This window comes from Mycolicibacter heraklionensis (genome assembly GCF_001021505.1).
Classification (GTDB): domain Bacteria; phylum Actinomycetota; class Actinomycetes; order Mycobacteriales; family Mycobacteriaceae; genus Mycobacterium; species Mycobacterium heraklionense.
In genome coordinates this window covers 1-57,671 of sequence record NZ_LDPO01000012.1, presented here as the reverse complement: position 1 = coordinate 57,671, position 57,671 = coordinate 1, and the positions used below count along the sequence as shown (strand labels likewise).

General features: G+C 67.9%; 47 protein-coding genes, 3 tRNA genes and 1 pseudogene (1 of these 51 running past the window's edge). 14 read left to right on the top strand and 37 right to left on the bottom strand.

Annotation, left to right across the window (positions count from 1 at the left end; genetic code table 11):
• From ABW16_RS14730 to clpX, 8 genes are all read right to left on the bottom strand, one after another.
• Positions 1-2,081, bottom strand: partial view of a valine--tRNA ligase gene (locus ABW16_RS14730; protein ID WP_047319931.1) — the 5' portion only. It extends 571 nt beyond the left edge of the window; only the first 2,081 of its 2,652 coding nucleotides appear in the window; the start codon lies at positions 2,079-2,081; its stop codon lies beyond the left edge, outside the window.
• Positions 2,082-2,173: 92 nt separating this feature from the next.
• Positions 2,174-2,764: a DUF937 domain-containing protein gene (locus ABW16_RS14725; protein WP_047320010.1), complete on the bottom strand. Its 591-nt coding sequence runs from the start codon at positions 2,762-2,764 to the stop codon at positions 2,174-2,176.
• Between the two features lie 99 nt (positions 2,765-2,863).
• Entirely contained in the window at positions 2,864-4,120 is a 1,257-nt protein-coding gene (locus ABW16_RS14720) for a saccharopine dehydrogenase family protein (protein WP_047319930.1), read from the bottom strand.
• A 94-nt stretch (positions 4,121-4,214) separates the two neighbouring features.
• Positions 4,215-4,538, bottom strand: a complete 324-nt coding sequence (locus tag ABW16_RS14715; protein ID WP_024440781.1) for a transglycosylase family protein — start codon at positions 4,536-4,538, stop codon at positions 4,215-4,217.
• An 857-nt stretch (positions 4,539-5,395) separates the two neighbouring features.
• A complete protein-coding gene (gene mobA / locus ABW16_RS14710) occupies positions 5,396-5,968 on the bottom strand; it encodes a molybdenum cofactor guanylyltransferase (protein ID WP_047319929.1) in 573 nt (190 codons plus the stop codon).
• A gap of 4 nt (positions 5,969-5,972) precedes the next feature.
• Complete coding sequence (locus ABW16_RS14705) at positions 5,973-7,058, bottom strand: 2-oxoacid:ferredoxin oxidoreductase subunit beta (RefSeq protein ID WP_047319928.1); 1,086 nt, start codon at positions 7,056-7,058, stop codon at positions 5,973-5,975.
• Positions 7,055-9,010 (bottom strand): 2-oxoacid:acceptor oxidoreductase subunit alpha, encoded by a 1,956-nt coding sequence (locus ABW16_RS14700; protein ID WP_230987500.1) that lies wholly within the window; start codon positions 9,008-9,010, stop codon positions 7,055-7,057. The genes ABW16_RS14705 and ABW16_RS14700 overlap by 4 nt, the downstream gene beginning before the upstream one ends.
• Before the next feature lie 273 nt (positions 9,011-9,283).
• Entirely contained in the window at positions 9,284-10,567 is a 1,284-nt protein-coding gene (clpX, locus tag ABW16_RS14695) for an ATP-dependent Clp protease ATP-binding subunit ClpX (protein ID WP_047319927.1), read from the bottom strand.
• Between the two features lie 265 nt (positions 10,568-10,832).
• On the opposite strand from clpX, the gene mmuM reads away from it, so the two are divergent.
• A complete protein-coding gene (gene mmuM / locus ABW16_RS14690; protein ID WP_047320008.1) occupies positions 10,833-11,726 on the top strand; it encodes a homocysteine S-methyltransferase in 894 nt (297 codons plus the stop codon).
• Between the two features lie 31 nt (positions 11,727-11,757).
• Here mmuM and clpP2 read toward each other — a convergent pair whose 3' ends face one another.
• The 4 genes from clpP2 to ABW16_RS14670 form a co-directional block, all read right to left on the bottom strand.
• Positions 11,758-12,405 (bottom strand): ATP-dependent CLP protease proteolytic subunit ClpP2, encoded by a 648-nt coding sequence (gene clpP2 / locus ABW16_RS14685; RefSeq protein ID WP_047319926.1) that lies wholly within the window; start codon positions 12,403-12,405, stop codon positions 11,758-11,760.
• Positions 12,402-12,980, bottom strand: coding sequence for an ATP-dependent Clp protease proteolytic subunit (locus ABW16_RS14680; protein ID WP_047319925.1), 579 nt, complete (start codon positions 12,978-12,980; stop codon positions 12,402-12,404). Before ABW16_RS14680 ends, clpP2 begins: the two co-directional genes overlap by 4 nt.
• 95 nt (positions 12,981-13,075) lie before the next feature.
• Complete coding sequence (tig, locus tag ABW16_RS14675) at positions 13,076-14,518, bottom strand: trigger factor (RefSeq protein ID WP_047319924.1); 1,443 nt, start codon at positions 14,516-14,518, stop codon at positions 13,076-13,078.
• A gap of 58 nt (positions 14,519-14,576) precedes the next feature.
• Positions 14,577-14,653: transfer RNA gene (locus ABW16_RS14670), tRNA-Pro, on the bottom strand.
• Positions 14,654-14,789: 136 nt separating this feature from the next.
• Between ABW16_RS14670 and ABW16_RS14665 the strand changes: the two genes are divergently transcribed.
• Both ABW16_RS14665 and ABW16_RS14660 read left to right on the top strand, forming a co-directional pair.
• Positions 14,790-14,863, top strand: a tRNA-Gly gene (locus ABW16_RS14665).
• 215 nt (positions 14,864-15,078) lie between these two features.
• Positions 15,079-16,302, top strand: a complete 1,224-nt coding sequence (locus ABW16_RS14660; protein WP_047320007.1) for a serine hydrolase domain-containing protein — start codon at positions 15,079-15,081, stop codon at positions 16,300-16,302.
• 21 nt (positions 16,303-16,323) lie between these two features.
• Here the strand turns inward: ABW16_RS14660 and ABW16_RS24445 are convergent, their stop codons facing one another.
• From ABW16_RS24445 to ABW16_RS14640, 5 genes are all read right to left on the bottom strand, one after another.
• Positions 16,324-16,707, bottom strand: coding sequence for a hypothetical protein (locus ABW16_RS24445; protein WP_082134126.1), 384 nt, complete (start codon positions 16,705-16,707; stop codon positions 16,324-16,326).
• Positions 16,708-16,812: 105 nt separating this feature from the next.
• The gene (locus tag ABW16_RS14655) at positions 16,813-17,616 is read right to left on the bottom strand and encodes an Fpg/Nei family DNA glycosylase (protein ID WP_047319923.1); all 804 of its coding nucleotides are present in this window, start codon (positions 17,614-17,616) and stop codon (positions 16,813-16,815) included.
• A 21-nt stretch (positions 17,617-17,637) separates the two neighbouring features.
• A complete protein-coding gene (locus ABW16_RS14650) occupies positions 17,638-18,117 on the bottom strand; it encodes a ribose-5-phosphate isomerase (protein WP_047319922.1) in 480 nt (159 codons plus the stop codon).
• Positions 18,118-18,158: 41 nt separating this feature from the next.
• On the bottom strand, positions 18,159-18,770 hold the full coding sequence (locus ABW16_RS14645) for a DsbA family oxidoreductase (protein WP_047319921.1): 612 nt from the start codon (positions 18,768-18,770) through the stop codon (positions 18,159-18,161).
• A gap of 79 nt (positions 18,771-18,849) precedes the next feature.
• Positions 18,850-19,230: a DUF1304 domain-containing protein gene (locus ABW16_RS14640; RefSeq protein WP_047319920.1), complete on the bottom strand. Its 381-nt coding sequence runs from the start codon at positions 19,228-19,230 to the stop codon at positions 18,850-18,852.
• A 60-nt stretch (positions 19,231-19,290) separates the two neighbouring features.
• Between ABW16_RS14640 and pepN the strand changes: the two genes are divergently transcribed.
• Complete coding sequence (gene pepN, locus ABW16_RS14635; RefSeq protein ID WP_047319919.1) at positions 19,291-21,855, top strand: aminopeptidase N; 2,565 nt, start codon at positions 19,291-19,293, stop codon at positions 21,853-21,855.
• Here the strand turns inward: pepN and ABW16_RS14630 are convergent, their stop codons facing one another.
• The 4 genes from ABW16_RS14630 to ABW16_RS14615 all read right to left on the bottom strand — a co-directional run bounded on the left by ABW16_RS14630 (position 21,856) and on the right by ABW16_RS14615 (position 24,049).
• Positions 21,856-22,620, bottom strand: coding sequence for a hypothetical protein (locus ABW16_RS14630; RefSeq protein WP_233424778.1), 765 nt, complete (start codon positions 22,618-22,620; stop codon positions 21,856-21,858). It lies immediately after the preceding gene.
• 35 nt (positions 22,621-22,655) lie between these two features.
• Entirely contained in the window at positions 22,656-23,123 is a 468-nt protein-coding gene (locus tag ABW16_RS14625; protein ID WP_047319918.1) for a DUF5130 domain-containing protein, read from the bottom strand.
• Entirely contained in the window at positions 23,110-23,343 is a 234-nt protein-coding gene (gene ctaJ / locus ABW16_RS14620; protein ID WP_047319917.1) for an aa3-type cytochrome oxidase subunit CtaJ, read from the bottom strand. Before ctaJ ends, ABW16_RS14625 begins: the two co-directional genes overlap by 14 nt.
• A gap of 64 nt (positions 23,344-23,407) precedes the next feature.
• On the bottom strand, positions 23,408-24,049 hold the full coding sequence (locus ABW16_RS14615; RefSeq protein WP_052956925.1) for an HNH endonuclease: 642 nt from the start codon (positions 24,047-24,049) through the stop codon (positions 23,408-23,410).
• A gap of 135 nt (positions 24,050-24,184) precedes the next feature.
• Between ABW16_RS14615 and ABW16_RS14610 the strand changes: the two genes are divergently transcribed.
• Together ABW16_RS14610 and ABW16_RS14605 are read left to right on the top strand one after the other, a co-directional pair.
• Positions 24,185-24,583, top strand: a complete 399-nt coding sequence (locus tag ABW16_RS14610; protein ID WP_047319916.1) for a globin — start codon at positions 24,185-24,187, stop codon at positions 24,581-24,583.
• A complete protein-coding gene (locus tag ABW16_RS14605) occupies positions 24,583-26,160 on the top strand; it encodes a glycoside hydrolase family 13 protein (protein ID WP_047319915.1) in 1,578 nt (525 codons plus the stop codon). Before ABW16_RS14610 ends, ABW16_RS14605 begins: the two co-directional genes overlap by 1 nt.
• A gap of 13 nt (positions 26,161-26,173) precedes the next feature.
• On the opposite strand, the gene ABW16_RS14600 is transcribed toward ABW16_RS14605, so the two are convergent.
• Positions 26,174-27,031, bottom strand: a complete 858-nt coding sequence (locus ABW16_RS14600) for an alpha/beta fold hydrolase (RefSeq protein WP_047319914.1) — start codon at positions 27,029-27,031, stop codon at positions 26,174-26,176.
• A 22-nt stretch (positions 27,032-27,053) separates the two neighbouring features.
• Between ABW16_RS14600 and ABW16_RS14595 the strand changes: the two genes are divergently transcribed.
• On the top strand, positions 27,054-27,695 hold the full coding sequence (locus ABW16_RS14595; protein ID WP_047319913.1) for a TetR/AcrR family transcriptional regulator: 642 nt from the start codon (positions 27,054-27,056) through the stop codon (positions 27,693-27,695).
• 18 nt (positions 27,696-27,713) lie between these two features.
• Here the strand turns inward: ABW16_RS14595 and ABW16_RS14590 are convergent, their stop codons facing one another.
• From ABW16_RS14590 to ABW16_RS24440, 5 genes are all read right to left on the bottom strand, one after another.
• The gene (locus ABW16_RS14590; RefSeq protein ID WP_268768040.1) at positions 27,714-28,121 is read right to left on the bottom strand and encodes an acyl-CoA thioesterase; all 408 of its coding nucleotides are present in this window, start codon (positions 28,119-28,121) and stop codon (positions 27,714-27,716) included.
• Between the two features lie 29 nt (positions 28,122-28,150).
• Positions 28,151-32,992 (bottom strand): NAD-glutamate dehydrogenase, encoded by a 4,842-nt coding sequence (locus tag ABW16_RS14585; protein ID WP_047319912.1) that lies wholly within the window; start codon positions 32,990-32,992, stop codon positions 28,151-28,153.
• Positions 32,993-33,045: 53 nt separating this feature from the next.
• Complete coding sequence (gene ettA, locus ABW16_RS14580) at positions 33,046-34,719, bottom strand: energy-dependent translational throttle protein EttA (protein WP_047319911.1); 1,674 nt, start codon at positions 34,717-34,719, stop codon at positions 33,046-33,048.
• Positions 34,720-34,800: 81 nt separating this feature from the next.
• The gene (locus tag ABW16_RS14575) at positions 34,801-35,265 is read right to left on the bottom strand and encodes a single-stranded DNA-binding protein (protein WP_047319910.1); all 465 of its coding nucleotides are present in this window, start codon (positions 35,263-35,265) and stop codon (positions 34,801-34,803) included.
• 152 nt (positions 35,266-35,417) lie between these two features.
• Positions 35,418-36,230 (bottom strand): LppX_LprAFG lipoprotein, encoded by an 813-nt coding sequence (locus ABW16_RS24440; RefSeq protein WP_082134125.1) that lies wholly within the window; start codon positions 36,228-36,230, stop codon positions 35,418-35,420.
• Positions 36,231-36,407: 177 nt separating this feature from the next.
• Here ABW16_RS24440 and ABW16_RS14565 point away from each other — a divergent pair, with 177 nt between their 5' ends.
• Positions 36,408-37,754: an MFS transporter gene (locus ABW16_RS14565; RefSeq protein WP_047320003.1), complete on the top strand. Its 1,347-nt coding sequence runs from the start codon at positions 36,408-36,410 to the stop codon at positions 37,752-37,754.
• Between the two features lie 2 nt (positions 37,755-37,756).
• On the opposite strand, the gene ABW16_RS14560 is transcribed toward ABW16_RS14565, so the two are convergent.
• On the bottom strand, positions 37,757-38,668 hold the full coding sequence (locus ABW16_RS14560; RefSeq protein WP_047319908.1) for an acetoacetate decarboxylase family protein: 912 nt from the start codon (positions 38,666-38,668) through the stop codon (positions 37,757-37,759).
• A gap of 157 nt (positions 38,669-38,825) precedes the next feature.
• Here ABW16_RS14560 and ABW16_RS14555 point away from each other — a divergent pair, with 157 nt between their 5' ends.
• Genes ABW16_RS14555 through ABW16_RS14545 form a run of 3 tightly spaced genes read left to right on the top strand, consistent with a single transcriptional unit; the run spans position 38,826 to position 42,016 of the window.
• Complete coding sequence (locus ABW16_RS14555) at positions 38,826-40,064, top strand: NADH:flavin oxidoreductase/NADH oxidase family protein (protein ID WP_047319907.1); 1,239 nt, start codon at positions 38,826-38,828, stop codon at positions 40,062-40,064.
• Positions 40,065-40,091: 27 nt separating this feature from the next.
• Complete coding sequence (locus ABW16_RS14550) at positions 40,092-41,288, top strand: saccharopine dehydrogenase family protein (protein ID WP_047319906.1); 1,197 nt, start codon at positions 40,092-40,094, stop codon at positions 41,286-41,288.
• Positions 41,285-42,016, top strand: coding sequence for a nitroreductase family protein (locus ABW16_RS14545; protein ID WP_047319905.1), 732 nt, complete (start codon positions 41,285-41,287; stop codon positions 42,014-42,016). Before ABW16_RS14550 ends, ABW16_RS14545 begins: the two co-directional genes overlap by 4 nt.
• Here ABW16_RS14545 and ABW16_RS14540 read toward each other — a convergent pair.
• A complete protein-coding gene (locus tag ABW16_RS14540; RefSeq protein WP_047320002.1) occupies positions 41,978-42,808 on the bottom strand; it encodes an SDR family NAD(P)-dependent oxidoreductase in 831 nt (276 codons plus the stop codon). The two genes, ABW16_RS14545 and ABW16_RS14540, sit on opposite strands and share 39 nt — an antisense overlap.
• Before the next feature lie 127 nt (positions 42,809-42,935).
• Here ABW16_RS14540 and ABW16_RS14535 point away from each other — a divergent pair, with 127 nt between their 5' ends.
• On the top strand, positions 42,936-43,514 hold the full coding sequence (locus ABW16_RS14535; protein WP_047319904.1) for a TetR/AcrR family transcriptional regulator: 579 nt from the start codon (positions 42,936-42,938) through the stop codon (positions 43,512-43,514).
• Between the two features lie 19 nt (positions 43,515-43,533).
• Here the strand turns inward: ABW16_RS14535 and ABW16_RS14530 are convergent, their stop codons facing one another.
• The 5 genes and pseudogenes from ABW16_RS14530 to ABW16_RS26040 form a co-directional block, all read right to left on the bottom strand.
• Positions 43,534-45,546, bottom strand: a complete 2,013-nt coding sequence (locus ABW16_RS14530; protein WP_047319903.1) for a cytochrome c oxidase assembly protein — start codon at positions 45,544-45,546, stop codon at positions 43,534-43,536.
• Between the two features lie 67 nt (positions 45,547-45,613).
• A complete protein-coding gene (locus ABW16_RS14525; RefSeq protein WP_047319902.1) occupies positions 45,614-47,968 on the bottom strand; it encodes a glycerol-3-phosphate 1-O-acyltransferase in 2,355 nt (784 codons plus the stop codon).
• A complete protein-coding gene (locus tag ABW16_RS14520; protein ID WP_047319901.1) occupies positions 47,965-49,575 on the bottom strand; it encodes an HAD-IB family hydrolase/lysophospholipid acyltransferase family protein in 1,611 nt (536 codons plus the stop codon). The genes ABW16_RS14525 and ABW16_RS14520 overlap by 4 nt, the downstream gene beginning before the upstream one ends.
• Positions 49,572-51,020 (bottom strand): wax ester/triacylglycerol synthase family O-acyltransferase, encoded by a 1,449-nt coding sequence (locus ABW16_RS14515; RefSeq protein ID WP_047319900.1) that lies wholly within the window; start codon positions 51,018-51,020, stop codon positions 49,572-49,574. The genes ABW16_RS14520 and ABW16_RS14515 overlap by 4 nt, the downstream gene beginning before the upstream one ends.
• A gap of 338 nt (positions 51,021-51,358) precedes the next feature.
• Positions 51,359-52,618 (bottom strand): annotated as a pseudogene (locus ABW16_RS26040) (RNA-guided endonuclease TnpB family protein); the annotation flags it as partial.
• A 402-nt stretch (positions 52,619-53,020) separates the two neighbouring features.
• On the opposite strand from ABW16_RS26040, the gene ABW16_RS14500 reads away from it, so the two are divergent.
• Both ABW16_RS14500 and ABW16_RS14495 read left to right on the top strand, forming a co-directional pair.
• Positions 53,021-53,097, top strand: a tRNA-Arg gene (locus ABW16_RS14500).
• 243 nt (positions 53,098-53,340) lie between these two features.
• Positions 53,341-54,099: an enoyl-CoA hydratase gene (locus ABW16_RS14495; RefSeq protein WP_047319898.1), complete on the top strand. Its 759-nt coding sequence runs from the start codon at positions 53,341-53,343 to the stop codon at positions 54,097-54,099.
• Between the two features lie 10 nt (positions 54,100-54,109).
• Here ABW16_RS14495 and ABW16_RS14490 read toward each other — a convergent pair whose 3' ends face one another.
• Genes ABW16_RS14490 through pdhA form a run of 3 tightly spaced genes read right to left on the bottom strand, consistent with a single transcriptional unit; the run spans position 54,110 to position 57,434 of the window.
• Entirely contained in the window at positions 54,110-55,294 is a 1,185-nt protein-coding gene (locus ABW16_RS14490; RefSeq protein WP_047319897.1) for a dihydrolipoamide acetyltransferase family protein, read from the bottom strand.
• A complete protein-coding gene (locus ABW16_RS14485; protein ID WP_047319896.1) occupies positions 55,291-56,340 on the bottom strand; it encodes an alpha-ketoacid dehydrogenase subunit beta in 1,050 nt (349 codons plus the stop codon). The genes ABW16_RS14490 and ABW16_RS14485 overlap by 4 nt, the downstream gene beginning before the upstream one ends.
• Complete coding sequence (gene pdhA, locus ABW16_RS14480; protein WP_047319895.1) at positions 56,340-57,434, bottom strand: pyruvate dehydrogenase (acetyl-transferring) E1 component subunit alpha; 1,095 nt, start codon at positions 57,432-57,434, stop codon at positions 56,340-56,342. Before pdhA ends, ABW16_RS14485 begins: the two co-directional genes overlap by 1 nt.
• Positions 57,435-57,671: the final 237 nt, after the last annotated feature.

Sequence of the window (57,671 nt, the reverse complement as noted above, 5' to 3'; positions counted from 1 at the left end):
GGGATCACCGGGTGCAGCAGCCGCAACAGGGTGTCCAGCACCGCCGCGAGCACGGCGGTGGTGTGGGTCAGCCCCTGCCCCAGCTGGGTCTTGGCCAACTCGACGTACCAGTCGCAGAACTCATCCCAGGCGAAGTGGTACAGCGCTTCGCAGGCTCGCCCGAACTCATAGCCCTCGAAGGCCGAATCCACTTCGGCGCGAACCTCTTCCAGGCGCCCCAGAATCCAGCGGTCGGCGTCGGTCAGGTCCTCGAGCGCCGGCAACGGCGCCGGCGCCGCGCCGTTCATCAGCGCGAACCGGGTCGCGTTGAACAGCTTGGTGACGAAGTTGCGCGACGCACGGGCGTGGTCCTCGCCGATCGACAGGTCACTGCCGGGGCTGGCGCCGCGGGCCAGGGTGAACCGCAGGGCGTCGGCGCCGAACATCTCCACCCAGTCCAGCGGGTCGATGCCGTTGCCGCGCGATTTGCTCATCTTGCGGCCGTGCTCGTCGCGGATCAGGCCGTGCAGGAACACGTTGCGGAACGGAACTTTGCCATCGGGCAGCGCGGCGTCGCCGCCCACGAAGGTGCCGAACATCATCATCCGGGCCACCCAGAAGAACAGGATGTCGTAGCCGGTCACCAAAACGCTTGTCGGATAGAACTTCTCCAGTTCCGGTGTGGCGTCGGGCCAGCCCATCGTGGAGAACGGCCACAACGCCGAGGAGAACCAGGTGTCCAGCACGTCGGGGTCCTGCTCCCAGCCCTGCGGCGGGGTCTCGTCCGGGCCGACGCAGACCTTCTCGCCGTTCGGCCCGTGCCAGATCGGGATGCGGTGCCCCCACCACAGCTGCCGGGAGATGCACCAGTCGTGCATGTCGTCGACCCACGCGAACCAGCGCGGCTCCAGGCTCTTGGGGTGGATGACGGTGTCGCCGTTGCGAACCGCGTCACCGGCGGCCTTGGCCAGCGAGGAGACGTCGACCCACCACTGCATGGACAGCCGCGGTTCGATGACTTCGCCGCTGCGCTCGGAGTGCCCGACGCTGTGCAGGTAGGGCCGCTTCTCGGCGACGATGCGCCCCTCGGCGGCCAGCGCTTCACGCACGGCGACCCGCGCCTCGAAACGGTCCATGCCGTCGAACTGTGTTCCGGTGCCGGTGATCCGGCCTTTGGTGTCCAGGATGGTCGGCATTGCCAGCTGGTGGCGCAGACCGATCTCGAAGTCGTTGGGGTCGTGGGCGGGGGTGACTTTGACCGCGCCGGTGCCGAATTCGGGGTCGACGTGTGCGTCGGCGACCACGGCGATCTCCCGGTCCAGGAACGGGTGCGCCAAGCTGGTCCCGACCAGGTCGCGGTACCGGTCGTCGTCGGGGTGCACCGCGATCGCGGTGTCACCGAGCATGGTCTCCAGCCGGGTGGTGGCCACCACGATGTGGGGTTGGGAGTCATCGAGCGAGCCGTACCGGAACGACACCAGCTCGCCCTCGATGTCTTCGTATTTGACCTCGAGGTCGCTGATCGCGGTCTCCAGCACCGGCGACCAGTTGACCAGTCGTTCGGCCTGGTAGATCAGCCCCGCGTCGTAGAGCCGCTTGAATATGGTGCGGACCGCCCGGGACAGGCCGTCGTCCATGGTGAACCGTTCGCGACTCCAGTCCACGCCGTCGCCGAGCCGGCGCATCTGGCCCCCGATGGTGCCGCCGGACTCCCGCTTCCAGTCCCAGACCTTGTCGATGAACAGTTCGCGGCCGAAGTCTTCCTTGGTCTTGCCGTCAATGGCGAGCTGGCGTTCCACCACGCTCTGGGTGGCGATGCCGGCGTGGTCCATACCCGGCAGCCACAACACCTCGTAGCCCTGCATTCGCTTGCGACGGGTCAACACGTCCATCAGGGTGTGGTCGAGCGCGTGGCCCATGTGCAGGCTGCCGGTGACGTTCGGCGGGGGCAGCACGATCGAGTAGCCGGGCTTATCGCTGGTGGGGTCGGCGCTGAAGTAGCCGGCATCCACCCAACGCTGGTAGATCGCGTCCTCGACCGCACCCGGCTCCCACGACTTGGGCAGGGCATCGGCGTTGGCGGCGTTGGGGGTGTCAGTCACCGGTCAATTCTAGGAATGCCTGCCGAGCAGTCGCGAAAGCCCCCGAATCCGGCTCGATTCGGGGGCTTTCACGACTGCTCACGCAGGTAGGGCTACTTCTTGCCGCCGAGCAGACCGCCGAGGATGTCGCCGATGGCGCCGCCGGTCTTGCCGCCGATCATGTTGCCCAGGATGCTGCCCATCGACTGGTTCTTGGCGCCGCCGCCGCCGGCCATGCCGCCCAGGATGCTGCCCAGGACATCACCGAGGCCGCCACCGGAGGCCTGCTGCTGGGCCGGCTCGGCCTTCTGGCCGGTCAGCTGCTTGCCGATGTAGGCGAGCACGATCGGCGCGATGATCGGCAACAGCTTCTGCAGCAGGTCGTTGTTGCCGGCGCCGGCACCGGACAGCGCCGAGGCGACCTGGTTGGTGTCGTTGCCACCGAAGATGGTGGAGATCACCTGTTGGCCTTGCGACTGGCTGGCGCCGAAAGCGTTGTCCAGCAGTCCCTGAGCGGCGAAGGTGGCGGCGGTGTTGACAATGCTGTCGGCCTGACCCGGGTCTTGGGCGTTCTGGCTCAAACCGCTGACCAGCACCGGCACCAGGGTACGGATGGTGCTGTCCACTTCACCCGAGTCGGCGCCGAGCTGGTTGGCGATGTCTTGGATGGGGATCTGAGCAAAGAGATCGTCGAGGCCGGCCATGAGAGATTCCACCTTCTTTACTGGGTGCTGCTACGGGCAGCGGTCGAAAATGACACTAGCGGAAAGATCAGTGGCCGGCACCGGCCAATTGAGCCGCGGTCAACGCAGCCGGGAAACCTCGAGCGTCACCCCCGCCGCGGGCAGTCTGGACAGCAGCACGTCACCCATCGCGGCCGCCGGGGTCAGCACACCGTAGTGGTCGGACAGTGCGTCGCGGTCCAGCGCCAGGGCCAAAGCACTCTCGCCCAACAGCACCGAGGTGGCCTGGTAGCCGGGGTCACCCCGCTGCGCCATGTCCGCCCGGTAGCGGGCTCCGCCGCTGGTGGTCGTGTAGGTCTCGATGCGGTAGTAGCCGTTCTCGCGCCGGCTGCGGCTGGGGCCGGTTCCCGGCTTGGGCAACACCCGTTCCAGCAATCCGTTCGGCAGGAGCCGCAGGACGTGGCCGCCGACCCCGAAGGTCACCTTGCCCATCCCGGTCGCCAATCCAGACAGCGCAGGTGCGGCAGCCGACGAGCCGACGCTCATGTGCTCGGCGTAGCGGAAGCGGCGACCGTAGGCCCAATCCAGCAGTGCGTTGCTGCGCCGCACGATGCGGGTGTTGACGGGCGCCATGGCGAAACCGGCGGTCCAGATTCCATCCAGCTCCGGCGCGATGTCTTGGCCCCGCCGCCAGGACAGGTCCGGCTCGGGGCCCAATCGGGGTTCGGCGGACCGATCCGAGCTGAGCGTGTAGGGATCCGACAGCTGGCGTCGGGCCTTCGGATCGTTGGCGGCGGCGCCCAGGAACTCAATCATCGAGGCCAGCGTGCCGGCGGACACCCCGGCGGAGAACCCTCGGACGACGTAGTCGGTGTCGAGCAGGTCCCCGGTGCCGTCGTCGCGGGCCGCCCGATACAGGGCGTACACGCTCATGTCCGACGGGATGGAGTCGAAGCCGCAGCCATGCACGATCCGGGCCCGGTTGTCGGCCGCCTGCTTGTGGTGACGGTCGATGCTCTCCCGCACGAACAGCGTCTCGCCGGTGAGGTCGACGTAATCGGTGCCCGTCGCGGCGCAGGCCGCCACCAAGGGCATTCCATAACGGGTGTAGGGGCCGACGGTGGTGATCACCACCCGGGTCCGGGCCGCCATCGCCGCCAGTGTTGTGGGCTTGTCGGCGTCGGCCACCAGGGTCGGCCAGCCTTGGGCTCGAGATCCGAGGCCGTCGCGGACCTCGCGCAGCCGCTCCGCCGAGCGGCCCGCCAACCCGATCCGGGCGGCGCCGCCGGCGCGGGCCAGGTACTGGGCGGTCAGCTTCCCTGCGAAACCGGTGGCTCCATAGAGGACGATGTCGAGCTCACGAGGCGTGTCAGGCACCCGCCCGACGCTACTCGCCGGCCGGAGCCCCTTCCGACGGCGACGGCGCCGGGCTGCTCGCCCGGCGCCGTCGTCGATAGCGCTAGAGGGATGTTCAGCCGCGACGGCCGCACACCGGCCAGGCACCGATGCCCTGGCTGCGCAGGACGTTCTCGGCAACCCGGATCTGCTCGGCACGGCTGGCGTTGTGCGGCATGCCGCTGCCACCGTTGGCACGCCAGGTGCCGGCGTTGAACTGCAGTCCGCCGTAGTAGCCGTTGCCGGTGTTGATCGACCAGTTGCCGCCCGACTCGCAGGCCGCGATGGCGTCCCAGTTGACGCTGTCCGCCTTGGCGGTGGCGTCGGACAGGGCGACCGCGCCGGTGATCAGGGCGCCGGCGATCGCGGCCAGGGTCAGGGGCTTGCGGACGTTCTTCAACATCGTTCCTTTCGCAGCGCGCGCGCCGAAGTGCGCCCACGGCAAGTGGGCCGGCATGCTTGGGGTCCAGGCGGGAGTGGTCTTCGAGACGTGCCGTCTAGGTCAGGCACGACAGCGGGGGCAGATCGCCCGCCGGGTTGACACCCGGCACCGCGGAGGCGTTCGAAGGGCCGCCCGCGGCCCCGCTCACACGCGGTTCCGTCGATTCAATTTGTTTGCCCCGCATTAGGGCGAGAGGAAACTTACGAAACGTTCATGCGACAAGTCCAACCGCATGACGCGACTATTTCGGGCAGATAACGAAAGAATCACACCACCGTCGGGAATGGTTATAGCAGGTCAGCAGCCGCTTTAGGCGTTCCGTCGACACGGCAGTACACATCGGCGACCGTGAGTCAGATCACGGGGTTTTTGTGGGCTGGACCACTGGAAATGAGGGGATTCGGGGGCCGTTTGCCGCTCACCGAGCCGAAAACTGGACACTACATAGGCCCCAGCAGCATCAGACGCCCCACAAATCGCAGGTCATCGAACCAGGACGGGCCGAAGCGCCCCAAGCAGGCGAAAAGATCCGCGACCACCGAGGCCGCCAGTAATTGGCCCGGCCGAGTCAATGTTTTAACCCGGCCCGCCTCGACATGCACCGCCTGTCGAGACCCTGAGTCAATTACCTTGGGCTACAGGCGATTCCGCCGCCCGGCGCCGGCCGTCCGAGAATCGGAGGGGTCCATCGATTCCGCGTTCCGCCAATAATCTCTGCATCTCGCGCAGATAATACGATGATTTATTTCGCTATCTACGCACGCCGCATCGCGCTTTGTTTACGACTACAAAACGGCATTTGCTGAAGTAGCGGCTCAGAGCAGGCCGGCAACATCGTCCGGCGAGTTGAGATTGGCCAGCGGGGACGCATCGGCCAGCACGACCCGGCGGACGTCAGCCCCGTCGATCAGCGCGCCCACCCGACGTTCCCCGGCGGCGACCAAGGCATCGACGGTGTCGGCCAACGTGGTGTGATACACCCCGGCCAGATAGTGGTCGCGGTCGGCGTGCGGCAGCACGACATCGGCCGCGACAGCACTTAACGTGTCGATCAATTCCGTTGTCAGAAAAGGCATGTCGACCCCGCAGACGAAGGCGCGCTGGGTGCCGTCCCGCGCCGCGGCCCGCAACCCCAGCCCGATAGCCGGCAACGGACCCAGCCCGGGCACCTCATCGCGCAGCACCTGCACAGGAAGTTCGGGCAGCGCTTGGCCCTGGGCGGCCACCACGAAGACGGGGTCGCAGCGCTGCGCAAGCACCGAGACCAGGTGTTCCACCAGGGTCAGACCGGCGAAGCGGCCCGGCACGGTCAGAGTGGCCTTGTCCCGGCCCATCCGGCGCGAGGCGCCGCCGGCCAGCACGACACCGGCCAACCGACCGGCAGTCATGGCGTCAGTCGACAGTCCAGGTGTCGCGACCACGCAGCAGCGCCTGAAGTGCGGCGGTGTCGTGGGCGGTCGACTGCCTGGCCTCGGCGACCTGCGCGCGCGCCAGGTCGTCGTAGGTGGGCTTGGTGACCTTGCGGAAGATGCCCATCGGGAAGTGCGACAGGTCCTGCTCGGAGAGCCGCGACAGTGCGAAGGCGTACGAGGAGTCGGCCTGGGTGGCGTCGTGCACCACGATCTGCTCGGCCGAGACGTCGGCGGTCTTGGCGACCTCCAGCCCGAAGCCGGACTTGATGACGCAGTACTCCCCCTCGGCGCCGAACACGACGCGCTCGCCGTGCCGGACATTGATGATGCGGCTCTCCGCACCTTCCTTGCGCAGCAGGTCGAAGGAGCCGTCGTTGAACACCGGGCAGTCCTGCAGGATCTCCACCAGCGCCGAGCCTCGGTGCGCCATCGCACCCTGCAGGACCTCGGTAAGGCCCTTGCGGTCGGAGTCCAGGGCACGCCCGACGAACGTCGCCTCGGCGCCGATAGCCAGCGAGATCGGGTTGAACGGGTTGTCCAGCGAACCGAAGGGCGTCGACTTGGTGACCTTGCCGGTCTCCGACGTCGGCGAGTACTGGCCCTTGGTCAGGCCGTAGATCCGGTTGTTGAACAGCAGGATGGTGATGTTGACGTTGCGTCGCAGCGTGTGGATCAGGTGGTTGCCGCCGATCGACAGCGCGTCGCCGTCACCGGTGATCAGGAACACCTTGAGGTCTTCGCGGGCGGTCGCCAGCCCGGTGGCGAAGGTCGGGCCACGACCGTGGATCGAGTGCACCCCGTAGGTGTTCATGTAGTAGGGGAAACGGCTTGAGCAGCCGATCCCGCTGACGAACACCACGTTCTCCCGCCGCACCCCCAGCTCGGGCAGGAAGTTGCGCACCGAGTTGAGGATGGCGTAGTCGCCACAGCCCGGGCACCAGCGCACCTCCTGGTCGGAGGTGAAGTCCTTGGACTTCTGCGGCTCGTCGGTGGTGGGGACCCCGCTCAGCGCGGTCAGCCCCAGATCGGTACCGACAAGCGAGCCGAGGGCTTCGGTGGTGGTCATGAGTTCGCTCCTGCTGTACCCGCAATGGTGACCGCCGCGGCCCTGGCCAGCGACGCCTTCTCGTTCTCCCGATCGGCCAGCGTGCCCGCCAGCGCGTCGTCGATGATCCCCTCGACCTCGTCGGCCAGGAACGCCTGGCCGGTCACCTTGGTCACCGACTGGATGTCGACCAGGTAGCGACCGCGCAGCAGCAGCGCCAACTGGCCCAGGTTCATCTCCGGCAGCACCACCTTGGGGTAGCGCCGCAGCACCTCACCCAGGTTGGCCGGCAGCGGGTTGAGGTAGCGCAGGTGCGCCTGCGCAACCTTGATACCGCCGCGCCGGACCCGCCGGCAGGCCTCGGCGATCGGGCCGTAGGAACTGCCCCAGCCCAGCATCAGCAGCTCGGCGTCTCCGGACGGGTCGTCGACCACCAGGTCGGGAACCTCGATGCCGTCGACCTTGGCCTGGCGCAGCCGCACCATCAGGTCGTGGTTGGCCGGCTCGTAGGAGATCGCTCCGGAGCCGTTGGCCTTCTCCAGCCCACCGATCCGGTGTTCCAGGCCCGGGGTGCCGGGGATGGCGAACTGCCGGGCCAGGGTCTGCGGGTCGCGCGCGTACGGCGCGAAGTCCTCGCCGGCCTTGGCCAGGTTGCGGTCGATGGGCTCCATCGCCGCGATGTCGGGAATCCGCCACGGTTCGGAGCCGTTGGCGATCGCGCCGTCGGAGAGCAGCACCACCGGAGTGCGGTAGGTCAGTGCGATCCGGACGGCCTCGATGGCCGCGTCGAAGCAGTCCGAGGGCGTGCACGGCGCCAGTACCGCCACCGGCGACTCGCCGTTGCGTCCGTAGAGCGCCTGCATCAGGTCGGCCTGCTCGGTCTTGGTCGGCAGGCCGGTCGACGGGCCGCCGCGCTGGACGTTGATCAGCAACAGCGGCAGCTCGGTCATGACGGCCAGGCCCAACGCCTCGGCCTTGAGGGCCAACCCCGGACCAGAGGTACTGGTGACGCCCAGCGCGCCGCCGTAGGAGGCGCCGATCGCCGCGCCGATACCGGCGATCTCGTCTTCGGCCTGGAAGGTCAGCACGTTGAAGTTCTTGTACTTGGACAGCTCGTGCAGGATGTCCGAGGCCGGGGTGATCGGGTAGGTCCCCAACACCACCTGGGTGTCGGCCAGCTGGCCGGCGACGATCACGCCGTAGGCCATCGCGGTGTTCCCCGAGATCTGGCGGTACTCACCCGCCGGAAGCTTGGCCGGGGCGATCTCATAGGTGGTGCCGAACGCCTCGGTGGTCTCGCCGTAGTTCCAGCCCGCCTTCAGCGCCAGCACGTTGGCGTCGGCCACGTCGGGCTTCTTGGCGAACTTCTCCCGGATGAAGCGCTCACTGCTCTCCAGCTCGCGGCCGTACATCCAAGACAGCAGGCCGAGGGCGAACATGTTCTTGGCCCGGGCGCCGTCCTTCTTGGTCGCACCGATCGCCTCGACCGCACCCAGCGTCAGCGAGGTCATCGCCACCGGGACCACGACGTAGTCGGAGAGTTCCTCGGTCTCCAGCGGGTTGGTCTCGTAGCCGATCTTGGCCAGGTTGCGTTTGGTGAACTCGTCGGAGTTGACGATCACCATGCCACCGCGCGGCAGGTCGCCGATGTTGGCCTTCAGCGCCGCCGGGTTCATCGCCACCAGCACGTCGGGACGGTCACCGGCGGTGAGGATGTCGAAGTCGGCGATCTGGATCTGGAACGACGAAACACCGGGCAAGGTGCCCTGAGGTGCGCGGATCTCGGCCGGATAGTTGGGCTGGGTGGCCAGGTCGTTGCCGAACAGGGCCGCTTCGGAGGTGAAGCGATCGCCAGTGAGCTGCATGCCGTCGCCGGAGTCACCGGCGAAACGGATGACGACCTTCTCGAGTTTTTGGCGCCCGGGTGCCGACCCGACTCCGTTACCACTCGGCCCCACGGCCCCGCCTTCCATCACTGTCCGACACAGGCCCGCGCAGCACGGCTGGCGCACCCACAAGTTTTTCTGTCACTGGCAGTACCGATTATTGCACCGCTCTTATAGACCATACGACGCCACACCGCGTCGAAATTCGGGTTACTCAGCGTTAAATATCGATGTCACACCGGGGTTCGCGGTCAACTCAAGACGGAAATGTGGTTTTCATCACGTTCACGCGGGAGCCAACTCTAAGAAAGCTCGGTACTCACGAGTAACTTTGCGCGGCGCACCGAGCGCCGCTCCCGATCAGGCGCTCTTGTCGCGACGCTCGCTGCGGGATGCCTTGCGCGGCACGATGGTCGGCAGCACGTTGTCCTGCACCGTTTCCTTGGTCACCACGACCTTGGCGACGTCGTTGCGGCTGGGGATGTCGTACATGACCGGCAGCAGCACTTCTTCCATGATGGCCCGCAGCCCGCGCGCACCGGTGCCCCGGTGGATGGCCTGATCCGCGATGGCCTCCAGCGCGTCCTGGCTGAACTCCAGCTCCACCCCGTCCATCTCGAACAGCCGGGTGTACTGCTTGACGAGCGCGTTCTTGGGCTCCGACAGGATCTTGACCAGCGACTCCATGTCGAGGTTGGTCACCGAGGCCACCACCGGCAACCGGCCGATGAACTCGGGGATCAGACCGAACTTGATCAGGTCCTCGGGCATGACCTCGGCAAAGTGGTCGGTGGTGTCGATCTCGGCCTTCGACCGGACTTCGGCGCCGAATCCCAAGCCGCGCTTGCCAACCCGGTCCGAGACGATCTTCTCCAGTCCGGCGAAAGCCCCAGCCACGATGAACAGCACGTTGGTGGTGTCGATCTGGATGAACTCCTGGTGCGGGTGCTTGCGGCCGCCCTGCGGCGGAACCGAGGCCTGGGTGCCCTCCAGGATCTTCAGCAGCGCCTGCTGCACTCCCTCGCCGGAGACGTCGCGGGTGATCGACGGGTTTTCGCTCTTGCGGGCGATCTTGTCGACCTCGTCGATGTAGACGATGCCGGTCTCGGCGCGCTTGACGTCATAGTCGGCCGCTTGAATCAGTTTGAGGAGAATGTTCTCGACGTCCTCACCGACGTAACCCGCTTCGGTCAGCGCGGTGGCGTCGGCGATCGCGAACGGCACGTTGAGCATCTTGGCCAGGGTCTGGGCCAGGTAGGTCTTGCCGCAGCCGGTGGGCCCGAGCATCAAGATGTTGGACTTGGTCAGCTCAACCGGCTCACCGGAGCGGGAATCCCGACTCTTCTCGCCGGCCTGGATGCGCTTGTAGTGGTTGTAGACCGCCACCGCCAAAGTGCGCTTGGCCGTGTCCTGACCGATGACGTAGCCCTCCAGGAACTCCCGGATCTCCGCGGGCTTGGGCAGTTCGTCGAGCTTGACGTCGTCGGCGTCGGCCAGTTCCTCTTCGATGATCTCGTTGCACAGGTCGATGCACTCATCGCAGATGTAGACGCCCGGACCCGCGATGAGCTTCTTGACCTGCTTCTGGCTCTTGCCGCAGAACGAACATTTCAGCAAGTCCCCGCCGTCTCCAATGCGCGCCATAGTGCGTTAGGACCTACTTCCTGTTCGCCGTCTGTCGTCGGGGTGCCGGTGTCTGCTCCGACGCTACCCGTTCATTCCGGTGCGAGGCGACCGATAAGGCCGAATCGCGTCGTTGGTATTCATCACTGGCCCCGTCTGCCTGCTCCAAGAACATATCGCCCAAGGCGCCGCACCCGGAGTGTGACGCGCTGGCGTGGCGTGAGCGTTTCGGGGGCGTTACCCGGCTGTGAGACAGCCGAAGCCTTCCAGCTCTACAGTGGCCAGCGTGGGGTTCGCCGTGCCCGACGATACCGTGCTCGTCGCCGATGGGGGGCTGGCGACGGAGCTGGAAGCCCGCGGCTTTGATCTTTCCGACCCGCTGTGGTCGGCGCGGTTGCTCGTCGAGTCTCCCCGCGACATTGCGGCCGTTCACAGCGCGTTCTACGCGGCGGGCGCGCAGATCGCGACCACCGCCAGCTATCAGGCAAGCTTCGACGGGTTCGCCGCCCGCGGCATCGGCCGTCACGCGGCCGAGGCGCTGCTGCGCCGCAGTGTGGACCTGGCCCGCGAAGCCGGCGGCGGCGCAAGCGGGCGCTGGGTTGCGGCGTCGGTCGGCCCGTACGGCGCCGCCCGCGCCGACGGCTCGGAATACCTTGGCCGGTACGGACTTTCGGTCGCACAGTTATCCGTGTGGCACCGGCCGCGGCTGGAGGTGCTGGCCGGCGCAGGCGCCGACCTGCTCGCGTTGGAGACGGTGCCGGACCTCGACGAGGCGGCGGCCCTGGTAAGTCTGGTCTGCGAGGTGAATGTGCCGGCCTGGCTCAGCTACACGATCGACGGCACGAAGACCCGCGCCGGACAGCCACTCGCGGAGGCCTTCGCGGTGGCCGCCGAGGTACCGCAGATTGTCGCTGTCGGGGTGAACTGCTGCGCCCCACACGATGTCCTGCCAGCGATCGAGATTGCCCGCGAGGTCACCGGCAAGCCGGTGATCGTCTACCCCAACAGCGGTGAGCGCTGGGAGTCCGGGAGGTGGACGGGGCCGAGGTGCTTCTCCCCCGCGCTGGTGCCGCAGTGGGTTGCCGCCGGAGCACGCATCGTGGGCGGTTGCTGCCGGGTTGGGCCGGCCGACATCAGCGATATCGCCGAGATCGCGCTCACGCAGGAAAAGTGCGAGTGACGGTCTGCGTGAGCGCGATCTCGCGCAAAAATCAGGCGGTCTGCGCCGACAGCTTCCGGTACTCCAGGACGGTGTCGATGATCCCGTACTCCTTGGCCTCGGCGGCGGTGAGGATCTTGTCGCGATCGGTGTCCTTGCGGATCACCTCCGGGTCCTTGCCGGTGTGGCGGGCCAGGGTGGACTCCATCAGGGTCCGCATCCGCTCGATCTCGGCCGCCTGGATCTCCAGGTCGGAGAACTGGCCCTGGATCACGCCGGACAGCGACGGCTGGTGGATCAGCACCCGGGCGTTAGGCAGCGCCATCCGCTTGCCCGGGGTGCCCGCCGCCAGCAACACCGCCGCAGCCGAGGCGGCCTGACCCAGGCACACCGTCTGGATGTCGGCCCGCACGTACTGCATGGTGTCGTAGATCGCCATCAGCGAGGTGAACGAACCACCCGGGGAGTTGATGTACATGGTGATGTCGCGGTCCGGGTCCAGCGACTCCAAGACCAGCAACTGGGCCATGATGTCGTTGGCCGAGGCGTCATCGACCTGGACGCCCAGGAAGATGATGCGCTCTTCGAACAGCTTGTTGTACGGGTTCGACTCCTTGACGCCCCAGCTGGAGTGCTCCACGAACGACGGCAGGATGTAGCGCGCCTGCGGTGCGATGGCTCGCAAGGTTTCGGGGTTCATGACGTGGCTCCGTTGACGTGGGCGCTGGTGATGATGTGATCGACGAAGCCGTATTCCAGGGCTTCCTGGGCGGTGAACCAGCGGTCGCGGTCGGAGTCGGCCTCGATCCGCTCGATGGACTGCCCGGTGAACTCGGCGTTGAGCCGGAACATCTCCTTCTTGATGACCGCGAACTGCTCGGCCTGGATGGCGATGTCGGCGGCGCTGCCGGTCACCCCGCCCAACGGCTGGTGCATCAGGATCCGGGCGTGCGGCAGGGCGTAGCGCTTGCCCTTGGTGCCCGCCGCGAGCAGGAACTCGCCCATCGAGGCGGCCATCCCCATCGCGTAGGTGGCGACGTCACACGGCGCCAGCACCATCGTGTCGTAGATCGCCATCCCCGCGCTGATCGAACCGCCCGGGGAGTTGATGTAGAGCGAAATGTCCTTGGTCGGGTCCTCGGCGGCCAACAGCAGGATCTGAGCGCACAGCCGGTTGGCGATGTCGTCGTCCACCTGCGACCCCAGGAAGATGATGCGTTCTCGCAGTAGGCGCTCGTATACCGAGTCGACGAGATTCAGTCCGGGCTGGCTCACAGTGGGATACCTGCTTTCTCGAGATTCATATGCACCGACCCTAACCAACCGGGACGGCTCAGGGCGGTCCGAACCGGCTTCGTTCGCTTACAGCGTCACTCGTCGGATGCAGCCTCGGCCTCGGCGGCTTCCTCAGCGGCTTCCTCAGCAGCTTCCTCGGCGGCTTCCTCAGCGGCGGCCAGGGCCTCGGCGGCTTCATCCGCCTCGTCACCGGATTCGTCGGTGCCGAAGAACTCAGCGGTGTCGATCTCGTTGCCGTCGGTGTCGCTGACCGCAGCCGCACGCACCGCCGCCGCCAGCGCCATGCCACGGCGCACGTCGGCGAAGACCGCCGGCAGCTGGTTGTTCTGCTGCAGGAACTGCACCAGCTGCTGCGGCGGGATGCCGTACTGGCGGGCCATCAGCACCAGGTGCTGGGTGAGGTCGTTCTGCCCCACCTGGATCTCCAGCTTGTCGCCGAGCGCGTCGAGCAGCAGCTGGGTCTTCACCGACTTCTCGGCCTCACTGCGGGTCTCGGCGTCGAACTCGGCGCGCGAGGAGCCCTTCTCGGCCAGCGACTCGGCGAACTTGTTCTCATCGTGGTCCACAGCGTGCAGGGCGTTGTGCAGGGCATTGTCGACGTGCGCCTGCACCACGGCCTCGGGCAGCGGCATCTCGACCTGCTCGACCAGGGTCTCCAGCGTCACCTCACGGACCTTCTCGGCCTGCTGAATGCGCTTGGTCCGGCCCACCTGCTCGACGAGGTTCTCGCGCAGTTCGGCGATGGTGTCGTATTCGCTGGCCAGCTGCGCGAATTCGTCATCGGCCTCGGGCAGCTCACGCTCCTTGACCGCCTGAACCGTGACGGTGACCTCAGCGTCCTTGCCGGCCTGCGGGCCGGCCGCCAGCTTGGTGGTGAAGGACTTGCTCTCACCGGCCGACAGCCCCACGATGGCGTCGTCGAGGCCCTCGATGAGCTGACCCGATCCGACCTCGTGCGACAGCCCCTCGGTGGCAGCCCCTTCAACCGCTTCACCGTCGATGGTGGCGTCCAGGTCGATCGAGACGAAGTCGCCCTTGGCGGCCGGGCGGTCGACACCGGTCAGGGTGCCGAACCGGGCGCGCAGCGAGTCGAGCTCGGCGTCGACCTCTTCGTCGTTGACCTCGATGGGGTCCACGGAGATCTTGAGCTGCTCCAGGTCGGGCAGGGTGATGTCCGGGCGCACGTCCACCTCGGCGGTGAAGGCGATCTGCTCACCGTCGTCGAGCTTGGTGACCTCGATGTCGGGCTGGCCGAGGGGCTTGAGGTCCGACGTCGTGACCGCCTCGGTGTAGCGGCTCGGCAGCGCCTCGTTGACCACCTGCTGGAGCACCGCGGCACGACCGAAACGGGCCTCAATGAGCTTGGCCGGCGCCTTACCCGGCCGGAAACCCGGCAACCGCACCTGCTTGGCCAGCTCCTTGTAGGTCCGCTCGAAATCCGGCTGAAGCTCGGTGAACGGCACCTCAACGTTGATGCGAACCCGGGTCGGGGTCAGCTGCTCGACGGTGCTCTTCACGGGTGTACTCCTCGATATCGTTGACGTGGTCGGTCGTGCCGGGTGCGGCGCGCGCTAGTGGTCGGGGTGACAGGATTTGAACCTGCGGCCTTCCGCTCCCAAAGCGGATGCGCTACCAAGCTGCGCTACACCCCGCACTGACCAGGCGATCCTACGGCCCGGCATATCGGTGATCACAATGACCTGCTGCCAACGCCCCACAAAGGCACCGCGGCGGGGCAATTGGATTTCGGGTCCGCCACGCCGGTACAGTCTGGCTCTAGCTATTCATGCGGGCGTAGCTCAATGGTAGAGCCCTAGTCTTCCAAACTAGCTACGCGGGTTCGATTCCCGTCGCCCGCTCCACGAGGACCAGCGCGGAGGCCGTCGACCTGCAGTTCGACGGCCTCCAGCGGTGGTCTCCCCTGATGACCAGCGCCAGGCCAGTGGCAAATGCCGACCGGGGCCGGGGGCTGCTGTACTCACACGACACCGCCGACTTATCCTTCGAAGCGAGCTACGCGGGTCCGATCGCCCCGTCGCCCCGCGGAAGGGGATTCTCCCAAGCAGGAAGGCACGCCATGGGCGGCACACGGCACGTCCACATTCATGGGACGTGCTCCCCGCGCTTTGCGAAGGTGCGCGACGAGTTCGAACGCAACTTCACCGAGCGCGACGAACTCGGCGCGGCCGTGGCGGCCTATGTCGACGGCGAACTCGTGGTCAATCTGTGGGCCGGTTCCGTCGACGTCGAGGGGCAGCGGCCCTGGCAAGAAGACACGTTGAGCACCGTGCTGTCCGGCAGCAAGGGCCTGACCAGCACCTGCGTCCACCGGCTTGCCGAGGCCGGGGAGCTGGACCTGCGGGTGCCGGTGGCCCACTACTGGCCGGAGTTCGGCCAGGCCGGCAAAGACGACATCTCCCTGGCGATGGTGCTGGCGCACCGCTCCGGGGCGATCGGGCCGCGCGAACCGATGCACTGGCGCGACGTCACCGACTGGGATCTGGTCTGCGAGCGGTTGGCCGCCGCGGAACCGTGGTGGCGCCCCGGCACTGCGCAGGGCTACCACATGACCACCTACGGCTTCATCATCGGCGAAGTCGTCCGGCGGGTGACCGGACTGACAGTGAGCCAGTACCTGCGCACCGAGGTCGCCGGGCCGCTCGGCGCCGAGGTGCACATCGGGGTGCCAGCCGACCAGCAGCCCTACCGCTGCGCCGACCCGGTGGGCAAGCCGACGATCCGGGAGATGCTGTCCTCCGCCGGCGCGCCGAAGCGCCCGACCTCGTTGGACGACCACTCCAAGGCGGGACTGGCGGTCGCGATGGGGTTCGCCCCCGACGACGAGATCGCCACCAACGACCTGACCCTGTGGCGCCAACTGGAGTTCCCCGGCACCAACGCCCAGGTCTCCGCGCTGGGCATGGCCACCTTCTACAACGCACTGGTGCAGGAGAAGCTGCTCAGCCGCGCCACCATGGACCGCCTGCGGGTGCTGCAGGGCGGCACCGAAACCGATCTGGTGCTCGGCCCCCGGGTCGCCGAACATGGGTGGGGCATGGGTTACATGCTCAACGCCCAGGGGGTCAACGGGCCCAACCGGCGAATCTTCGGTCACGGCGGCCTCGGCGGGTCGTTCGCGTTCGCCGATCTGGAGCACCGGATCGGCTACGGCTACGTGATGAACCGGTTCGACCACACCCAGGCCAATGCCGACCCGCGCAGCGTGGTGTTGTCCAACGAGATCTACCGCGCACTCGGGGTGGCAATTCGGCCCCGGCGCGAAACGGTGTACGACGACTGAGGTTTAGCCTGCGGCCGGGGATCAGCGGTGGCCGGCCCCGGGCTGCCCGGGACTGCCCGGGTGGTCGAAGTCTCCGGGGTGTTCGGGCCCACCGGGTCCTTGAGGATGGGGTCCTTGGGGACCATGGGGTCCTTGGGGGCCGTGTTGGTCAAAGCCGCCCGGGCCGCGCTCATCGCCATGAAAATCGCGACTGTGGTCATTGCCGTCGCGATCGCGGTGGTGATCGTCGTGGCATTCGTTCTTCTCCCAGTTCACGCCCCACGTCGTGTCCCAGGTCTGGCCGGGGCACCAGTGATAGACCGGCGCCGGCACCGCGCGAGCTTGGGCGGCGACACCGAGCCCGATCAGCCCGGTGCCTGCGGCAACGGCAAGGGCGGCAGCCGAAATTCTGCTGAACGGTTTCATGCGGTCGGTTATAGCCGCCCTACCTGCCAGCGACCTGCCATAGAAACGGCCAAACAGCTTGAAAATAATGGGCTTTCGCTGGGAGTTGACTGGCCGACCCGGACATCAGGACTGACAGGACGGACACCAGAACACATTGCGGCCCTGTAGTTCCGCGGTGCGCACGGCAGTCCCGCACAGTCGGCAGGGGTCGCCGGCGCGGCGGTAGACGTAGGTGCGCGGCTTGCCGGCCGCGTACGCCGGAGCGCCGTGGTCGTCCTCGGGCCGGACGACGACGATGTTGCCGCGCCGCAGCCCGACCTTCATCAGCGCCACCAGATCGGCCCAGATCGCGGCGAAGTCCGCTTCGCCGATCGCTACGCCGGGTCGGTAGGGGTCGATCCGGTGCCGGAAAAGCACCTCGCTGCGGTAGACGTTGCCCACCCCGGCCAGCACCGACTGGTCCATCAGTAGCGCAGCAATAGATTTGCGGGACTTGGCGATTCGCTTGAAGGCCAGGGACGGGTCGGCGTCGGCGCGCAACGGGTCGGGCCCCAGCCGCGCGATCACGTCGGCGACTTGGGCCTCGTCGACCACTTCGCAGGCGGCCGGACCGCGCAGATCTGTGCCGTATTCGGCGCCCAGCATCCGCATCCGGACCTGGCCGACCGGGTCGGGCACGCCACCGTCAGCCAGGCCGAACTCGGTGAAGTGGCCGTAGATGCCCAGGTGCACGTGCACGATCGGCCCGCGCGCGTAGTGGTGGAACAGATGCTTGCCCCACGCCTCGGCACGCAGCAGCGACTGTCCGTCGACCATGGCGGCGCCGGTTTCGAAGCGGCCCTGCGGACTGGACACCGCTACCGGCGCGCCCGCGAAGCGGCGCTGGTGTAGCCGGGCCAGCCGGTGCAGGATGTGCCCCTCCGGCATGTCAGTCCAGTCTGTGCCGCGTCAGGCCGGCGCGCCGGGCACCGGAGGTGCCTCGTGGTTTCGTTCGTAGGCGGCCAGGATGTCGATCCGCCGTTGGTGACGTTCGGCCTCCGACCACGGGGTGCTCAGGAACGCGTCGACGATCGCGAGCGCTTCGGCGGTGGAGTGCATCCGGCCACCGATGCCGATCAGCTGGGCGTTGTTGTGTTCCCGGGCAAGCTGCGCGGTTTCGGTGCTCCACGCCAGCGCACACCGCGCCCCGGGCACCTTGTTGGCCGCGATCTGCTCGCCGTTGCCGGACCCGCCGATCACGATTCCGAGGCTGTCGGGGTCGGCAACCGTGCGGGCCGCCGCCGCGATGCAGAACGCCGGGTAGTCGTCCTCGGCGTCGTAGCTGAACGCCCCGCAGTCGACCGGCTCGTGGCCGGCCTGCTTCAGGTGCTCGACGATCTGTTCTTTGAGTTCGTAGCCGGCGTGGTCGCAGCCGAGGTAGACGCGCATGGCGTCATTGTCTCAGACCCGGTGCGCTCCCCCGCCAGCCGTCAGTCGAACTCCGGCGCCTCGCCCCGGGTGCGCTTGAGCTCCCAGAAATGCGGATAGGACGCGAAGGTCACCGACGCATCCCACAGCTGGCCCGCCTGCTCGCCGCGGGGGATACGCGACAACACCGGCCCGAAGAACGCCACCCCGTTGACGTGGATGGTCGGGGTCCCGACATCCTTGCCGACCGCGTCCATCCCGGCGTGGTGGCTCGCGCGCAGCGCGTCGTCGTAGGTGTCGGTGGTGGCGGCATCGGCAAGTTCGGCCGGCAGACCCACCTCGGCCAGCGCACCGGCGATCACGTCAGGGAAGTCCTTGTTGTTCTGGTTGTGGATCCGGGTCCCCATCGCGGTGTACAGCGGCCGCAGGATCTCGTTGCCGCGTAACTGTTCGGCGGCGATCGCAACCCGCACCGGACCCCATGCCTGCTTCATGCCCTCGCGATACTGCTCCGGAAGGTCGTCGCGGCCCTCGTTGAGCACGGCCAGGCTCATCACATGGAAGGTGACGTCGATGTCACGGACTTTCTCGACCTCCAGGATCCACCGAGAGGTGATCCAGCACCATGGGCACAGCGGGTCGAACCAGAACTCGGCTTGCGACTTCTCGGGCATGGGCGATCCTCTCAGCCAACAATGGACACGTCTGGAACGTCTAACGCGGCACCGGGCACATCTATGCCCGCACCGCGCGTTACAGGCTCAGCGCCAGCAGTGCGACCGCAACCGCTGGGAAGGCACCCTGGACGACGGCGGCGCGGGCCTTGTCCGGCGACGACGTCACCAGAACCAGTGCCGCGGCCAGCATGGAACCCACGCCGGCGAAGATCAGCGCAAGCCCAACGGTGTTGTGGTCCAACGCAACCGCGGCGATGCCGACTACCGTGACGATGGCCAGGAACAGGTTGTAGAAACCTTGGTTGAAGGCCAGCGCCTTGGTGGTCTCGGCCTCCTCGGCGGTGGTGCCGAAGACGGCCCGAGTGCGCGGTGAGGTCCAACTCAGCGACTCGAGCGCGAAGATGTAGACGTGCAACACCGCGGCGAGCGCGGCGAAGGTCAGACCGGCGAGGAGCATGGCCTCATTAAACTCGGTCCGGCGCCCGTCCGCACGGTCCGGCGGCTACTGTAGGCGGGCGTGGCACTTCCTAACCTCACCCGCGACCAGGCCGCCGAACGGGCCGCTGCGGTCACCGTCGTCAACTACCGGATCGCCCTGGACCTGACCGATGGCAGCGGCAAACCGGGCGAGCGCACCTTCCGCTCCACCACCACCGTCACCTTCGACGCACTGGCCGGCACCGACACCGTCATCGACATCGCCGCCGAGACGATCCGCAGCGCCACCCTCAACGGCCGCGCCCTCGACGTCTCGGCCTACGACGAGTCCGTCGGTGTGGTGCTGACCGGGTTGGCCGAGCACAACACCGTCGAGATCGACGCGCAGTGCTACTACTCCAACACCGGCGAAGGTCTGCACCGCTTCGTCGACCCGGTCGACGACGAGGTGTACCTGTACTCGCAGTTCGAAACCGCCGACGCCAAGCGGATGTTCGCCTGCTTCGACCAGCCAGACCTCAAGGCCACCTTCGACATCACCGTCACCGCGCCGCAGCATTGGCAGGTGATCTCCAACGGCGCCACGGTGGCCGTCGACGGCGGTGTTCACACCTTCGCGACCACGCCCAAGATGAGCACGTACCTGGTGGCGCTGATCGCCGGACCGTATGCCCGTTGGGACGACGTCTACCGTGACGAGCACAGCGAGATCCCGCTGGGCCTGTTCTGCCGGGCATCGCTGGCCGAGCACATGGACTCCGAGCGGCTGTTCACCGAGACCAAGCAGGGATTCGGGTTCTACCACAGCAACTTCGGTGTGCCGTATGCGTTCGGCAAGTACGACCAGCTGTTCGTGCCGGAGTTCAACGCCGGCGCTATGGAGAACGCCGGAGCGGTGACGTTCCTGGAGGACTACGTCTTTCGCAGCAAGGTGACCCGGGCGTCTTATGAGCGACGCGCCGAGACCGTGCTGCACGAGATGGCGCACATGTGGTTCGGCGACCTGGTCACCATGCGCTGGTGGGACGACCTGTGGCTCAACGAGTCGTTCGCGACGTTCGCCTCGGTGCTGTGCCAAAGCGAGGCAACCGAATACACCAGCGCCTGGACCACCTTCGCGAACGCGGAGAAGTCATGGGCCTACCGCCAAGACCAGCTGCCGTCGACGCACCCGATCGCCGCCGACATCCCCGACCTGGCCGCTGTGGAGGTCAACTTCGACGGGATCACCTACGCCAAGGGCGCATCCGTGCTCAAGCAGTTGGTGGCCTATGTCGGCTTGGACCACTTCCTGGCCGGCCTGCGCGACTACTTCGCCGCGCACGCCTTTGACAACGCCACCTTCGATGACCTGCTGGCCGCGCTGGAGAAGGCGTCCGGCCGGGATCTGTCCGACTGGGGCCGGCAGTGGCTGAAGACAACCGGCCTGAACACGCTGCGGGCGGACTTCGATGTCGACGACGACGGCCGGTTCACCCGGTTCGCGGTGACTCAGGGTGGTGCCGCCCCCGGTGCCGGTGAGACTCGGGTGCACCGGTTGGCGGTGGGGATCTACGACGACGACCCGAACTGTTCGGGCCGGCTGGTGCGGGTGCACCGCGAGGAGCTGGACATCGACGGGCCCAGCACCGAAGTTCCCGGCCTGGTTGGGGTTTCGCGCGGAAAGCTGATCCTGGTCAATGACGACGACCTGACCTACTGCGCGCTGCGGCTGGACCCGCAGTCGCTGGCGACCGCCACCCACCGCATCGCCGACATCGCCGAGTCGCTGCCGCGCACCCTGGTGTGGTCGGCGGCCTGGGAGATGACCCGTGAGGCCGAGTTGCGCGCCCGGGATTTCGTGGCGCTGGTGCAACGCGGCATCGGAGCCGAGACCGAGGTCGGTGTCGCCGCCCGGTTGCTGCTGCAGGCGCAGACCGCGCTGGGGTTTTACGCCGAGCCGGGCTGGGCCGCCGAGCAGGGTTGGCCGGCGTTCGCCGACCGGCTGCTGGAGTTGGCCCGCGGCGCCGATCCCGGCTCGGATCACCAGTTGGCCTATGTCAACGCGCTGTGCACCTCGGTGCTCGCCGAGCGGCACAACGCGGTGCTGGCCGCGCTGCTGGACGCCGACCCGGCCACTCAGGGGTTGGCCGGGCTGGCCGTTGACACCGACCTGCGCTGGCGGATCGTGGTGGCGCTGGCCCGCAGCGGCGCGCTGGACTCTGCGGCGATCGACGCCGAGGTCCAGCGTGACCCCACCGCGGCCGGCCGACGCCAGGGCGCCCAGGCTTCGGCGGCCCGGCCGGAACCCGCCGTCAAAGAAGCGGCCTGGCAGCAGGTGATCGAGGACGACACGTTGGCCAACATCACCGGCCGGGCGATCATCGCCGGAATCGTGCAGCCCGGCCAGGGTGAGCTGTTGGCGCCCTTCACCGCTCGCTATTTCGAGGCGATTTCCGGTGTGTGGGAGCGGCGATCCAGCGAGGTGGCGCAGACCGTGGTGGTGGGCCTGTACCCCGGCTGGGACGTCAGCCAGTCCGGATTGGACGCCGCCGACGCGTTTCTCGCCGATCCTTCGGTGCCGCCTGCGCTTCGGCGGTTGGTGGTGGAGGGCCGGGCCGGGGTGGAGCGGTCGCTGCGGGCACGCACCTTCGACACCGCTTGATCAGCGGTATCCCCCGTCGCGCAGGCCGGCGTCCTTCTCGAAACTGTTGATGCCGCCGAGGACTCGCGCCTTGGCCTCCTCGGCGAGGTAGCGAGCCGGCATCCGTATCGGTCCCAGGGCAGCCCACTGCTGAGCGTGGATCTCCTCGTGATGCAGCAGCGCGTCCAGGCCCGGGCCGCCCCGGCCGAGTCGGCCGGATTCGACGATCTCGCGCAGCCACCGGGCGGGTTCGGAGACGCGCTGCTGGGTGTTGACCAGGAACAGATCGCCCCACATAGTGCCGCCGCGGTGGCTGAATGAACCGTGAATTCGATTGCCGCCCAGCACCATCAGCACGCCGTTCGGGGTGGTGGCCACACAGCCGCCGGTGTTGCAGATGCTGCGGACCGCTGCGTAGCTCCAGCGATTGGCGCGCTGGCGATCGATGATCCGTCGCACTTCGGCGGCACCGTACGGCGTTTCGGGAAAATCGCTGCGAGCGCCGGGCCGGCCATAACCGGTGCCCGCATTGAGCAGGTAAGTCAACAGCGCCGCGCGGCGCGCGTCGTCGGCGCGGGCTGTTCGGGGGATCACGAAAAAGCTCTTACCGTCCGGGTCGGTGATCTGCTCCATCACATCCAAAGCCCGGAAGCTGTCACGTGTGATGCCCTGCCCGCGAACGATTTCGGTTACCGCTTGCGGGGCAACACCGCGCCGGTCGATGTTCGCCAGCCAGACCCGGTGCGCCGGGGAGGCCGACGCGACGGCGGCGCGGGCTAAAGACACCTGCCGCACGCTCGCCGAACCGATAAGGGCAGCCGTCAGGCCCGGGTGACGCCGGCGCTGATCACCTGAACCGCGCTGACCAGACCGTCGATCAGGTTGCCGTCGCGGAACGCCGCAGCCGCCGCGGCCACACCCTGCGGTGCCGCCGCTGGGGCAATGCGGTCAGCCACGCCGGCACCGTAGACCACCTCGATGGCCTTCTGGTCCGGTGAGACCGCGATGAGCACCGCGTCGTTGGGGGTGGGCACCTTCGCCAGAATCTCGCGGGCCCGCTCGGCGGTGTCAGCACCCAAGTCGCCGATGTAGGTGGCGAAACGCGCCTGAGTCGCCCGCGACGCGTAGGTCAGTGCCTCGTCGAGAGCCACCAGTTCCTTGACCGGGAACGGGTAGTGCAACGACGCCTCGCCGGGCTCAGTGACCCCGGAGATCCGGCCGCTGTTGGTGATCACCGAGCCGTACGGCAGGTCCGCCGGATCGATCGTCACGACTTCACCAGTTGCCACTGGTTCCACCCCCCACGCTGAACTCGGATTTGCCGTGGCCGTGTCCGCCGCCAATGGCCTCGTCGGTCGCCGACCACAGGATCGGCGGGTGTGTCCACTGCTCGGACATCTGGTAGGTGGCCGCGCGCGGCCCCTTGTGCAACAGGGTCCGTGCGGCCAGCAGTGCGAACACTGCTACCGGGATGCCGATGAAGATGCCGAGGGTTTCCAACAGGCTCACGCCGTAGACGGTATCCCACCGCTACCTGCCCGGTGCAACAACCCGGCCCGACACGGCGACCAGGTCAGGCCGCGCCTTCACCCAGATAGCGCATCCACACCGGATCGAGATCGTGGATCACCGCCAGCAACCGCCAATGCTGGCCCTTGGGCGAGGTCGGCACCAGCCGGAGCGTCCAGCCGATCTCGGTGAGCAACCGGTCCGCCTTGCGGTGGTTGCAGGTCGAGCACGCGGCCACGCAGTTCTCCCAGGAGTGGTCGCCGCCGCGGCTGCGCGGCACCACGTGGTCGACGGTGTCGGCCTTGCCGCCGCAGTAGGCACAGCTGTGTTGGTCGCGGTGCATCAGCGCGGCGCGGGTCAACGGGATCCGAGCCCGGTAGGGCACCCGGACATAGTTCCGCAGCCGGATCACCGAGGGCACCGGCACCGACCGGGTCGCCGAGTGGATGACCGGTCCGGCCGGATCGTCGTGCACGATGTCGGCCTTGCCGCAGATCAGCATGACCACGGCACGCCGCAGCGGAAGCGCCGTCAACGGCTCGAAGGTGGAGTTCAGCAGCAGTACTCGCCGGCGCGTCCAGATCGAGACGGCGTCATTGCCGGTCCCAGAACCGGAAGTGGCGACCGAATGCAGGCATGGGGCGGCGGCAAGCCCGCTCAGGCTCGCCGGTGGGGCACCGGGGGTGCGGTGGCCCCGACGTTTCATATCCGGTCTTGCAGCCGGTTTAGGTGTCGCACCATTGACCTCCGCCGAACAGTTCACCATGATTCGGCGCTGGTCGCACGCCTATTTGCTGTGTGTTCACCAGTAGGCGCCGGCGATGCCCCACAATGGGAGGCGATGCAGCCGATAGAAGAGCCCTCGTTTTATGACGCCGTCGGCGGTGCGAAAACGTTCCACGCCATCGTGTCGCGGTTTTACCAACTGGTCGCCCAGGATCCGATCCTGCGGCCGATGTACCCCGCCGACGACATGGACGGCGCCGAGGAGCGGTTACGGATGTTCCTCGAGCAGTACTGGGGCGGACCGCGCACCTACACCGAGCTTCGCGGCCACCCACGGCTGCGGATGCGCCATGTCCCCTACCGGATCGGCCCGCTGCAGCGTGATGCGTGGCTGCGCAACATGGTGACCGCGGTCAACGAGATCGACAGCGACACCCTTGACGACGCACACCGCGGCGAACTGCTGCAGTATCTGCATTCGGCGGCCGACTTCCTGGTCAACGCGCCGATCTGATGGCCACACACGACCGCCCCGGCCACACCCCGTGGTGGGCCGACAGTGCGTTCTACCAGGTGTATCCCCGCTCGTTCGCCGACAGCAACTCCGACGGGGTCGGCGACCTGGACGGGGTGACCGCACACCTGGACTACCTGCAGTGGCTGGGCGTCGACGCGCTGTGGCTCAACCCGGTGATGGTGTCGCCGATGGCCGACCACGGCTACGACGTGGCAGATCCGCGTGGCATCGATCCGCTCTTCGGTGACCTCGCGGCCTTGGATCGGGTGGTGGCCGCCGCGCACGAGCGGGGAATCAAGCTGACCATGGACCTGGTGCCCAACCACACCAGTTCGGCGCATCCCTGGTTCGTCGAGGCTTTGACCGCCAGGCCGGGCAGTCCCGCGCGGGACCGCTACTTCTTCCGGGACGGGCGCGGGCCCGACGGCCAGCTGCCACCCAACAACTGGGTGTCGGTCTTCGGCGGCCCGGCCTGGACGCGGGTCGCCGAACCCGACGGCCCGGGCCAGTGGTACCTGCACCTGTTCGATGTGTCACAACCGGATCTGAACTGGGACAACCCGGAGGTGTTGGCCGATTTCGAGCGAACCCTGCGGTTCTGGTTGGACCGCGGCGTGGACGGCTTCCGGATCGATGTCTCGCACGGCATGGCCAAGCCGGCCGGCCTGCCGGACATGCCGGTCACCGATGTGAAGCTGCTGGCCCACCGTGACGACGACCCGCGGTTCAACCGTCCGGGAGTGCACCCGATCCACCGGGCGATTCGCGGGGTCATCGACGACTACCCCGACGCGGTCAGCGTGGGCGAGGTCTGGGTACACGACAACGCTGCGTTCGCCGAGTACCTGCGGCCCGACGAGCTGCACCTGGCTTTCAACTTCCGGCTGCTGCAAGCCGACTTCGAAGCCACAGAGATCCGCGATGCGATCGACAATTCGCTGGCCGCCGTCGCGTCGGTGGGCGCCAGCGCCACCTGGGCGCTGGAGAACCACGACGTCGAGCGGGCGGTCACCCGCTACGGTGGCGGGACCGTCGGGCTGGACCGGGCGCGGGCCATGGCCCTGGTGCTGTTGGCCCTGCCCGGCGCGGTGTTCGTCTACAACGGCCAGGAGTTGGGCCTGCCGAACGTCGAGCTGCCCGATTCGGCCCTGCAGGACCCGGTGTGGGAGCGGTCCGGGCACACCGAACGCGGTCGTGACGGCTGCCGGGTGCCGCTGCCCTGGTCCGGTGACAGACCGGCGTTCGGCTTCTCCGACAACCCCAACACCTGGCTGCCGATGCCGCCGGACTGGGCGTCGCTGACCGTCGGCAAACAACGCAGCGAACGCAACTCGACGCTGTCGCTGTTCCGGCAGGCGCTGGCAATACGCAGGAGCAGAAACGCGCTCACCGGGTCACGGGTCGATTGGCTGGAGGCGCTACCGGGAATGCTGATCTTCCGGCGCGGCGGGCTGGTATGCGCGCTGAATGCCAGCAGCCGCCCGGTGGATCTTCCGGAAGGGCAGCTGGTCTTGGCCAGCGCGCCGGCGACGGGCGGTGTCTTGCCGCCCAACACCGCCGCGTGGCTGGTCTGACCGGCCGGTCACCTCACCGTCGTTCACGGACTCCCGGACCGCTTGCGGTGCTGGCGAATTCGGCGACCAGATCTGCCAGCCGGTCCGGCTGATCGATCATCGAGAACGTGCGCGCGCCGTCGATGAGTTCGAAGCGGGAGTTGGGCAGCGTCGCGGCGAGGCGCCTGCCGTCCTCGACGGGAAAGAACACATCATCGGCAGACCAGGCGATCAGGGCCGGCTTGGTGAACTCGTGCAGTCGCGCCCCGGCGTCCAGGGAGATCTGCTGGTTCAGCGACCTGGTGAGCTGACGGAGGTCTTCGACGACCGCGGCATCACCCAGCGCGGGTTTCACCCACGCTTTCACGAGCTGGTCGATGTCGCCGTGCGACAGCGCGCCGTATCCGCGACGACGGAACACCCGCAGCCGCATCGGCTGTAGCGCAGCACGGAAGGTGATCGCCGTCTTCGCGGCCAGCATGAACGGCTTCAGAATGGGCGGCGGGAAATGCTCGAAGGCGTCGCAGCTGGTCAGGACCAGTGCCCCGAGCCGGTCCGGGTGGTTGACCGCGACCAGTTGACTGATCAGGCCTCCGGTGTCGTTGCCGACCAACACCACATCCTCCAGGCCGAGTGCGCCCAGGAACGCGTCCACCATTGCGGCGATCCCCGGCAGGGTTCGATCAGCTCCGCTCCGCAACGCGCTCGGGTGCGCGCCCAGCGGCCAGTTCGGGGCGATGCAGCGCAGATTTCGCGCTGCCAGGCGCGCGCTCAGCGGCCCCCACAGCGAGGCGCCCATGGCGTAGCCGTGGATGAACAGCACCGGGCGGCCGTCCTGGGGGCCCGCGGTGTCGTAGTGGATTGTTCCGGCGTCAATGTCAACGGTGGGCATTGGATGCTCCTAACATAGTTACGTGCAACCTGCCGATAACTTACCGACAGCCTGTACGGAAATCAAGCGTCGGACCCAAGCGGAGCGGTCTGCCGCCACCCGTGCTGCCCTGACCAGTGCGGCCCGCAAGCTATGGGGTGCGCGTGGCTACGCGGCGGTGGGGACCCCGGAGATCGCCGAGGCGGCCGGGGTGACCCGCGGCGCGATGTATCACCAGTTCCCGGACAAGGCGGCACTTTTCCTGGCGGTCGTGGAGGCCGTGGAGGCGGACGTCATGGCGCGCCTCGCCGAAGCGGTCGCCGCATCCGGGGCAACCACACCCGCTGCTGCGCTGCGGTCAGCCGCCGAGAACTGGCTGGTGGTGGCCAAGGATCCGGAGGTGCGTCAACTCGTCCTGCTCGATGCACCCACCGTGCTGGGTTGGGACGGCTTTCGCGACGTCGCCCAGCGCTACAGCCTGGGCATGACCGAACAGCTGCTCAGCGAAGCCATGCAGACCGGACAACTCCCCCACCAGCCGGTCCGCGCGCTCGCCCACGTTCTGATCGGCGCGCTCGACGAAGCGGCGATGGTGATCGCGACAGCCGACGACCCCGAGCAGACCCGCGCCGACGTGAGCACCGTCATCCAACGGCTGCTCGACGCGATGCTCACCGAGGGCTGACCAGCCGCGTAGGCGCGCTCAGCGGATGAATTTCTCCAGATAGGCGCGATGGTCGGCGGACAGCCGCACCAGCTTCTGCTCGTCAATGCTGAAGGTGGCCAACTGTGTTTCGGCGATCACGGCGGGCCGCGAATCCGGGGCGGCGTGCGCCGAGCGCACCTCGTAGCCGATGGTGAAGTCCACCGTGCGCAGCCGCGACACCCACATCGTCACCTGCAGTGGCGAGTCCGTCAGCCGCAGCTGCCCTTTGTAGGCGACTTTCACCTCGGCGATCAGCAGACCGACGCTGGTGATGTCGACCGCGAAGGCCGGCGACAGGAACGGAACCCGCGCCTCTTCGAGCATCGTCACCATGGTCGCGTGGTTCACGTGCTGGTACATGTCGATGTCCGACCAGCGCACCGGAACCGATGCCACGAAGCCCACCGGCGCACCGGTGGATTCGCCTGCCGGACTCACGACGCCGCCCCGCGCGTCATGCTCCGGATCTGCCGCGCCGCCACCGACAGCGTCGCCAGATCCCGCTGGTCGGATTCGTAGATCTGGGTCAGCGTGCGCCGTGCCCGCTCCACGCGCGAGGCGTTGGTCGATTCCCATTCGGTGATTTTCTGCATCCCGTCCTCGTCCGGTTCCCCGACCGCCAGCACATCCAGGCACAGCGACCGCACCGAATTGTAGATGTCGTCGCGGATCGCCAACCGCGCCAAGGCATGCCAGCGGTCGTCACGGGGCAGCTGGGCGACCGCGGTCAGCAGCCCGTCGGTGCCCAGCCGATCCATCAGCGCAAAGTAGGTGTCGGCGACCTCGTCGGCGTCGCGTTCGGTGATATCGGCGATGTCGATGATGTCGAGCAGGCTGTAGCGGTACAAGCCGTGGGCGACGTCGGAAGCCAGGCCGCGGGGCACGCCCTGAGCCGCGAACTCGCCGATGTGTTTGGCCACGATGTCGGCGTCGTCGCCGCGCAGCCAGTCCGACATCCGAGGTGACAGCGCGGCGACCTGCTGGGCGAACCGATTGATCTCGGCGCCCACCGCCAGCGGCTGCGGGCGGTAGTTGAGCAGCCAACGGCCGGCCCGGTCGATGAGCCGCCGCAGGTCCAGCGTCATCCGGTCGGTCACCGCGACCGGCAGGCCGTCTTGCTCACCGGCGGCGCGGATGCGGCGCCACAGGTCGCCCACCCCGAAGATCGCGTCGGTCGCGACGTAGGCACGCACGGCGTCGATCAGCTCGACACCCGCGTCCTCGGTGATCCGGAAGGCGTAGGTGATGCCTGCGGTGTCCACCACATCGTTGATCAGCATCGTGGTGACGATTTCGCGGCGCAGTTGATGTTGGCGGATCTCGGCGCCGAAGCGCTGCTGCAGCGCCTGCGGGAAATACCGCGGCAACCGTGCGGCGAACACATCCTGTTCCGGTAAGTCGGTGGCCAGCACCGCCGCTTTCAGGGTCAGCTTGACGTGCGCCATCAGGGTGGCCAACTCCGGTGAGGCCAGGCCCAGCCCGGCCTCGGCGCGTCGAGCGATCTCCTTCTCCGACGGCAGCGCTTCCAGTTCACGGTTGAGGCCGCGGTCGGCCACCAGGTGCCGGATCTGATCGGCGTGCACCGGCAGCAGGCTCGCGGCGTTGGCCCGGCTGGTGCCCATCAGGTCGTTCTGGGCGGTGTTGTCGGCCAGCACCAGCGCGCTGACCTCGTCGGTCATCGACGCCAGCAGTTGCGGCCGGTCTGCGGCGTCGACCTTGCCGACGGTGACCAGGGCGTCGATCAGGATCTTGATGTTGACCTCGTGGTCGGAGCAGTCGACTCCGGCGGAGTTGTCCAGCGCGTCGGTGTTGATCCGCCCACCGGCCAAGTCGAATTCGACGCGGCCCAGGGGCGTGACGCCGAGGTTTCCGCCTTCGCCGATCACCTTGGCGCGCACCTGGTTTCCGTTGACCCGGACCTGGTCGTTGGCACGGTCGCCCACATCGGCGTCGGATTCGGACTCGGCTTTGACGTAGGTGCCGATGCCGCCGTTGAACAGCAGGTCGACGGGAGCCCGCAGAATGGCCCGGATCAGCACCGGCGGAGTGAGCTCGGTGATGTTCTCGTCGAGACCCAGCACGCCGGCGACCTGCGGGCTGACCGGCACGGATTTCAGGTCTCGCGGGTAGACACCACCACCGGCGCTGATCAGCGACTTGTCGTAGTCGTCCCAGCTGGAGCGGGGCAGGTCGAACATCCGCTGACGCTCGGCGAAAGACCGGGCGGGGTCGGGGTCGGGGTCAAGGAAGATGTGCCGGTGGTCGAAGGCGGCCACCAGCCGGATGTGTTCGCTGCGCAGCATGCCGTTGCCGAACACGTCGCCGCTCATGTCGCCGACTCCCACGACGGTGAAATCCTCGGTCTGGGTATCGATTCCCATCTCCCGGAAGTGCCGCTTGACCGACTCCCACGCGCCCTTGGCGGTGATGCCCATCTCCTTGTGGTCGTAGCCGACCGACCCGCCGGACGCGAACGCGTCACCCAGCCAGTAGCCGTAGGACTTGGCAACGTCGTTGGCGATGTCGGAGAAGCTGGCGGTCCCCTTGTCGGCGGCCACCACCAGGTACGCGTCGTCTCCGTCACGACGCACGACCTGCGGCGGCGCGCTGACCGCACCGGTGGCGTGGTCGACGTTGTCGGTGACGTCGAGCAGACCGGAGATGAACAGCGTGTAGCAGGCGATCCCTTCGTCGCGGGCTGCCTCGCGATCCGCCACCGGGTTACCACTGGGCGTCGGTGGGTGTTTGACGACGAACCCGCCTTTGGCTCCGGTCGGGACGATGACGGCGTTCTTGACCTCTTGCGCTTTGACCAGGCCGAGGATCTCGGTGCGATAGTCCTCGCGTCGGTCGGACCAGCGCAGCCCGCCGCGCGATACGAAGCCGAACCGCAGGTGCACGCCCTCGACACGGGGTGAGTAGACGAAGATCTCGAACTTCGGCCGCGGCAGCGGCAACTCGTCGATCAGGCCGGCATCCAGCTTGAGTGCCAGCACGTTACGTGCCCGTGCCGAATCAGACCGGGTGACAAAGTAATTGGTACGCAGGGTGGCTTGAATCAGCGAGGCGAATGCACGCAGCACCCGGTCGGTGTCCAGGCTCACCACCGCGTCGATGCCGGCCGCGACGTCAGCGGCTGCGGCTTGCGCGTCACGGTTGCGGTGCGTGCGGGATGGGTCGAACAATGCCTCAAACAGCGCCACCAGGGCACGCGCGATACCCGGATACTCGTTGAGCACCGAGGCGATGTGGTTCTCGCTGTAGGGAAAACGGGCCTGGCGCAGGTATTTGGCGTAACCGCGCAGCACCACCACCTGTTGCCAGTTCAGCCCGGCGCGCAGCACCAGCTCGTTGAATCGGTCGGGCTCGACCCGGCCCTCCCAGATCGCGGTCACCCCGTCGGCGAACCGCTGTTGGGCGTCGTCCCGCTCGGCGCCGGTCGCCGGGATCTCGATGGTGGGGTGTGCGGACACCTTGAACTTGTAGATCCACACCTGCAGGCCGTCAGCCCGGGTGACGGTGAACGGCCGCTCTTCGAGCACCGCCACCCCCATGCACTGCAGCATCGGCAGCAGTTGGCTCAGCGACGCACCGTGCCCGCCGAGGAACCAGGCCAACTGACTTCCGTCGGCCTCGCCGTAGTCGGAGAACACCAACTTGACCGAGTCGGCGGTAAGCCGCTCGATGATGGCGATGTCGCCGACGGCTTCGGCTGGAGTGACAGCCTGCTTGTAGATTTCGCCGAAGGCGGCGGCATAGTGTTCGGCCACGTCGGCGTCGATGGAGTCCTGCGCCGCCGTCTCGAGCAACCGGTCTCCCCAGGTGCGGGTGGCCTCGGCCAGCAGCGCCTGGATCCGGACCCGGTTGGACTCGCCGGTGTCGACCGAACGGGCGTCGGGATCGTCGGACAAGCGGACCATGAAATGCAACAGCGCCCACGGCGCTTCGCTGACGCGCGCGCTGTATTCCAGCCCTACCCCACCGAACTCGTGGATCAGGATGTCCTCCATGTGCAACCGCACCGCGGTGGTGTAGCGGTCCCGGGGCAGGTACACCAGGCAGGACACAAAGCGCCCGGTCCGGTCGCCGCGCAGGAACAACAGGGTTCCGCGCCGCGCGCCCAGGTCGGAGACCGCCATCGCCATGTTCAGCAACTGCTCCGCGTCGATCGCGAAAAGCTCTGAGCGCGGGACCGTTTGGATGATGTCGAGCAGCAGCTGCCCGGGGTGGCCGGGCTCCTTCTCCGCCAGGGCCAGGGCGTGGCGGACGGTGTGTGAGATGACCGGTATCTCGAAGACGTCGGCATTCATGGCGCCGGCGGTGAACAGACCGACGAAGCGGTGCGCGACGATGCTGTCGCCGGTGTCCTCGCGGATCACCACCACATAGGTGCGCGAACTGAATCGCATGTAGCTGGGCACGGTGGCCTGCGCCAGGGTCAGCAGGTTATCGCCGGTGAGCCTGGGCCGCAATGACTTACGCAGCCGCAGCACTCCCAGCCGGGCGGCATCTTCGACCAAGACCTGCCCATCGCGCACCACACCGCTCTGGTACCCCAGCAGCACGAAGTGCCCGTCGGCCAGCCACTGCAGCAATGCGGCGACATCCTCGCGGTCCGGCGCGGTGTAATGCCCGTGCGCGTTGGCTTCGACGTCGGCCGCCAGCTCGGTGAGCGCGCTGCGCATCGCCGTGGAGTCGATCGCGACCTGGCGGACGTCGGCCATCACATCGGGCAGCAGCCGTTCGGTCTCGGCGAGGGTGTTGCGGGTGACCGTCGGTGAAAGCTGGACATGGATCCAGGCCTCAGCCCCCGCGGAGCCGTCTGCGGATCTTGGTTCCACCGAGCGCAGTTCCCCGGCCGCATCGCGCTGCACGGTGAACACCGGCGTCATGATCCCGACGTAGGCCACCCCGAGCCGGTGCAGCAGCACCGCCACCGAGTCCATCAGCATGCCGCCGTGCTCGGTGACCACCTGCAGTGCCGGCCCGAAACCAGCCGGATCGTCGGCGGGGTACACCGCAACGCGGGTCTCACCGGCTTGCCGGTGCTGCGCCAGCCGGGCGTGCGCGGCCAGCAGCGCCGGGGTCACGACGGCGACGGCGGCGGCCCGGCTGGCCGGATCGGTGCCCGACGGTTCGTCGCTGACCAAAGAGTCGCTGTGCGACCCGCGATAGGTCTCGACATAGGCGGCCGACACCCAAGCAGGAATGCCTTGCGGCTCAGAGGGATCGGGAAATGTTGTCCACGCGGTCGATTCCTTGGTGGACTTTGTCATCCCCACCCCTCCTGACTAGTGTCAGCTCCGGCAGCGCCGCTACCGAGCCAACATTAGTCGCGGGTGAGCCTGCGGTGGGTCACTCGATGCGGACGCGCCGCTTCGGCGCCGAGCCGTTCCACCTTGTTCTCCTCGTAGGCACCGAAGTTGCCCTCGAACCAGAACCACTTGGCCTCGTTGTCGTCGTCACCCTCCCACGCCAGGATGTGGGTGCAGGTGCGGTCCAGGAACCAGCGGTCGTGGCTGATGACCACGGCACATCCCGGGAACTGTTCGAGGGCGTTCTCGAGTGAACCGAGCGTTTCGACATCGAGGTCGTTGGTCGGCTCGTCCAGCAGGATCAGGTTGCCGCCCTGCTTGAGGGTCAACGCCAGGTTCAGCCGGTTGCGTTCACCACCGGAGAGCACACCGGCAGGCTTCTGCTGATCGGGGCCTTTGAACCCGAACGCCGAGACGTAGGCCCGCGACGGGATCTCGTTCTGCCCGACCTCGATGTAGTCCAAGCCGTCGGAGACAACTTCCCAGACCGTCTTCTTCGGGTCGATGCCGGCACGGTTCTGGTCGACGTAGCTCAACTTGACCGTGTCGCCGACCTTGACCGTGCCGCTGTCCGGCTTTTCCAGACCGACGATCGTCTTGAACAGGGTGGTCTTGCCGACGCCGTTGGGACCGATCACGCCGACGATGCCGTTGCGCGGCAGCGTGAACGACAGATCCTTGATCAACAGCCGCCCGCCGAACCCCTTGTCGAGGTGTTCGACCTCCACCACCAGGTTGCCCAGCCGCGGTCCGACCGGGATCTGGATCTCCTCGAAGTCGAGCTTGCGGGTCTTCTCCGCCTCGACCACCATCTCCTCGTACCGCTGCAGGCGGGCCTTGTTCTTGGCTTGGCGGGCCTTGGCACCCGAGCGCACCCAGGCGAGTTCGTCCTTGAGCCGCTTCTGCAGCTTCTGGTCCTTCTTGCCCTGCACCTCGAGGCGGTCGGCCTTCTTCTCCAAGTAGGTCGAGTAGTTGCCCTCGTAGGGGTAGGCCCGGCCGCGGTCGAGCTCCAGGATCCACTGCGCCACGTTGTCGAGGAAGTAGCGGTCGTGGGTGACCGCGAGGATGGCGCCCGGGTAGGAGGCCAGGTGCTGCTCGAGCCACAGCACGCTCTCGGCGTCGAGGTGGTTGGTGGGCTCGTCAAGGAGCAGCAGGTCGGGCTTGCTCAGCAGCAGTTTGCACAGCGCCACCCGCCGGCGCTCACCCCCGGAGAGGTGGGTGACGGGCTCGTCGGGCGGCGGGCAGCGCAGCGCGTCCATCGCCTGTTCGAGCTGCGAATCGATGTCCCAGGCGTCGGCGGCGTCAAGCTCCTCCTGGAGCTTGCCCATCTCTTCCATCAGCTCATCGGTGTAGTCGGTGGCCATCAGCTCGGCGACCTCGTTGTACCGATTGAGCTTGGCCTTGATCGGCACGCCCTCTTCGACGTTCTCCCGGACGGTCTTGGTGTCGTCCAGTGGCGGCTCCTGCAACAGGATGCCGACGGTGGCGCCGGGCGCCAGGAAGGCGTCGCCGTTGTTCGCTTTGTCCAGCCCAGCCATGATCCGCAGGACGCTGGACTTGCCGGCGCCGTTGGGACCGACGACACCGATCTTGGCGCCGGGCAGGAAGTTCAGCGTCACGTCGTCGAGGATGACTTTGTCGCCGTGTGCTTTGCGCACCTTCTTCATCGTGTAGATGAACTCAGCCATGCCGGGGTGTCGCCTCCTGGTCTCGCGAATTTGCTCGCTGACCATCCTAGGGGGTAACCCCGGCACCGCCGTCGGCTGCTCTCAGGCGGTGAGCGCCATCCCCTCATCGGCGTCGGCGTCCTCCTCGGCGGAATCCGGGTCGTCGGCCTCGTCGCTACGGGCGGCAGCGGGCGGGCTGTCCGGTCCGGCGGCGATGATCTTCTCCACCCGGGCCGCGCACCGCGCCAGGTCGGGGCCCACCGCGGTCGCGCGCAGCTCCACCGACGAGCGGCGAACCCCGTCCTTGTCCTCGTACTCGCTGGTGAAGACATGGCCGACCACGATCACCGGCAACCCCTTACTCAGCGACGCCCCGACCCCGGTGACCAACCTGTCCCAGCAGTTGACCGTCACGAACAGCGAGTTACCGGTCTCCCAGCTGCCGTCGGCACCGCGTCGGCGAGAGTTGCTTGCGACCCGGAACTTGATCAGTTCGTGCTCGCCCACCCGGCGGCGGATCGGGTCGTTGACGATGTTGCCGATCACGGTCAGCGTTGTCTCGAACATTGCACGTTTCCTTCCTGGTTGCGGCGAACCTGACGGGCTCGCCGGCGTTGCACCCATTGGGCCGGGCGGGCCCGACAACGAACCCGGGCCGGCCGTCGCGCGCAACGGCAACTGGGGAAGAACAGCGGATTGGGGATAACCTCGCCGGGCGCCTAGGTGCGCGGCTTGCCGACAGTCACCGGCGCATTCCAGTTCGAGAAGGTGATCGTCACCGACGCGTCCTCGCCGGCGGCCAGCTCCAGCGCGACCAGGTGGTGATCACCGGTCTCCTGGATCCAGACCGTGCATGCGGTCCGTTTGGTGGCGTGCAGCTGCGGCACGATCTTCTTCGCCACGTCAGCCGACACCTCGCCGGTGATCCGGACGGTGTGCACGTCATCGACGGTCTCGCGCTCCTGGACCTCGGGATCGACGAAATCGGTCAGCATGCCGGCCAGCCCGGTTTCGGGGCTCAGGATGTTGGCCGCGTCATAGAAGTTCGCGGCGGGACCGTAGTCGATCCAGCGGCCGTGCTCCTGCGAGACGTAGAAGTCGCCGCCGAACACCACGAACGCGACATAGGCCGGAGCGCCCCGGTAGGCGATCTTGGCGTAGCCCTTTGCCGCGGGGCCCGGCTGCTGAGTCACGTCGGCGTCGAGCGCCGTGACCGGCATGTTCTCGATGTTGCCGGTCACCGACAGCGACAGGCGCACGGTCTCGAGTTCCGCGGTGGTGGCGCTGGACTCCTTCAGGATCGCCGCTGCGTCCGGCAGCGGCTCGGTGGACTTCTTCGACGACGACGACGACGGCGACGGCGACGCGGTGGATGACGGCACCGATGAGGTTGGCGCAGTCGTGGCGGAGGTCGTCGGAGCGGCGGATGCCGGCGCATCCGTCGGAGCCTGCGGCGAGGGGGTGGCTGAGCAACCGGCGACCAGGGCAGCAGCAGCGCTGACCACGGTCAGGACGCCTGGGAGCCTGCGCATGCCGCCATCGTAGAGGCCACCCGCCCGGCCGGGCAGCTCCTGCTGTGCGGCGAGAAGTGGGCGGGCGGTTGGTATACGTTGCTTGCGGTGGGTACCAAAGGCCGGTCCGGCAGCGGTGAACACACGAACCGCAGCACATGGGCACGCGACGACATCCGGGTCTCGGACCCGGCGGCCATGCAGCGCTCGATCGCGGGGACCGCGATCGGCAACTTCATGGAGTGGTACGACTTCGGCATCTACGGCTTCCTGGCCACCACGATCGCGCAGGTCTTCTACCCCAGCGACAGCTCCAGCGCGGCGGGCCTGATCGCCACGTTCGGAACCATGGCGGCGGCTTTCGCGGTCCGGCCGTTCGGCGGCATCATCTTCGGCGCGCTGGGCGACCGCATCGGCCGCAAACGGATCTTGATCATGACCGTCACGCTGATGGCCGTCGGCACCACGATCACCGGCCTGCTGCCGTCCTACGAGGACATCGGGATCTGGGCGCCGATCCTGCTCATCGTCACCCGCGTCATGCAGGGGTTCTCCACCGGCGGCGAGTACGTGGGCGCAATGACCCACATCAGCGAACACGCCCCTGACCGCAATCGCGGAGCGCTGGCCGGATTCCTGCCACTGGGCACGCTCGGCGGTTATGTGATGGGTGCGGCGGTGGTGACCGCCCTGAAGTCCCAACTGCCGGTTGCCGAGATGCTGCGGTGGGGCTGGCGAGTGCCGTTCCTGCTGGGTGTTCCGCTGGCCGTCGTCGCGTTGTACATGCGGTTGCGCATCGACGAGTCCCCGGTCTTTGAAGAGCTAGAACAGCTCAACGAAAACCGCGACACCGCCCGCGGCAACGGTTGGGGACAGTTCCAGCGGACGGTCACCCGGCAGCGCAGAGGCCTGCTGATCTGCATGGGACTGGTGCTGGCCGAGAACGTCACCAACTACATGCTCACCGGCTATCTGCCGACATATTTCAAGCAGGTCGGCCGGATCAGCGGCAGCCGCGGACTGACGATGATCGTGGTGGCGCTGCTGCTGATGCTGGTCGCGGTGGTGCCGCTGGCCAGACTCTCCGATCGCATCGGCCGCAAACCGATCCTGTGGACCGGCAGCGCCCTGCTGATCGTCGGCTCCGTGCCGGCGTTCCTGTTGATCGGCCAGGGCGGCAGCTATGCGCTGCGCCTGCTCGGAGTGTTGATGATCGGGGTGATGCTGCTGTGCTTCTACGCCACCACACCGTCAACGCTGCCCGCCCTGTTCCCCTCCACCGTCCGCTACTTCGCGGTGGCGATCGGTTTCAACATTTCGGTCTCGCTGTTCGGTGGCACCACTCCCCTGGTCGCCGAGACGCTGGTCTCCGGAACCGGCAACGTACTGGTGCCGGCCTACCTGCTGATGGGCGCCGGCGTCGTGGGGGCGATCACGGTGTGGTTCACCCCGGAGGTGGCCGGCAAACGGTTGCCGGGCTCGGGGCCGTCGGTGGCCACCGAGCAGGAGGCCGAGGCGATCGCCCAGGCCGGACTGCACGAATAGCCTCAACTCTGAACCGACGTGGGAACGGGCATGTGCAGGGCGAGTTGCGCTTCGCAGGTGACGTCGAGTTGAACAGTCCGGATCGGTTTGAGCGATCGCAGGTCGTCGGCCAACCGCCCCCGTCCGACCCGCAGGTCGAGATGGCGCGGGAAACGTGCGGTACCGGCCGAGAGCACGTTGGTCTGACTCAGGGTGGAGTGCCAGGCGCCGTGGATCGTGGTGTACGAGGTGAGTGTGGAGACCCGGTCGCCGGTCCGGTATCGGATCTGGGCGGGAGTGGCCACCGATAACGCCAGGTCCGTCTCGCCAGCCTCGTTGGCCACCCGGGCGGTGGCCTGGTGACCGTCGATGTCGACGTCAAGTTCGGTGACCCACTTGGGGAACCCATAACCGACATGACCTCGTACCTGCGCGATATCGGTGCTCACCGGCAGGGACAGCACGTAGCTGTGAAGGTGGTCGTTGCCGAGCCCGGCGAGCAGGTCTACGAACCCGAGCCGGCCATGCCGTGCGGGTCGCACCGCGATTGCGACGGCGGCTTCGGTGTAGAAGTCGATGTCGCACACGTCGTAGCGGAAAAACATCACCGAGATCAGCCCCAGGCCCGGCCCGATCTCTAACGGCGCCAATTCTTTTGGCAGCCGGCTACGGATGGCCCTGGTGCTGGCCAGCATGACCAGCCGGGCGGTGCGGATCCGGTAGTAGAAGTTCGGGGTGAGCGTCGGTCCGATCGGTGAGTCGACGCGAGTCTTGGGCAGCTGCCGGAAGAAATCGACACCGCTCACTCGCGGGTCGGCGGCGACGTCGTCGAGGTCGGTGTTCATCCGGTACCGGTCGTAGAGACCGCCTTTGGGGACCGCGACCAGATGCCCACCCAGGTCGACTTCGACGGTGTCCTGCCGGGTCGGTGACATGGCGGCTCCTCCTCATGGATAGGGACGGGTCGGCGTCAGACTAGGCCGCCAATGTAAGCACCGTCAACACTTGCGGGCAACGCCGATGTTGACGGCGCTTACTTCGCGCCCTATGCTGACGTAAGCACTGTTAACATTGCCCCGTCCGGAGAGTTCGATGCCCGCCACCATCTTCACGCCCCTGCGCCTGGCCAACGGCTCGGTCATCGAAAACCGCTTGGTCAAGGCCGCTATGGAAGAGAACATGGCGGTCGCGGGACAGCTGCCCGACGAGGCACTCTTCCGGCTGTACCGGCGGTGGAGCGAGGGCGGTGCGGGCCTGATCATCACCGGCAACGTGATGGTCCACGCCGAGGCGCTGACCGGACCGGCGGGCGTCGTGCTCGACGCGCAGGCACCGCTGGAGCCCTTCCGGCAGTGGGCGGCTGCGGCCCGCAGCGGCGGCTCGCGGGTGTGGATGCAGATCAACCACCCCGGCCGACAGGTGATGGCCAACATGCCCGGTGTCGCCTGGGGCCCCTCGGCTATCCGGGTCGACATCGGCCGCAACAGCAAGCGGCTGGCCCAGCCCGTCGAGATGACCGCGGAGCAGATCGAGGCGACCGTGGCACGTTTCGCCGAGACCGCCCGGCGCGCGCAACAGGCCGGGTTCGACGGCGTAGAGATCCATGCCGCGCACGGCTACCTGCTCTCGCAGTTCCTCTCGCCGCTGTCGAACCAGCGCACCGATCAGTGGGGCGGATCCTTGCCGAACCGGGCCAGGCTGCTGCTCGATATCGTTCGCGCGGTCAGGTCGTCGGTGTCTCCCGCGTTCACCGTGGCGGTCAAGCTGAACTCGGCCGACTTCCAGCGTGGTGGCTTCGACGCCGACGACGCCGCGACCGTGATCCAGCTGCTGGCGCCCCTCGGGGTCGACGTGGTCGAACTCTCCGGCGGCAGCTACGAAAGCCCCGCCATGACCGGTCAGGCCACCGACGAGCGGACTCGAGCCCGTGAGGCGTACTTCCTCACCCTCGCCGAGGAACTCGCCCAGTCCAGTCCGCTGCCGCTGATGCTGACCGGCGGCATCGTCCGCCGATCGGTGGCCGACGAAGTCCTCGCCGGCGGTATCGACCTGGTCGGCATGGGGACCGCGCTGGCCGTCGATCCCGATCTGCCGAACAAGTGGCGTGCCGGTGCCGACGCCGCGGTCGAACTCGAGCCGGTCACTGTCCAGGACAAAGCCGCCGCGTCGGCCATCAGCATGGCCCGTGTCCGTTATCAGCTGCGCCGGCTGGGCAAGGGCAAACAACCCCGGCCCAGGGTGCATCCGTTTGCCGCCTACGCGCAGGAGGCCGTCTTGCGGCGCCGTGCCCTGCGTCGTTACCACAGCTGGCTGCACGCCCGTGCCGCCTGACCGACTCCACCCGACGAAGAATGGAACATGAGCATCCCTGACCAAACTGACCGCCGCCCTTTCGATCTGGTGATCTTCGGCGCCACCGGCTTCACCGGCGGCCTCACCGCCGACTACCTCGCGGCCCATCTTCCGGCCGACGCCCGGTGGGCCCTGGCCGGGCGCAACCAGGCCAAGCTTGAAGCGGTGCGCGACCGGCTGGCTGCCATCAACCCGGCCACCGCCCAGCTGCCGCTCCTGCTTGCCGACACCGGCGATCCGGATTCGCTGCGCGCGGTGGCCGAATCGGCCCGGGTGGTGATCGCCACGGTCGGCCCGTACCTGGAGCATGGCGAGCCGCTGGTGGCGGCGTGCGCCGCGGCCGGCACCGACTACCTGGACCTCACCGGCGAGCCGGAGTTCATCGACCGGATGTATCTGAACCACCACGCCACGGCTCGGCAGACCGGTGCCCGGCTGGTGCACGCCTGCGGATTCGACTCCATCCCACACGATTTGGGCGCCTTCTTCACCGTCACGCACCTGCCCGACGGGGTACCGCTGCGGGTGCGGGGCGTGGTGCGCGCCGACATGATGATCTCCGGCGGCACTTTGCACTCCGCGCTGGCACAGATGTCGCGGCTGCGACAGATGCGCCAGGTCGAAGTGGCACGCAAGAAGGCCGAGCCGCGCACCGATGGCCGCCGGACGCGGGCCCGTGTCGGAGTTCCGCGCCGCGATGCCGAACTCGGCGTGTGGCTGCTGCCCCTGCCCACGGTCGATCCCCAGATCGTGCAGCGATCCGCAGCGGCTCGCGCCGACTACGGCCCCGACTTCACCTACACCCACTACGCGGGACTCCAGCGGGCCACCACGCTGGCCGCTGCCCTCGCGGGCGTCGGCGCGTTCGTCGCCGCCGCGCAGGTGCCGCGGCTGCGTCGGGTGCTCGGCAAGCGAATCCCGCAGGGTGAGGGCCCGTCGGAGTCGCGAAGGGCCAGTTCATGGTTCACCGTCGATTTCATCGGCGAGGGCGGCGGGAAGCAGGTGCACACTCAGGTGCGCGGCGGTGATCCGGGCTACGGCGAGACCGCGAAAATGCTTGCGGAGTCGGCCATGTGCCTGGCGTTCGACGCCAACCCGCAGGCTTCCGGCCAGCTCACCACCGTCGCCGCGATGGGTGAGAACCTTCTGCGCCGGCTGACCGAGGCCGGCATCTCATTTCGTGTCGTCGAGGAGAAGCGATGAACACCACCCCGAGCCCGTTCGTACCCCCCGACGCCGGCGAGGCACTCGCGGGATTGAACATGCCGCTCGCCGAGGCCATGCGCTCCCAGCGCGCGATCCGCCGGCTGCACTTCGACCCCGTCGACGCCGACGTGCTGCGCGAGGTGCTTGCGCTGGCACTCAAGGCCCCCACCAGTTCGAACAGCCAGGACTGGGCATTCGTCGTCGTCAACGACGCCGAGCAGAAGCGTCGGCTGGTGCGCAGCTACCAACGAATGTTCAAGCCGTTCGGGTGGTTTGCCATGCGGGCTGCCCCCGATGAACCGACGCGACGCCAGTTAAGGGTGTCCGAATGGCAGCGTGAGCACTACCACGAACTGCCGACCCTGGTCGTCGCGTGCTATCGGCGCAACTTGCGGCATCGGCCGGTGGGGTGGCCGCAGATCAGGGTCTCGTCGTTCTATGGGTCGGTCTATCCCGCAGTGCAGAACCTGCTCCTGGCGAGCCGGGCGGTGGGGCTGGGCGCCTCACTGCAGACACTGCCGGTGTGGTCGGTTCGCAGCACGCGCCGCGTGCTGGAGCTGCCTCCCGAGATGGTGCCGGTGTGCATCATCCCGATCGGTTGGGCCCGTGGGCGGTACGGCCCGACCCAGCGTCCGCCGATCGACGAAGTGGTGCATGTCGACCGGTTCGGCAACCAGCCGTGGCGATCAGCCCAGGCCGACGAGGTCGGTGGAGATAGCCCATAGCCCGTCGATGAGCTTCGGGTCGTGGGCCTGGCGGTTCTCGCGGCCGCGGGCTCGGTGGCGGTCGAAGTAGACGCCGTTGATCTCCGGGTCGGCGCCGCGGTTGGCCAGCTCGATCAGGGGTGCGGCCCCTTGGGCCGGGGTGATGGCCGCGAGGCGGCGCAGCGGGGTGCGGTAAAGCAGGCCGACGAACCATGAGTCCCTGCCGAAGCTGGTCGCGACCGGACCGGGATGCACCGCGGCCGAGACGATCCCCTCCGAAACCCAGCGCTCGGCAATACCGCGGGTGAACAGGATGTTCATCAGTTTGCTGGTGCCGTAGGCACGCGTCTCGAACGCGCGCCGACGCCGATAGTCCAGGTCATCGAGGTCAACGTGTCCGAACAGGTTGCCGACGCTCGAGGTGTTCAGCACCAGCGCGCCGTTGGCTGCGGCCAGCCGGTCGCGCAGCAGGTTGGTCAGCAAGAAGGGCGCGAGGTGATTGATCTGGAAGTTGGGTTCGTGACCGTCGGCGGTGCGCACCCGCGGCGCGAACGTTCCGCCCGCATTGTTCAGCAGGACGTCGATGCGGCCGGCCTGCTCACGGATCTGTTGCGCCAGGGAGCGGACCTGATCCAGATGGGCGAAATCGGCGGTCAGCGCGGTGGCACCGGTGTCGGCGGCGACGGGCGCCAACTTCTGGGCCGACCGCCCGACGACAACGAGGTTGACCTCCGGCCCGGCCAAGGCACGCGCCGCCACGGCGCCGATGCCGTCACTGGCGCCGGTGATCACGATCGTCCGGGGTGCATTCACGGGCAGGGTCTCCTTCGCTTCGCGGCCGTCGAGCACGCTGTCGAGCACCGATGTTAGCGGCGCTTACCCGCGCATGCTGCTAACATTATGAGCTCATGTAAGCGGCGTCAACACGGGGTAGCCACAGATGTCAGCGTCCACCAAGACCTACCACCACGGCGACCTGCCCGGAAGCCTGCTACGCGCGGCTATGGATCTCCTTGAGGAAAACGGCGCCACGGAGTTGTCGCTGCGTGCCGCTGCCCGACGCGCCGGTGTCTCGACCGCGGCGCCCTACCGCCACTTCGCCGACCGAAACGCCCTGCTGTCAGCGATCGCCGCGGTGGGCTATCGCGAACTGGCCACCGATCTGGTCGCGGCGCATCCGGCGCCGAAGACGGCGGACGACCTCGCCGCGATCGCCGTCGCCTACGTCCAGTTCGCGCTGAGCCGGCCCGGGCTCTTCCGGGTGATGTTCACCGAGCAGTGCGACCCGAGTAACGCCGAGCGGGTGGATGCGGTCACCGCGATCCAGGAATATCTGAACTCGATTGTGCAGCAGGTGTTTCCATCGGCCGATCCGGAAGCCATGGCCACCGCCGTGTGGGGACTGGTGCACGGCCTGGCCTTCTTGCACCTCGACGGCAAACTCGACACCTCGTCCGCGCAGGTCGTCGCCGATCACGTGCGCGCGGCCGTGCGCGCCGCAGCCGGTCAGATCGGCTAGACCGGCCGTCGTCGCGGGGTCAGCGCTGCACCGTCCCGTCACGGCGGGCCATCTCGGCCAGCATCGCGTTGTAGGCGGCCAGGTCGGCGTCGTCGTCCCGGTCGGCGGCGCGGTCGAGTCGCTTTGCGGTGCGCCGGTCACTGCGATGCCACTGCACCAGTAGCGCAATCATCACCATCAGCAGCGGCAATTCGCCTGCCGACCAGGTGATGCCGCCGCCCAGGTGCTGGTCTCCGGCCAAGTCGGTGTGCCAGGGCAAGCCCAGCGCACCGTAGAACCACTCCCCGAGCACCTTGTGCATGCCCATCAGGAAGACCCCGAAGAAGCCGTGCAGCGGCAGCGAGGCGAACACCACCGCCAGCTTGGCCAGCGGTGAGACGGGCCGGGGGGTGGGGTCCACGCCGATCACGACCCAATAGAAGAGGTAGCCGCTGAGGATGAAGTGGATGTTCATCGCCAGGTGGCCGGCATGGCTGCCGGCGATCGAGTCGAACAGGCTGCTGAAGTAGAGCCCGTAAAAGCCGACGACGAAGATCACCGCCGCGATGATCGGATTGGTGAGGAACCGGGAGACCCGGCTGTGCAGCGCGGCCAGCAACCACTCCCGCATCCCTGGCGGCTCACCGCGACCGGCGACCGGCAGCGCCCGCAGCGCCAGCGTGGTCGGTCCGCCCAGCACGAGCAGGATCGGCACCAGCATCGACAGCAGCATGTGCACGGCCATGTGCATGCTGAACATCGCCGGCATGTAGCGGCCGGTGCCCGACGAGGTGGCGAACAGCAGGGTCGCACAGCCCAGCAGCCAGGCGGTCGTGCGGCCCGCGGGCCAGGCGTCGCCGCGGCGTCGCAGCCGCAGCACCCCGGCCAGATACACGCCGGCCAGGACTATCGCGGCGGTGCCGAAGACGACGTCGAATCGCCAGTCGAACAGGATCCGCGCCACGGTCGGCGGGCCGGCCAAGTCGTAGCCGATCTTGACCATCGGGACCGACGGGTTGAGCACCGCCGGCGGGGGTGGCGGGGTGCGCCCCAACCCCACCGCGACACCGAAGGTGAGCGCGAAGACAACGGCCTCCGTCAGCGCCAGCCGGATCAGCGGGGCGCGCTTATTGGGATCTTTCTGCAGCGCCGCCACTCCACGGCGCCGCTGCCCCACACCGAGGGCGCCGAGCACACACAGGGCGACGAACTTGACCACCACCAGCCGGCCGTACGGGCTGGTCAGCAGCTCGGCGGGGGTCAGCCGCACCAGCGCGTTGAGCACCCCCGACAGGCCCATCGCCACGAAGCACCACAACGCCACGGTGGAGAATCGCCGGGCTGCCAGGTCGGCGTGTTCCCCGCCGCGCAGCGCGTGCACCAGCAGCGCGAGCAGTCCGCCGGCCCACAGGCCCGCGGCGACCAGGTGGATGAGCAGGCTGTTGGTGGCCAGGTCGTGTGACCCTCCGGCGGCAGAGTGCCCGGTCAACCCCAACGGGATCAGGGTCAGCAGCGAACCGGCCAGCAGCACCGGTGTCCAGGACCAGCGCAGCACGGGCAGACTCGCCAGGGTCACCACCGCAGCCAGCAGCGCGGTCCACCGCCAGGCCGACGCGGTGTCGACCAGCCCGGCAAACGACCAGGCCGTCGCCGGGTCGAGGAACTCGGACAGCGGGTGGCCGGAGACATCCGAGATCGTCAGCGGAACCAGCAGCGCGGCGCACACCGCCCACGTTCCCGACGCCGCGGTGCCCAAGCGCAGCGCGCGGTAGCCGGCGGCGTCGAGTACCCCGCTTTGCTGCGGCGGCACCAGGAAAGCCGCGAGCAGAAACGATCCCACCGCCAGCACCGCCGCCATTTCGCCGGCCGCCCGCACGAACGGCAGCCCCAGCGTGGTCACCGGACCCGGGTCGGGCAGACCGGTCGCGGTCAGGGCATCGGCCAACGACAGCGCCCCGATCCCGGCGGCGGTACACCCGGCCAGGATCGCCAGCCCGGCAAGCATCGGCACCAAGATCGCCGCGCGGCTGCGGGTCGCCGAAATCGCCGTCATGGCTCCCAGGGTATGGTGCGCGCCCGCCGCGCCGCATACCAGGCGGGCGACGGTCCGGCCCGTCCTGCTACCTGCCTATCCCCCGCCAATGCCGCCGCACCTCCATGTCCCGGGCGGCGAACGCCTCCCGGGCGATGCGGGCGATGTGGTCGGAGTCCTGCAGGATCCGGCGCAATTCAGCCCGGAACGCTTTGCGTCGCCCCGTCAGATCCGGCGCGGGTTCCAGCAGACCCTGGTCGGCGACCACCTGACATGCGGTCGCGAACAGCAGGGTGGACACCGACTCACTGCTGCGGACACGGCCCTGCGCCACGTACTGGCGGCCGACCCCCAGTGCCAACTGGGTCAGTTCGTTCTCGCCGATGTCGGCCGGTGCGTCGCAGAGCACGTCGGCGACGATCGCGTAGGACTCGAAGAACACCCGCAGCATGACGTCGGAGGTCACCGGCGTCTTCTCCGACAGGATGCCGTCGCTCTCGGCGCCACCCGCGGCGACCCGCGCCTCCCAATTGTCGAACCAGGACATCTCCTCGGCGATGTTGTCGCGGAACGACGCCGAGTCGGCGAAGTAGAAGTCGAACTTGAGCAGGTCCCGCAGCCGCATCGCCTGCGTCCAGAACGCGTCCAGCCGGTCGCCTTCACCGCGGCCGGCGTGCGCCAGGGCCAGCTCGACGATCGAGGTCTCCAGGAAGGCGTGGATCACCGAGTTGCGGTAGAACGACGCGGCGTGTTCGTCCTCGGGGGCGATCCGCCACACCGACTCTCGCCCGCCGTCGACGCGGGTGACCGGATGCCCGTTGGACAGCGCATCCACGGCCGCGCGTACCCCGTCGCGGCTGCGCAGCCGCAACGCGCTGGTGGAGATCGGGGTCTGCTTGCGTTCCAGGTAATCGAGCCCGGCCTGCAGCGAATGGTGGATCTGGTCGAGCGTCAACGCCAGCCCGTGCGTGGTCAGCAGCAGCGCCGACACCAGACCGGTCGCGCTGATCGGGGTGACGCGTTGGATCCGCCAGGCCACCTCGATGGCCATCTTCTGCATGGCCAGCCGCTTGGCGTCCGGGTCGGTCGCCGTCGGGCTGTCGGGGGCGCCGAGGTACTGGCGCATCGACACGGCCTCGGGGAAACGCACGTAGATCTTGCCGTAGTTGCGTTCGCCCTGGGCCTTGATGAACCGGTAGAGCCAGCGGATGCCCTCGGGGGTCTTCTCCCCGCCCCGGGCGTAGGCGGCATACTCGTCGGTCTCGTGCAGCTGGTCGAAGCTGATCGAAACACCCTGCAGGAGAACATCTTCAGTGCGGTTGTCCAGGTAGGCATCGGCGACGTAGGTCATCAGCCCGAGCTTGGGCGGCAGCATCTTGCCGGTGCGCGACCGAGTTCCCTCGATGGACCAGCTCAGGTTGAACCGCTTCTCCATCACATAGCCGACGTACTCCTTGAGCACGTATTTGTAGAGCGGGTTGTTGCCGATGCTGCGGCGGATGAAGATGACGCCGGAGCGTCGCAGCAGCGGCCCCATCAATCCGAACGAGAGGTTGATGCCGGCGAAGACGTGGACCGGCGGCAGCCGGTTCTCCTGCATCGCCACCGGCATGACCGCCCCGTCGATGTAGGACCGGTGGGAGAACAGCAGCACCGCGGGGTGGTTCTCCAGGGCGGTGCGCAGCGCGGCGACCTGATACTCGTCGTAGTCGATCTCGGGGTCGAAGCCGCGGCTGAGCATCCGGGTCAAGACGGCGACCATGTCGACCGACACCCGGCTCCAGCCGGTGGACAGCTCATCGAGCATCTTGCCGGCCTCGTCGACCGTGGCGCCCGGAATGGCTTGCAGTCCCTCACGGAATCGGGTGGACGCCAAGATCTCCGGTTTCACCAGGCGCGGCGACTTGTACTGCGGGCCCAGGATCCGGTTCTCCGCGCGCTCCAGCGCCAGCACCGCGCGGCGAGTGACGAAATGCGCGAAGTCCCGCGGATTTTCACCGACGGTGTTCTCACTCCACTGGCTGCGCAGGTCGGCGACGCTGGCCGGCTCTCCGACCACCACACGGGCCAGCGACGACTCGGTGCGCAGGATCTGGCGTTGTTGGCGTTCACTGGGCCGGTAGGGATTGCGGCCCGGCAGCAACGCGATCACCCGCTTCAGGGCGGACGCTTCGGCACGGGGCATCCAGAACACGCGCACCGGCAGGATCGACCGCCGCTCGTCGCGTTCCAGGTGCCCGACCAATCGAGCCATCGCCCCGGGCGACCGCTGGGACGGGTCCAGCTGCAGCAGCTCGATACGGGCGTCGGTCCGGCCGTCGCGGTAGCGCTCCAGCCACTCGTGAACGAGGTCGGCCTCCACCGGCGACGACACATAGGCCAGGACCAGCGTGTCAGCGGTTGCGGTGGATCCCGAGGGGTCGGCGGCCGATGATGTCGTCACTGCTCCCCCTTCGGGGCCGGTGGCTTCTTGGCCGGAGCCTTCTTGGCCGGGGCCTTCTTGGCGGCAGCCTTCTTGGCCGGGGCTTTTTTGGCGGGCGCCTTCTTGGCCGGCGCGGGCGGCTTGGGCGACCAGGCCGGCAACTCGTCGACCGGCCAATCGGCCAGGGTGTCCAGGTACAGCTGGCGGACCTGTTCGATCCGCTCGGGCAGGGTCTCGAGCGTCCAGTCCTCGACCGAGATCGCCGGGAACACCGCGACGTCGACGGTGCCGGGGTGGGCGCTCATCGAGTCCCGGGCGGCGACCACCTCGGCGTTGCGGATGATCACCGGCACGATCGGGATCCCGGCCGCCATCGCGAGCCGGAACGGCCCCTTCTTGAACGGGCCGACCCCGGTGGTGTCCACCCGGGTCCCTTCAGGCGCGATCACCACCGACAGACCCCGCTTGGCGCGTTCCTCGACCTGTTGCAGGGACTCCACGGCCGCGGCCGCGTCGTCGCGGTCGATGAACACCATCTCGGTCAGCTTGCCCAGCGGGCCGGCGATCGGATCCCTCTCCAGCTCCCGCTTGCCGACGCTGATCCAGTTGTCGCGGACCAGTGACGCGGTGATGACCGGATCGACCTGGTTGCGGTGGTTGAAGATGAACACCGCCGGCCGGGTAGCGGTGAGGTTCTCTTTGCCGATCACGTTGAGCCGCACGCCATTGAGACCCAACAGCACCTGCGGGAACAACGCGGTGAAGAAGTTGACGCCCCGGCGCCGACTGCCTCTCAGCAGGCCCACCCCGATCGCCCCCGCGCCCACCGGGACGATCGAGCTGAGTCCGGCCAGGTTCCGCAGTTGGCCGACGACTCCGCTGCCACGGCTGCTGAACTGGAGCACCGGCCAGCCGCGCTTACGGGCCACCGAGGCCATCTTGCCCTCGGGGTTCGTCGGTCGCGGATTACCCACCAGATGCATCAGCGCGACGTCCTCGTCCCCGTCGGCGTAGAAGTAACTGTCCTGCAGGTCGATGTCGTGTTCGGCGGCGAACTTCTGCACCGCAGCGGCTTTGCCCGGACCCCACAGGATCGGTTCCACCACCTCGCCGGTGAGGACACCGTTCTCGTCGGTCACGAACGCGTTGGTGAGCGTGTTGGTGATGCCCAGAAAGCGGGCCACCGGTTCCACCTGAATGGTCAGCGCGGAAGAACTCAGCACCACGGTGTGCCCGCGTGCCTGGTGGGCCCGCACCACTTCACGCATCTCCGGGTAGATGCGTTTGGCGATCTTCTGGACGAAAAGGCGCTCGCCGATCTCATCGAGGTCACTGATCGAGCGGCCGCGCAGCGCCGACGACGCCGTGGTGATGAGCTCTTCGAACTCGATGCGGCCGAGTTGATGGTTGAGCCCGGCCTGGACCATGCCGAACAACTCCCCCAAGCCCATGTCGCGGCTGCGGAATCGCTCCCGGGTGAGGATGACGGCGGTGAAGCCGGCCACCAGGGTGCCGTCGAGATCGAAGAACGCGCCGATCTTGGGGCCGGGCGGGCTGGCGGCGATCTCGGCCACCGAGCCGGGCAGCCGCATCTCGCGTGGCGGCCGAGACTTCGCGCCGTCGGTCATGACTCTCCGCCGGAGACGAATGAGGCCGCCACGCAGCGCGGCGCGGGATCGCCGGCGAGCGCCAGCACTTCGTCGAAGCCCTCCACCAGACATGTGGCGAACAGCTTCTCGTCGCGCACGGCTGCGCGGTCATAGCGGACCGTGATGGTGCACTCACCGCCACGGGAGATCAGCACCACCATCATCGCGATACCCGGCAACGGACCGAGCCCGTAGTGCCGCAGCACCTTCGCGCCCGCGATATAGGTTTCGCCGGGATAGAACGCCACGTTGCTGGCCTGCACGTCGGCGCTGACCACCGATTCGGTCATCTTCTCCAGAACCGGCGACGGGAAGACGCTCAGCAGCGGTGCGATGGAGCCGAGCACGTCCATCGCAGGTTCATCACGGCGCTGGGTCATCTGCGCCCGGATCCGCTTGATCCGCTCCACCGGGTCGGCGACCCCGATCGGGGCGGCCAGGTTCACCCCGGTGAACCGGTTGCCCCCGGCGGGATCGGCTTCGGCGCGCAGGTTCACCGGGATCGCCATCGGCAGGGTGGCGATCGGCACCCCCAACGCCCGGTGGTAGCGCCCCAGCGCACCCGACAGGGCAGCCAGGTACGCGTCGTTGATGGACCCGCCGCCGGCCTTGGCGGCCCGATGCAGGTCCGCCAGCCGGATGTCGATCGCCTCGGTCCGGCTGGTCAGGCTGCGCCGGCGCAGCAGCGGCGAGGGTTCGGCGGCCTGGCTCATCACTCGCACGCCCGACCGGGCGTAGGTGATGGCGCCGGTGACCGCCGACAACGGGTCACGCACGGTGCGGGTCGCCATCGACAGCGCTCCCAACAGCACGTCGCGGGTGCTGCCGAGCACCGCGGCCGGTAGATGGTTGATGCCGTCACGCATCAGGTCGTTGGCCGACAGGTCCTGAGGCACCGGTTGCGGCGGCATCGGCCGGGCCGGCGGATCGCGTTCCAAGTCGTAGATCCGGCCGAACATCGCGGCGCCCCCGACACCGTCGGTGACTGCATGACTGAGGTGCATCAAGGTGGCGGCGCGCCCCTCGGCCAGCCCTTCCACCAGCGTCGCCGACCACAGCGGGCGCTGAATGTCCATCGGTGACTGCAGGGCCACCTCGGCCAGATCGAGCACCTCGCGCAAACCCCCGGGCGCGGGGACCCGGACCCGCCGAACATGAAAGTCGAGGTTGAAGTCGGGATCCACCACCCAGCGCGGCGCAGCCGTCGGCAGCGTGGGCACCACTACCTTCTGGCGCAGCCGCAGCACCTTCCGCGAGACGTTCTCGAACAGGCTCCGGAAGCGGTCCCAGTCCGGGGTGGTGTCGAGCAGCTCCAGACCCATGATCCCCGAGCGGGTACGGGGATTGGCCTCCCCGCGGTGCAACAGGTAGTCGAGAGCACCGAGTTCGGTGGGCAGGCCGGCGGCGTCGACGCGGTCACCCACGCCGAGCTCCAGACTGCGGCTTCCGGCCCTGGCCTGCCCGGCCCACCGACGCAGCCACCACGCGCCCCTTCTGTTTCACAGTCTTCACGAGCACCATTCAACGCTAAAGCATGTCGAACAACTGTGGTGGTTGTTCGGCACCGCCCTTCTCGGGCGTTCCTTGGCTCATGCCGCTGGTGCGGTGTGAACGTCGGTTCCCGCTTCGTCCAGGCTGGTTTCACCGGCACTCGTGGGGTGCTGGCCAGAGCCGTCCTGTCGGCGGGCGTTGGTGGCCCGGCCTCCTGCTTGGGGTCCGGGGTTCGTGGATGGTCGTGGTGGGATTGGCCCCAGCGCGCCAGGTTGATTGCCGCATTTAGGTCACGATCGAGACGGTGACCGTTTGGGCAGCTAAACACCCGATCAGCCAGACTCAGATCGCGGCGACGTTCCCCGCATGTCGAGCACAGCTGGCTGGACGGGTACCAGCGGTCGGCGACCGCGATCTGCCCGGATCGCCATGCCTGTTTGTAGTGCAGTTGGCGGGCGAACTCAGCCCAGCTCGCGTCAGCGATAGCGCGGGCGAGTCGGCGATTGGCCAGCATCCCCGCGGTGTTCAGATCTTCGATGACGAGCCGGTCGTGGGTCTTGATCAGCTGGTTGGAGATCCGGTGGAGGAAATGCTTGCGAATGTTCGCAGTGCGGTGGTGATGCCTGGCCAGCTTGCGGGCAGCGTCGCGGCGGTTATGTGATCCTTTCTGTTTGCGGGACAACGATTTCGCTATCCGGCGCTGGCGGGCCATACGGGTGGCCAGTGGTTTGGGCGCGTCGGTGATGCGGACGACCTCGACCCCGTCGCCGGTGGCGGCGACTGCGAACGCCGACAGGCCCCGATCAACCCCGACCCAGCCAGTGGCATCACTTGCGAGGCGCGACTGGTGCTGCATCGCTGGGTGCAAATCGGCGGCTTCGACGTTCAACGCGACCCACCACCGGCCAGCGTACTGGGATACGGTAGCGAACAGGATCTTTGCGCGGCCCGCAGCGAGCATGCGCCGCAGCCGGCGGGTGTCGTCGTACACAGCGATCTGGCCGATACCGGGCAGCGTGACCGAACGCGGCCGGTTGTTGTCTCCGACGCGGATCGCCGCGGTCTTGCCTTTGGGGTGGTTGTTGCGCAGCCGAAACGACGGAGTCGACGCGGTCTTTTTCTTGAACCGGGGAAACCCGACACGCTTGCCGCGGCGTTTCCCAGCACGAGAGTCCGACCAGGCCCGCAACCCTTTGCCGCAGTCGACGGCGGCTTCCTCGAACACCTGCTGACACACCTCGCCCCGCCACGCCAGCCCCGTGACGATCAGCTCGGTCATCCCGGTGGCAGCGCCGGCGAACACCCGCCCGGCGGCTTCGGTCTTCTTCCAGCTGTTGAAGGCGTTGATCAAGTCGAAACCGGTCCACGGCACCTTGATGCCAGGATCGGCACGCCGGTCACTTAGCGCGGACTTGACCAGCCGCAGGCACTGGTTGAACCCGAACCGGGCCGCACCCGCATGCCGCGCCAAGACCACGGACTGCTCGGCGGCGGGGTCGAGGCAAAACTTGAACGTCGTATGTCGGCTCATCAACAGTGAGCATGGCATTGGCCCCCGACAAGACGTTGACATGGCGGAACGTAGCGGGCCGCGTGATCGACCCGGCGGCACACCACGCCGCCGGCGGTATGACTCCGATCCGTCCGATACCGCCCGCGCGCATCAACCGGTTCGTCGTACCCTCAGCGGCCAGGATGACGAAGGCTTCCTCTACCTCAGCCAAATCGCCCTACTCCTACGGCGACTCGACCGCAGCCAGTTGTTCGACACGCCTTAGGTGTTCGCATCCGGCGACGGATGCCGATCGTCCGGATCGGGAGCCCGGTCGGCAGAACGAGTAAGTCTGCTGCGGGGTAAATCGGAAACAGCCGCTGCGGCTTTGCTCGGTCGGAGCGGATCCACCTCTACCAGCGGATAAACTGGACCTGTATTGCCTCCGTAGCTCAGGTGGATAGAGCACATGACTTCTAATCTTGTGGTCGCAGGTTCGAGTCCTGCCGGGGGCGCCAGTTGGCGCGTCAGGGCGCGTCAGTCGGGCGCGTCAGTCGGTGGCAAAGCGCCGGCCGTCCGTATCGCATGACAGTGTGTAGCGGAACGACAAAGAGACCGGGTAAATCGGGAAAGGCAGGCCAATGAGCCACGAGCGGACGCTCATCTACTACACCCTCTTCATGATCGCGCTGGTAGCGGTGACCGCCGTGGTCGTCGCCTTCATCGCCTGACCGGTCCCGGCCGCAAGAGCGTCGGAAGCAATGACACGCCCCGATCTCGTCTTATACAACGTCACTGACCGCGTAGCGCTGATCACCGTCAACGATCCGGACCGGCGCAACGCCGTCACCGGCGCCATGTCGGCGCAGCTGCGGGCTGCCGTGGAGCGGGCCGAATCCGACCCCGGTGTGCACGCGGTGGTGGTCACCGGCGCGGGCCGGGCGTTCTGCGCCGGTGCCGACCTGTCGGCGCTCGGTGTCGCCACCGAGGACGGGCTGTTGGCGCTGTACGACGGTTTCATGGCGGTCGCACAGTGCACGTTGCCCACGATCGCCGCGGTCAACGGTGCCGCGGTGGGTGCGGGCCTGAACCTGGCCCTGGCCGCCGACGTGCGGATCGCCGGTCCGGCGGCGCTGTTCGATGCCCGGTTCCAACAGCTGGGTCTGCATCCCGGCGGCGGCGCCACCTGGATGCTGCACCGGGCGGTGGGGCCTCAGGTGGCCCGCGCCGCGCTGCTGTTCGGCATGCGGTTCGACGCCGACGCCGCGGTGCGGCACGGCTTGGCGCTGCAGATCGACGACGACCCCGTCGCCGCGGCGTTGACGCTGGCCGCCGGGCCGGCGTCGGCGCCTCGACCGGTGGTCTTGGCCACCAAGGCCACGATGCGGGCCACCGCCAGCCCCGGGTCTCTCGAGGGCGACCAACACGAGTTCGCCAAGCGGACCGAGCTGGGTCCGCAGGCGGCCACTGTCGAGTCACCGGACTTCGCCGCACGGCTGGCCGCAGCGCAGCGCAGATAGCGCAGCCCTGCTAGAGGTCCAACAGCGCGGTTTCCGGTTGCTCGATCAGATCGCGGAGCGCACACAGGAATTCGGCGACCTGCGCACCGTCGGCGACACGATGGTCGAACGCGCACGTCAGGGTCAGTTGCGGACGCACCTGGACAGTGTCGTCCACCGCCACCGGTCGCGGTTTCAGCGAACCGATCCCCAGAATGGCCGCCTCCGGGTAATTGATCACCGGCACCCCGTCGTCGAGGCCGAGCGCCCCGAAGTTGGAGACGGTGAACGTCGAACCCTGCAGCTCGGCCGGTTTGAGCGTGCCGGCCCGGGCCTCGGCGATCAGCCGGGCCACGGTATCGGCGAGCTCCCGGGTGGTCTTGCGGTGCGCGTCGAACACCACCGGAACCAGCAGGCCGCGGGGCGCGGCCACCCCGAAACCCAGATGCACCCCGTGATGGGTGCGGATGCGCGGGCCGTCCGGTGTTTCGACCCAGCTCGCGTTCAACACCGGGTAGCGGGTCAGCGCGATCACCAGCAGACGCAGGATCAGCACGAAAGGGGTGATCGTCGGACCGCCCGACTCGACGAGCCGATCCCGCAGCCGCAGCAGGTTGCTGCCGTCCACCTGCACGTGCGCGTGCGCGTCGGGAATCCTGCTGCGCGACAATGCCATCCGCTCGGCCATGGCCGCCTGCACCGGAGTGGGCGGACGAAGTTCATCGCCGGGAGCCGGCTCGCCGGCGGCTGCCCGCACGCCGTCGGCGGTGATCACGCCGCTCGGTCCGGGCGTCACGCTGCTCAAGTCGACGCCCAGCTCAGCGGCGAGCTTGCGGGCACCCGGCTTGGCCCTCGGCCGCCCGGGAACGGAGGTGCAAGTGCGGCGGCTGGTGTCGAAAGTGTCGTCGGCGCCGTAGCCGACCAGCACCGGCGCGCGCCCCGCGAGCGCATCGGGGCGCGCGCCCGCACCCGTGTCGATGCGGACCAGCGGTGCCCCGACCGCCAGCACGTCTCCCACCGCGCCGCCCAGCTCGACCACCCGGCCGGCATACGGGCTGGGGATCTCCACTTCGGCTTTGGCCGTCTCCACCGAGCACAGCGCCTGGTTGAGTTCGATCTGATCGCCGACCGCCACGTTCCAGCTGGTCACCGTCACCTCTTCGAGCCCCTCGCCGAGGTCGGGGACGGCGAAAGTCTGGACCGTGTCGGTACTCATGGCAGCTCCAGGACGCGCTGAACGCAGTCCAGCACCCGGTCGGGGCCCGGCAGCCACAGGCGTTCCAGCCGGGCCGGTGGATACGGGGTGTCGAATCCGCTGGCGCGCAACACCGGTGCCTCCAGCTCGTAGAACAGGTCCTCCTGGATGCGGGCGGCCAGTTCGGCGCCGTAGCCGAGGTTGCGGGGTCCTTCGTGCAGGACCACGCATCGCCCGGTGCGCCGCACCGACGCGGCGACGGTGTCGAAGTCGAGCGGGACCAGTGAGCGCAGGTCGACTACCTCCAGGCTCCAGCCGTGGTGTTGCTCGCCGATGTCGGCCGCGGACAGCGCAGTGGCCACCCCGCCGCCGTAGGTGAGCACCGTGACGTCGGTACCAGGCCGGCGTACGGCGGCGCATCCGATGCCCGGCGCCGGGTGTTCGGTGTCGACGAGTCCGCGGGCCCAGTACCGCCGCTTCGGCTCCAGGAACATCACCGGGTCGGGGGCGGCGATCGCGTGGCGCAGCAGCCAGTAGGCATCCGACGGGTCAGCAGGCACCACCACTTTCAGCCCGGCGGTGTGCGCCCAGTAGGTTTCGGTGGACTCCGAGTGATGTTCGGCCGCACCGATCCCACCGAACGACGGGATGCGCACGGTGACCGGCATCGGTACCGCGCCGCGGGTACGGGTCCGGTACTTGGCCAGGTGGCTGACCACCTGGTCCAGTGCCGGGTAGCTGAACCCGTCGAACTGGATCTCCGGCACCGGGACGAAGCCCCGAATCGCCAGTCCGATGGCGATGCCGATCACCGCCGATTCAGCCAGCGGAGTGTCGAAACAGCGTTGCTCTCCGAAGGTTTCGGCTAGGCCTTCGGTCACCCGGAACACCCCGCCCTGCACGCCGACGTCGGTGCCGAACACCAGGACCTTGGGCTCGGCTTCCATCGCGTCACGTAGGGCCCGGTTAAGGGCCTGCACCATGGTCAGCTCTTCGGTGCGCTTGCCGGCTCCGGTGGCCGGGGCCGGGGTCGCCGAGCGGGTGGGCGGTTCGAGGATCTGAGTCATCAACGCTCCCTGGCCAACTCGGCGCGGATCGCGGCGCGCTGCTGCTGCAGCTCCGGCGTGATGTCGGCGTAGACGGCGGTGAACACCTCGTCGATGTCGGCATCGGCGGCCCCCACGGTGGCCTCTCGCAGCTCGGTGCGCATGCGCTTGGCCCGAGCGTCGACCCGGTCCTGCAGCCGCTGCGTCCACACGCCGATATTGCGCAGGTAGGTGCGGTAGCGCGGGATCGGGTCCAGTGCTGCCCACTGGTCGAGTTCGGCGCTGCTGCGGTAACGCGTCGGATCATCGGACGTGGTGTGCGGGCCGAGCCGGTAGGTGACGGCCTCGATCAGGCTCGGGCCGCCACCATGCCGCGCCCGCTCGGCGGCCTCGGCCATCACCGCGTAACAGGCCAGCGGATCGTTGCCGTCCACCCGGATACCCGGCATGCCGTAACCGATCGCCTTGTGCGCCAGTGAGACAGCGGCGGTCTGCTTTTTCAGCGGCACCGAGATGGCCCACTGGTTGTTCTGCACGTAGAACACGCACGGGGCGGTGAACACCGCGGCGAAGTTCAGTGCCTCGTGGACGTCGCCCTCACTGGTGGCGCCGTCGCCGACGAAGGCGACGGTGACGGAGTCTTCGTCCAGGCGTTGCGCGGCCATCGCCGCGCCCACCGCGTGCAGCGCCTGGGTACCGATCGGAACCGAGATCGGCGCGCAGCATTTCGCGGTGAACTCCAGACCGCCGTTCCAGGTGCCCCGCCACGCGGCCGCGACGTGCCACGGCGGGATTCCCCGGGTGACGAAGACTCCCAGTTCGCGGTACTGCGGGAACAGCCAGTCGGTTTTGCGCAGGCACGCGGCGGCGCCGACTTGGGCTGCCTCCTGGCCGCGACACGATGCGTAGAGCGCCAGCTCGCCCTGGCGTTGCAGGTTGACCAGTTCGGTGTCGAGCTCGCGGGTGAGCACCATCTGCTCGTAGAGCCAGCTCAGAGTCTCTTCGGGAAGGTCGCGGTCGTAACGGTTCTCGGCGGTGGGCGCCCCGTCCGGCGCGATCAGCTGCACAGGTTCCAGGGCGACTTCGGGACCGGTAATGCCTGGTAGCTGGCCCATGTGAGCCTCCTTGTGACGCTGATCTCATTATGCCAGCGAACACCGAAGGCCCTGGTGATCCGGGGCGGCGTGGCTCTTCGTCGAGTGTGCGGTTTGGTGGTCAAATACGGCTCAGACTCAAGTGATCGCTGCAACACCTGACCAGGAAGGGGTCGGTGCTGCATGGGTCACGAAACGGGGTTTCGGGGTTCGGGTGTTCATCTAGACGTTGAGTCGGCTGGGGCTGTTCGGGCGACG

Excerpts from the sequence above, each read along its gene's own strand:
- ABW16_RS14725 (WP_047320010.1), bottom strand. The coding sequence starts at position 2,764 with ATGGCCGGCCTCGACGATCTCTTTGCTCAGATCCCCATCCAAGACATC.
- mobA (WP_047319929.1), bottom strand. The coding sequence starts at position 5,968 with ATGACTGCCGGTCGGTTGGCCGGTGTCGTGCTGGCCGGCGGCGCCTCG.
- ABW16_RS14705 (WP_047319928.1), bottom strand. The coding sequence starts at position 7,058 with ATGACCACCACCGAAGCCCTCGGCTCGCTTGTCGGTACCGATCTGGGG.
- ABW16_RS14700 (WP_230987500.1), bottom strand. The coding sequence starts at position 9,010 with ATGGAAGGCGGGGCCGTGGGGCCGAGTGGTAACGGAGTCGGGTCGGCA.
- clpX (WP_047319927.1), bottom strand. The coding sequence starts at position 10,567 with ATGGCGCGCATTGGAGACGGCGGGGACTTGCTGAAATGTTCGTTCTGC.
- clpP2 (WP_047319926.1), bottom strand. The coding sequence starts at position 12,405 with ATGAACCCCGAAACCTTGCGAGCCATCGCACCGCAGGCGCGCTACATC.
- ABW16_RS14660 (WP_047320007.1), top strand. The coding sequence starts at position 15,079 with ATGGGCGGCACACGGCACGTCCACATTCATGGGACGTGCTCCCCGCGC.
- ABW16_RS24445 (WP_082134126.1), bottom strand. The coding sequence starts at position 16,707 with ATGAAACCGTTCAGCAGAATTTCGGCTGCCGCCCTTGCCGTTGCCGCA.
- ABW16_RS14655 (WP_047319923.1), bottom strand. The coding sequence starts at position 17,616 with ATGCCGGAGGGGCACATCCTGCACCGGCTGGCCCGGCTACACCAGCGC.
- ABW16_RS14650 (WP_047319922.1), bottom strand. The coding sequence starts at position 18,117 with ATGCGCGTCTACCTCGGCTGCGACCACGCCGGCTACGAACTCAAAGAA.
- ABW16_RS14645 (WP_047319921.1), bottom strand. The coding sequence starts at position 18,770 with ATGCCCGAGAAGTCGCAAGCCGAGTTCTGGTTCGACCCGCTGTGCCCA.
- ABW16_RS14640 (WP_047319920.1), bottom strand. The coding sequence starts at position 19,230 with ATGCTCCTCGCCGGTCTGACCTTCGCCGCGCTCGCCGCGGTGTTGCAC.
- ABW16_RS14615 (WP_052956925.1), bottom strand. The coding sequence starts at position 24,049 with ATGAAACGTCGGGGCCACCGCACCCCCGGTGCCCCACCGGCGAGCCTG.
- ABW16_RS14610 (WP_047319916.1), top strand. The coding sequence starts at position 24,185 with ATGCAGCCGATAGAAGAGCCCTCGTTTTATGACGCCGTCGGCGGTGCG.
- ABW16_RS14605 (WP_047319915.1), top strand. The coding sequence starts at position 24,583 with ATGGCCACACACGACCGCCCCGGCCACACCCCGTGGTGGGCCGACAGT.
- ABW16_RS14600 (WP_047319914.1), bottom strand. The coding sequence starts at position 27,031 with ATGCCCACCGTTGACATTGACGCCGGAACAATCCACTACGACACCGCG.
- ABW16_RS14585 (WP_047319912.1), bottom strand. The coding sequence starts at position 32,992 with ATGACAAAGTCCACCAAGGAATCGACCGCGTGGACAACATTTCCCGAT.
- ettA (WP_047319911.1), bottom strand. The coding sequence starts at position 34,719 with ATGGCTGAGTTCATCTACACGATGAAGAAGGTGCGCAAAGCACACGGC.
- ABW16_RS14575 (WP_047319910.1), bottom strand. The coding sequence starts at position 35,265 with ATGTTCGAGACAACGCTGACCGTGATCGGCAACATCGTCAACGACCCG.
- ABW16_RS24440 (WP_082134125.1), bottom strand. The coding sequence starts at position 36,230 with ATGCGCAGGCTCCCAGGCGTCCTGACCGTGGTCAGCGCTGCTGCTGCC.
- ABW16_RS14565 (WP_047320003.1), top strand. The coding sequence starts at position 36,408 with ATGCAGCGCTCGATCGCGGGGACCGCGATCGGCAACTTCATGGAGTGG.
- ABW16_RS14560 (WP_047319908.1), bottom strand. The coding sequence starts at position 38,668 with ATGTCACCGACCCGGCAGGACACCGTCGAAGTCGACCTGGGTGGGCAT.
- ABW16_RS14555 (WP_047319907.1), top strand. The coding sequence starts at position 38,826 with ATGCCCGCCACCATCTTCACGCCCCTGCGCCTGGCCAACGGCTCGGTC.
- ABW16_RS14550 (WP_047319906.1), top strand. The coding sequence starts at position 40,092 with ATGAGCATCCCTGACCAAACTGACCGCCGCCCTTTCGATCTGGTGATC.
- ABW16_RS14545 (WP_047319905.1), top strand. The coding sequence starts at position 41,285 with ATGAACACCACCCCGAGCCCGTTCGTACCCCCCGACGCCGGCGAGGCA.
- ABW16_RS14535 (WP_047319904.1), top strand. The coding sequence starts at position 42,936 with ATGTCAGCGTCCACCAAGACCTACCACCACGGCGACCTGCCCGGAAGC.
- ABW16_RS14530 (WP_047319903.1), bottom strand. The coding sequence starts at position 45,546 with ATGACGGCGATTTCGGCGACCCGCAGCCGCGCGGCGATCTTGGTGCCG.
- ABW16_RS14520 (WP_047319901.1), bottom strand. The coding sequence starts at position 49,575 with ATGACCGACGGCGCGAAGTCTCGGCCGCCACGCGAGATGCGGCTGCCC.
- ABW16_RS14495 (WP_047319898.1), top strand. The coding sequence starts at position 53,341 with ATGACACGCCCCGATCTCGTCTTATACAACGTCACTGACCGCGTAGCG.
- ABW16_RS14490 (WP_047319897.1), bottom strand. The coding sequence starts at position 55,294 with ATGAGTACCGACACGGTCCAGACTTTCGCCGTCCCCGACCTCGGCGAG.
- ABW16_RS14485 (WP_047319896.1), bottom strand. The coding sequence starts at position 56,340 with ATGACTCAGATCCTCGAACCGCCCACCCGCTCGGCGACCCCGGCCCCG.
- pdhA (WP_047319895.1), bottom strand. The coding sequence starts at position 57,434 with ATGGGCCAGCTACCAGGCATTACCGGTCCCGAAGTCGCCCTGGAACCT.